56 protein-coding genes, 3 tRNA genes, 1 other RNA gene and 1 riboswitch (2 of these 61 running past the window's edge) are annotated in these 57,671 nt (G+C 50.2%); of the genes, 2 read left to right on the top strand and 58 right to left on the bottom strand.

Annotated elements, in window-relative coordinates; genetic code table 11:
• From BLQ36_RS05295 to rnpB, 20 genes are all read right to left on the bottom strand, one after another.
• Positions 1-1,116, bottom strand: the 5' portion of a protein-coding gene (locus tag BLQ36_RS05295; protein ID WP_074514408.1) for a flagellar hook-length control protein FliK. 435 nt of this gene lie to the left of the window's left edge; the window shows 1,116 of its 1,551 coding nt (coding positions 1-1,116); it begins with the start codon at positions 1,114-1,116; its stop codon lies beyond the left edge, outside the window.
• A 108-nt stretch (positions 1,117-1,224) separates the two neighbouring features.
• Positions 1,225-1,848 (bottom strand): MotE family protein, encoded by a 624-nt coding sequence (locus BLQ36_RS05290; RefSeq protein WP_074514406.1) that lies wholly within the window; start codon positions 1,846-1,848, stop codon positions 1,225-1,227.
• 47 nt (positions 1,849-1,895) lie between these two features.
• Positions 1,896-2,570, bottom strand: coding sequence for a lytic transglycosylase domain-containing protein (locus tag BLQ36_RS05285; RefSeq protein WP_074514405.1), 675 nt, complete (start codon positions 2,568-2,570; stop codon positions 1,896-1,898).
• Entirely contained in the window at positions 2,567-3,031 is a 465-nt protein-coding gene (gene fliJ / locus BLQ36_RS05280) for a flagellar export protein FliJ (protein ID WP_074514403.1), read from the bottom strand. The genes BLQ36_RS05285 and fliJ overlap by 4 nt, the downstream gene beginning before the upstream one ends.
• A 5-nt stretch (positions 3,032-3,036) precedes the next feature.
• Positions 3,037-4,374, bottom strand: coding sequence for a flagellar protein export ATPase FliI (fliI, locus tag BLQ36_RS05275; protein WP_074514401.1), 1,338 nt, complete (start codon positions 4,372-4,374; stop codon positions 3,037-3,039).
• Positions 4,371-5,156: a FliH/SctL family protein gene (locus BLQ36_RS05270; protein ID WP_074514397.1), complete on the bottom strand. Its 786-nt coding sequence runs from the start codon at positions 5,154-5,156 to the stop codon at positions 4,371-4,373. Before BLQ36_RS05270 ends, fliI begins: the two co-directional genes overlap by 4 nt.
• Positions 5,149-6,177, bottom strand: coding sequence for a flagellar motor switch protein FliG (gene fliG, locus BLQ36_RS05265; protein WP_143558676.1), 1,029 nt, complete (start codon positions 6,175-6,177; stop codon positions 5,149-5,151). The genes BLQ36_RS05270 and fliG overlap by 8 nt, the downstream gene beginning before the upstream one ends.
• A complete protein-coding gene (fliF, locus tag BLQ36_RS05260) occupies positions 6,178-7,767 on the bottom strand; it encodes a flagellar basal-body MS-ring/collar protein FliF (protein WP_074514395.1) in 1,590 nt (529 codons plus the stop codon).
• Between the two features lie 46 nt (positions 7,768-7,813).
• On the bottom strand, positions 7,814-8,116 hold the full coding sequence (gene fliE, locus BLQ36_RS05255) for a flagellar hook-basal body complex protein FliE (RefSeq protein WP_033169864.1): 303 nt from the start codon (positions 8,114-8,116) through the stop codon (positions 7,814-7,816).
• A 41-nt stretch (positions 8,117-8,157) separates the two neighbouring features.
• Positions 8,158-8,607, bottom strand: coding sequence for a flagellar basal body rod protein FlgC (gene flgC, locus BLQ36_RS05250; RefSeq protein WP_074514390.1), 450 nt, complete (start codon positions 8,605-8,607; stop codon positions 8,158-8,160).
• A gap of 25 nt (positions 8,608-8,632) precedes the next feature.
• Positions 8,633-9,055, bottom strand: a complete 423-nt coding sequence (gene flgB, locus BLQ36_RS05245; protein ID WP_033169863.1) for a flagellar basal body rod protein FlgB — start codon at positions 9,053-9,055, stop codon at positions 8,633-8,635.
• Positions 9,056-9,245: 190 nt separating this feature from the next.
• Positions 9,246-10,022, bottom strand: coding sequence for a GTP-sensing pleiotropic transcriptional regulator CodY (gene codY, locus BLQ36_RS05240; RefSeq protein WP_074514388.1), 777 nt, complete (start codon positions 10,020-10,022; stop codon positions 9,246-9,248).
• Between the two features lie 202 nt (positions 10,023-10,224).
• Complete coding sequence (gene hslU / locus BLQ36_RS05235) at positions 10,225-11,616, bottom strand: ATP-dependent protease ATPase subunit HslU (RefSeq protein ID WP_074514386.1); 1,392 nt, start codon at positions 11,614-11,616, stop codon at positions 10,225-10,227.
• Positions 11,616-12,158: an ATP-dependent protease subunit HslV gene (gene hslV, locus BLQ36_RS05230; protein ID WP_074514384.1), complete on the bottom strand. Its 543-nt coding sequence runs from the start codon at positions 12,156-12,158 to the stop codon at positions 11,616-11,618. The genes hslU and hslV overlap by 1 nt, the downstream gene beginning before the upstream one ends.
• A gap of 4 nt (positions 12,159-12,162) precedes the next feature.
• Positions 12,163-13,497 (bottom strand): methylenetetrahydrofolate--tRNA-(uracil(54)-C(5))-methyltransferase (FADH(2)-oxidizing) TrmFO, encoded by a 1,335-nt coding sequence (gene trmFO / locus BLQ36_RS05225; protein WP_074514383.1) that lies wholly within the window; start codon positions 13,495-13,497, stop codon positions 12,163-12,165.
• Positions 13,494-15,776, bottom strand: coding sequence for a type I DNA topoisomerase (topA, locus tag BLQ36_RS05220; RefSeq protein ID WP_074514381.1), 2,283 nt, complete (start codon positions 15,774-15,776; stop codon positions 13,494-13,496). Before topA ends, trmFO begins: the two co-directional genes overlap by 4 nt.
• Positions 15,739-16,836, bottom strand: coding sequence for a DNA-processing protein DprA (gene dprA, locus BLQ36_RS05215; protein WP_074514380.1), 1,098 nt, complete (start codon positions 16,834-16,836; stop codon positions 15,739-15,741). The genes topA and dprA overlap by 38 nt, the downstream gene beginning before the upstream one ends.
• A 167-nt stretch (positions 16,837-17,003) precedes the next feature.
• Complete coding sequence (folB, locus tag BLQ36_RS05210) at positions 17,004-17,366, bottom strand: dihydroneopterin aldolase (RefSeq protein ID WP_074514378.1); 363 nt, start codon at positions 17,364-17,366, stop codon at positions 17,004-17,006.
• 290 nt (positions 17,367-17,656) lie between these two features.
• Positions 17,657-18,307 carry an NlpC/P60 family protein gene (locus BLQ36_RS05205; protein ID WP_173662983.1) on the bottom strand — a complete coding sequence of 217 codons (651 nt, stop codon included), beginning with the start codon at positions 18,305-18,307 and terminating at the stop codon, positions 17,657-17,659.
• 18 nt (positions 18,308-18,325) lie between these two features.
• A riboswitch (cyclic di-AMP (ydaO/yuaA leader) is annotated at positions 18,326-18,473 on the bottom strand.
• A gap of 168 nt (positions 18,474-18,641) precedes the next feature.
• Positions 18,642-18,998, bottom strand: an RNA gene (rnpB, locus tag BLQ36_RS05200) — RNase P RNA component class A.
• A gap of 194 nt (positions 18,999-19,192) precedes the next feature.
• Here rnpB and deoD point away from each other — a divergent pair.
• Complete coding sequence (deoD, locus tag BLQ36_RS05195) at positions 19,193-19,903, top strand: purine-nucleoside phosphorylase (protein ID WP_074514377.1); 711 nt, start codon at positions 19,193-19,195, stop codon at positions 19,901-19,903.
• 68 nt (positions 19,904-19,971) lie between these two features.
• Here deoD and BLQ36_RS05190 read toward each other — a convergent pair whose 3' ends face one another.
• The 25 genes from BLQ36_RS05190 to putP all read right to left on the bottom strand — a co-directional run bounded on the left by BLQ36_RS05190 (position 19,972) and on the right by putP (position 47,226).
• On the bottom strand, positions 19,972-21,357 hold the full coding sequence (locus tag BLQ36_RS05190; protein WP_074514375.1) for an aminopeptidase: 1,386 nt from the start codon (positions 21,355-21,357) through the stop codon (positions 19,972-19,974).
• 42 nt (positions 21,358-21,399) lie between these two features.
• Positions 21,400-22,356 (bottom strand): tRNA dihydrouridine synthase DusB, encoded by a 957-nt coding sequence (gene dusB / locus BLQ36_RS05185; RefSeq protein WP_074514517.1) that lies wholly within the window; start codon positions 22,354-22,356, stop codon positions 21,400-21,402.
• Positions 22,357-22,358: 2 nt separating this feature from the next.
• Positions 22,359-23,174 (bottom strand): type III pantothenate kinase, encoded by an 816-nt coding sequence (locus BLQ36_RS05180; RefSeq protein WP_074514374.1) that lies wholly within the window; start codon positions 23,172-23,174, stop codon positions 22,359-22,361.
• A gap of 46 nt (positions 23,175-23,220) precedes the next feature.
• On the bottom strand, positions 23,221-24,201 hold the full coding sequence (locus BLQ36_RS05175) for a biotin--[acetyl-CoA-carboxylase] ligase (RefSeq protein WP_074514372.1): 981 nt from the start codon (positions 24,199-24,201) through the stop codon (positions 23,221-23,223).
• 100 nt (positions 24,202-24,301) lie between these two features.
• Positions 24,302-26,338, bottom strand: a complete 2,037-nt coding sequence (ftsH, locus tag BLQ36_RS05170) for an ATP-dependent zinc metalloprotease FtsH (protein WP_074514370.1) — start codon at positions 26,336-26,338, stop codon at positions 24,302-24,304.
• Between the two features lie 63 nt (positions 26,339-26,401).
• A complete protein-coding gene (gene hpt / locus BLQ36_RS05165; protein WP_074514369.1) occupies positions 26,402-26,947 on the bottom strand; it encodes a hypoxanthine phosphoribosyltransferase in 546 nt (181 codons plus the stop codon).
• On the bottom strand, positions 26,944-28,344 hold the full coding sequence (tilS, locus tag BLQ36_RS05160; RefSeq protein ID WP_074514367.1) for a tRNA lysidine(34) synthetase TilS: 1,401 nt from the start codon (positions 28,342-28,344) through the stop codon (positions 26,944-26,946). The genes hpt and tilS overlap by 4 nt, the downstream gene beginning before the upstream one ends.
• Positions 28,345-28,431: 87 nt before the next feature.
• Entirely contained in the window at positions 28,432-28,905 is a 474-nt protein-coding gene (locus BLQ36_RS05155) for a S1 domain-containing RNA-binding protein (protein ID WP_033169848.1), read from the bottom strand.
• Positions 28,906-28,988: 83 nt separating this feature from the next.
• Positions 28,989-29,285 (bottom strand): FtsB family cell division protein, encoded by a 297-nt coding sequence (locus BLQ36_RS05150; protein ID WP_074514365.1) that lies wholly within the window; start codon positions 29,283-29,285, stop codon positions 28,989-28,991.
• Between the two features lie 78 nt (positions 29,286-29,363).
• Positions 29,364-29,834 carry a hypothetical protein gene (locus BLQ36_RS05145; RefSeq protein WP_318260914.1) on the bottom strand — a complete coding sequence of 157 codons (471 nt, stop codon included), beginning with the start codon at positions 29,832-29,834 and terminating at the stop codon, positions 29,364-29,366.
• 97 nt (positions 29,835-29,931) lie between these two features.
• The gene (locus tag BLQ36_RS05140; protein ID WP_074514364.1) at positions 29,932-31,083 is read right to left on the bottom strand and encodes an MGDG synthase family glycosyltransferase; all 1,152 of its coding nucleotides are present in this window, start codon (positions 31,081-31,083) and stop codon (positions 29,932-29,934) included.
• A gap of 31 nt (positions 31,084-31,114) precedes the next feature.
• A complete protein-coding gene (locus BLQ36_RS05135; RefSeq protein WP_081342234.1) occupies positions 31,115-31,861 on the bottom strand; it encodes an SDR family oxidoreductase in 747 nt (248 codons plus the stop codon).
• A 99-nt stretch (positions 31,862-31,960) separates the two neighbouring features.
• Complete coding sequence (locus tag BLQ36_RS05130) at positions 31,961-32,236, bottom strand: HU family DNA-binding protein (protein WP_156033473.1); 276 nt, start codon at positions 32,234-32,236, stop codon at positions 31,961-31,963.
• A gap of 161 nt (positions 32,237-32,397) precedes the next feature.
• A complete protein-coding gene (locus tag BLQ36_RS05125; protein ID WP_074514358.1) occupies positions 32,398-33,072 on the bottom strand; it encodes an SAM-dependent methyltransferase in 675 nt (224 codons plus the stop codon).
• A 23-nt stretch (positions 33,073-33,095) separates the two neighbouring features.
• The gene (mfd, locus tag BLQ36_RS05120; protein WP_074514357.1) at positions 33,096-36,416 is read right to left on the bottom strand and encodes a transcription-repair coupling factor; all 3,321 of its coding nucleotides are present in this window, start codon (positions 36,414-36,416) and stop codon (positions 33,096-33,098) included.
• 102 nt (positions 36,417-36,518) lie between these two features.
• The gene (locus BLQ36_RS05115; protein WP_318260913.1) at positions 36,519-37,223 is read right to left on the bottom strand and encodes a hypothetical protein; all 705 of its coding nucleotides are present in this window, start codon (positions 37,221-37,223) and stop codon (positions 36,519-36,521) included.
• Between the two features lie 78 nt (positions 37,224-37,301).
• Complete coding sequence (locus tag BLQ36_RS05110) at positions 37,302-38,915, bottom strand: CTP synthase (protein WP_074514356.1); 1,614 nt, start codon at positions 38,913-38,915, stop codon at positions 37,302-37,304.
• Between the two features lie 87 nt (positions 38,916-39,002).
• Positions 39,003-39,332, bottom strand: a complete 330-nt coding sequence (gene rpoE, locus BLQ36_RS05105; RefSeq protein WP_074514354.1) for a DNA-directed RNA polymerase subunit delta — start codon at positions 39,330-39,332, stop codon at positions 39,003-39,005.
• A 30-nt stretch (positions 39,333-39,362) separates the two neighbouring features.
• Complete coding sequence (argS, locus tag BLQ36_RS05100; RefSeq protein WP_074514353.1) at positions 39,363-41,018, bottom strand: arginine--tRNA ligase; 1,656 nt, start codon at positions 41,016-41,018, stop codon at positions 39,363-39,365.
• A gap of 39 nt (positions 41,019-41,057) precedes the next feature.
• Positions 41,058-41,492, bottom strand: a complete 435-nt coding sequence (locus BLQ36_RS05095) for a DUF1934 domain-containing protein (RefSeq protein ID WP_074514351.1) — start codon at positions 41,490-41,492, stop codon at positions 41,058-41,060.
• Between the two features lie 138 nt (positions 41,493-41,630).
• The gene (locus BLQ36_RS05090; protein ID WP_074514350.1) at positions 41,631-43,637 is read right to left on the bottom strand and encodes a methyl-accepting chemotaxis protein; all 2,007 of its coding nucleotides are present in this window, start codon (positions 43,635-43,637) and stop codon (positions 41,631-41,633) included.
• 136 nt (positions 43,638-43,773) lie between these two features.
• Positions 43,774-44,238 carry a chemotaxis protein CheX gene (locus BLQ36_RS05085; protein WP_074514512.1) on the bottom strand — a complete coding sequence of 155 codons (465 nt, stop codon included), beginning with the start codon at positions 44,236-44,238 and terminating at the stop codon, positions 43,774-43,776.
• A 4-nt stretch (positions 44,239-44,242) separates the two neighbouring features.
• Positions 44,243-45,106: a response regulator gene (locus BLQ36_RS05080; RefSeq protein WP_074514348.1), complete on the bottom strand. Its 864-nt coding sequence runs from the start codon at positions 45,104-45,106 to the stop codon at positions 44,243-44,245.
• 187 nt (positions 45,107-45,293) lie between these two features.
• Positions 45,294-45,659: a VOC family protein gene (locus BLQ36_RS05075; RefSeq protein ID WP_074514346.1), complete on the bottom strand. Its 366-nt coding sequence runs from the start codon at positions 45,657-45,659 to the stop codon at positions 45,294-45,296.
• A gap of 88 nt (positions 45,660-45,747) precedes the next feature.
• Positions 45,748-47,226 (bottom strand): sodium/proline symporter PutP, encoded by a 1,479-nt coding sequence (gene putP, locus BLQ36_RS05070; RefSeq protein ID WP_074514345.1) that lies wholly within the window; start codon positions 47,224-47,226, stop codon positions 45,748-45,750.
• A gap of 310 nt (positions 47,227-47,536) precedes the next feature.
• On the opposite strand from putP, the gene BLQ36_RS05065 reads away from it, so the two are divergent.
• Positions 47,537-48,916 (top strand): NAD(P)/FAD-dependent oxidoreductase, encoded by a 1,380-nt coding sequence (locus tag BLQ36_RS05065; protein WP_074514343.1) that lies wholly within the window; start codon positions 47,537-47,539, stop codon positions 48,914-48,916.
• 62 nt (positions 48,917-48,978) lie between these two features.
• On the opposite strand, the gene BLQ36_RS05060 is transcribed toward BLQ36_RS05065, so the two are convergent.
• The 13 genes from BLQ36_RS05060 to BLQ36_RS05000 all read right to left on the bottom strand — a co-directional run.
• Positions 48,979-50,175 carry an MFS transporter gene (locus tag BLQ36_RS05060; protein ID WP_074514341.1) on the bottom strand — a complete coding sequence of 399 codons (1,197 nt, stop codon included), beginning with the start codon at positions 50,173-50,175 and terminating at the stop codon, positions 48,979-48,981.
• Positions 50,176-50,358: 183 nt separating this feature from the next.
• Entirely contained in the window at positions 50,359-51,114 is a 756-nt protein-coding gene (gene mtnN / locus BLQ36_RS05055) for a 5'-methylthioadenosine/S-adenosylhomocysteine nucleosidase (protein ID WP_074514510.1), read from the bottom strand.
• 23 nt (positions 51,115-51,137) lie between these two features.
• Positions 51,138-51,734 (bottom strand): hypothetical protein, encoded by a 597-nt coding sequence (locus tag BLQ36_RS05050; RefSeq protein ID WP_074514340.1) that lies wholly within the window; start codon positions 51,732-51,734, stop codon positions 51,138-51,140.
• 119 nt (positions 51,735-51,853) lie between these two features.
• Positions 51,854-53,137 carry an ArsB/NhaD family transporter gene (locus tag BLQ36_RS05045; RefSeq protein WP_074514338.1) on the bottom strand — a complete coding sequence of 428 codons (1,284 nt, stop codon included), beginning with the start codon at positions 53,135-53,137 and terminating at the stop codon, positions 51,854-51,856.
• 38 nt (positions 53,138-53,175) lie between these two features.
• The gene (locus tag BLQ36_RS05040; RefSeq protein WP_074514336.1) at positions 53,176-53,487 is read right to left on the bottom strand and encodes a hypothetical protein; all 312 of its coding nucleotides are present in this window, start codon (positions 53,485-53,487) and stop codon (positions 53,176-53,178) included.
• A 1-nt stretch (position 53,488) separates the two neighbouring features.
• The gene (locus BLQ36_RS05035; RefSeq protein ID WP_074514335.1) at positions 53,489-55,165 is read right to left on the bottom strand and encodes a glutamine--tRNA ligase/YqeY domain fusion protein; all 1,677 of its coding nucleotides are present in this window, start codon (positions 55,163-55,165) and stop codon (positions 53,489-53,491) included.
• A gap of 13 nt (positions 55,166-55,178) precedes the next feature.
• On the bottom strand, positions 55,179-55,979 hold the full coding sequence (locus BLQ36_RS05030; RefSeq protein WP_074514333.1) for an HD domain-containing protein: 801 nt from the start codon (positions 55,977-55,979) through the stop codon (positions 55,179-55,181).
• A gap of 105 nt (positions 55,980-56,084) precedes the next feature.
• Positions 56,085-56,603 carry a transcription repressor NadR gene (locus tag BLQ36_RS05025; protein ID WP_074514332.1) on the bottom strand — a complete coding sequence of 173 codons (519 nt, stop codon included), beginning with the start codon at positions 56,601-56,603 and terminating at the stop codon, positions 56,085-56,087.
• Positions 56,604-56,669: 66 nt separating this feature from the next.
• Positions 56,670-56,745, bottom strand: a tRNA-Val gene (locus BLQ36_RS05020).
• Positions 56,746-56,749: 4 nt separating this feature from the next.
• Positions 56,750-56,824: transfer RNA gene (locus BLQ36_RS05015), tRNA-Glu, on the bottom strand.
• Between the two features lie 3 nt (positions 56,825-56,827).
• Positions 56,828-56,903: transfer RNA gene (locus tag BLQ36_RS05010), tRNA-Asn, on the bottom strand.
• A gap of 92 nt (positions 56,904-56,995) precedes the next feature.
• Positions 56,996-57,493, bottom strand: a complete 498-nt coding sequence (locus tag BLQ36_RS05005; protein WP_074514330.1) for a DUF523 domain-containing protein — start codon at positions 57,491-57,493, stop codon at positions 56,996-56,998.
• Positions 57,490-57,671, bottom strand: the 3' portion of a protein-coding gene (locus BLQ36_RS05000) for a 3'-5' exonuclease (RefSeq protein ID WP_081342229.1). Its footprint extends 397 nt past the window's final position; 182 of the gene's 579 nt are visible here — the last part of the coding sequence; the start codon falls outside the window, past its right edge; the stop codon is at positions 57,490-57,492. Before BLQ36_RS05000 ends, BLQ36_RS05005 begins: the two co-directional genes overlap by 4 nt.

Below are 57,671 nucleotides of genomic sequence, written 5' to 3'. Positions count from 1 at the left end.
CTGTCGAGGAATGTCAAAGTCTGCCTGGGGCTGCTGTACTTTCTGTACGTCAGCCGGCGCTGCCGTCCCCGTAAGGGTTTCCTGCAACTGCTGCTGGAAGGGGCTAACCGTCTGAGTATTCCCATTGGCAGCAGTTTGCGCCTGAGGCTTATCTCCCACTGCCTCTTCAGCCAGCTGCTGAACCATCTTGCCACTATTAGCTACATTTATCTCAACAGCTTCCTGCTGTTTTCCCTGCTGATTTTGCGGGTTCTGCTCTCCCTGCTGCATCATAGCCTGTTTGGCATCCATGTGGATCGGTGCCGGAACTGCTTCATTCTCCACCGAAACGGTCACATCCGGAAGGAGTTTCGATATCGGCTGGGAATCCTTTTCGGCGGTGGCTAGCTGTGATACTGCCAGCACCTGTTGCGGCGCACGCAGGTCACCAACTGCCAGATTCTCAGCAGCTGCTTCCTGCAAATTCGGCTGTCCCGTCAAGTTTTCCAAAACGGAAGCTTGGTTCGGCAAGTTTAACGGCTGTTGTCCTCCCTGCTTAACACTAAGGAGTTGTGCCTCCAAATTGGTTGTCGGCTGCATTGGCTGAACGGGTGCGTTGCCAGCGTTATCGGCGCCCCCTTGCGGAGCCGGTTTGCTTTTCAGCTGCTGTCCCGACAGCATTGCCAAAAAGTCCCGATTTTTAAGCCCCTCTTCTTCTGACTGCGGGATAAGACTCTGCAGCTCCACTGCCTTCGGCGCCTGCTTCTGTACTGGGGCCACCAGTTCCGCCTGCGCTTCTTCTGAAAAGTCCAGCTCCACTACCGGCATATCCGACTGTGGCATCGCCAGCTCTCCCTGTTCTGGCGTTATAGCTGCCAACTGCTGACTTGCCGCAATCACTGCTGCCAGCGGATCTTTTGGCGCTTCATCCATGACATCGCCATTATCTGCTGCGCTTTCCTGGGAATTATCAACGACTGCCTTGGTTATAGCATTCTGAACGTCCTTGTCGATTTTTTCCAATGCCTCACCGAAGGAATCCTGGTTGGCATCTTTATCTGCAGCCAAGGTGCTCTTCTTTCCCGATACATTAGGTGCTGCCTGAGGCACAACGGCCATCAAATTCTTTGTCTCCACACATTTCACCTCCTTACATAGTATCTATCGTTGAGAATCTGCAATCTCTTAAATTAAATTTCGCTATAAACAAAAAAAATCCTTCCTTATACAAGGAAGGATAACTATTTATGGATTATTTCCCTCGGAATTTTCACTGTTCGCTTTGTTCTGCTGTTCTTCTAGCATCTTGCGAACGTCCTCTTCCGTACTCATTTTCTTCTGAGTGCCCTCATACATAATTTGCGTCAGGCGGGCTGTTTTGGATGCTTCAAATTCTGCCATCACCTTGGCAGCATTGCCCTCATCCATACGCTGAAGAATCGCAATGCAAAGATCGTCATCCAGGGCATCCATCGCCTCAGCAGCATCACGCGGCTTCATTTCGTTATACAACCGCGCTAGTTTGGATACGCGTTTTTTTTCAGCTGCCTCGCGCTCTTTCATCTGCTTCTCGATTTCCTTCTTAGAAATCGTTATCTTCTTGGACTGTTTCTTATCATCCTTATTGGGCTTGACATCTTCCACCGGCGTATTTTCCATCTCATTTTGAGAAGGAGCCGGTTTTACAAAATACTGACCGATTACTGGTAATTTGTAAAGGCCAAGTTTTTCATTGGCTTCCTGCGTATCAAATAGCCGCAGATAGATGCCCAGAACAAAGCCACCGATAATAAGTACCAGCAACAGGAAGAGCATCAGCAGCAGCTTTGCTATTTTCTTTCCTTTTTTCTTTGGCTGTTCATCTGCCATTATATTACCTGCCTTTATCTATAATTCCACTGTTCATCCATTCGCGATTAACGATAGATATCCAGCACCTTGTTAACGTAATTCTGTGTCTCGCGGTATGGAGGAATCCCACCATAGTTCTTTACAGCGTTTGGCCCAGCATTATAGGCAGCTACTGCCTTGCGGATATCCCCATCAAAGGTATCCAGCATCTGACGGAGGTACTTGGCACCGCCCTCAATGTTGGATTTCTTGTCGTATGGGTTGACCCCCAATGCAGCTGCCGTATCCGGCATAAGCTGCATAACACCAATTGCCCCAGCCGAAGAGGTTTCATCTTGATTACCGCCAGATTCAACTTCTGCCACCGCAGCCACCAATTTCGGGTCCACATTATACTTGCGCGCTGCCTCATCAATCAGCGTCGACAAGCTCTGATCCGCCAAGGGAAGACTCTGGTTTACCGAATAAGATGGGTAGGAATTCTTCGACGACGACGAAACATAATTCCGTGCCTTGCCACTGGATGTTATGGGGGAATAGGAGGGCACAGCCTGATTTTTCTTGGCCGGTATAACTGCCGTTGAAGCTGTCTGCGCCTTATCCGCCTGCTCAGTCTTCTGAATCTCCTTCTTGAGGGTATTCTGAAAATCCATCCCTGGAACCCCTCTTGGCATTCCGAATCGTTCCTGGAGTTGTGCAATCCGGGCTTGTACCGCTCTTACCCCTGATAAGTTTATCATAAAGCTTCCCCCGCTTTCCTTCTCATGGTCAACTGCAGGCCAATCTCATCGAGCATTTTCTGCTCCTCCTGCATTGCTTCTTCCTTGTATTCCTGAAGCCGTTTCTCCTTCAACTGCTCAATGCTCTTCAGATAACTCATGACGTCCATGAGTTCCTTCAGTTTCTTCTGCCGCTCGTTTCGCATCTGCAGAAGGATTCCCTGCTGCATTTCAATCTGCTCACGCTTCCAGGCAAAAAAACTGTTAAAGGTCATCAGTCGTCCCACGGTCACTTTCGTGCCCTCCGTGGATAGCGCCTCATATTCTTGCTGCCCCTGCTGCATTTCCTTCAATAGTCCATCCAACGCCCCACGGGCCTCTTCAACTTTTCGGGATGCTTCTGCAAAGGCAACTTCCGCATCTTCTTTTTTCATGCGGGTGACTTTCAGCAGCGTTTCCAGTTGGAATTTGAACTTCTTCATTCATCTCACCCGGATATTCCTATCAGCTTATTCTCGGTATCCTCATACGAGTCTACTTCAAAGATTCCCTGACATAGAAAATCGTTAATGGAATCGATTTTGGCAATCGCTTCATCAATCTTCGCACTGGATCCTTTAACATACGCACCAATGTGAATCAAATCTTCCGCGTCGCGATAAACTGCCATCAGCTGCCGCATCTGCTGAGCAGCCTTCAAATGTTCCGGTGATACCACTTCATTCATGACACGGCTGACGCTGGGCATGATATCAATGGCCGGGAAATGATTCTGAGCGGCAATATTGCGGCTCAAAACGATATGACCATCCAAAATGCTTCGAACTGCATCGGCAATCGGTTCATTCATATCATCACCATCAACCAGAACCGTATAGATTCCTGTAATGGAGCCACGCTCACTGGTGCCAGCCCGTTCCAAGAGCCGCGGCAGCATGGCAAATACCGACGGCGTATAACCACGGGTAGCCGGCGGCTCACCAATGGTAAGTCCTACTTCACGCTGAGCCATGGCAAAACGCGTTACCGAGTCCATCATCAAAATGACCTTCCGACCCTGATCGCGGAAGTATTCAGCAATAGCCGTGGCCGTCATAGCCCCTTTGATGCGTACCAGGGCTGGCTGGTCTGAGGTAGCTACTACCACTACCGACCGCTTCATGCCCTCTTCGCCCAGGTCACGTTCAATGAAATCTCGAACCTCGCGACCACGCTCCCCCACCAAGGCGATAACACTGATATCCGCCTCGGTGTTGCGGGCTATCATGGATAACAACGTGGATTTGCCGACACCGGAACCAGCCATAATGCCAATTCGCTGTCCTTCCCCCATTGTTATCAAGCCATCAATGGCCCGGACACCCACATAAAGATTCTCGTGAATGCGGGGCCGGCTAAGGGGTGCCGGTGGGTCTGCCTGCAGAGGATATTCCTCCCGGCAGAGCAACGGTCCCTTGTCGTCCATGGGATTTCCCAAACCATCCAGCACTCTTCCCAAGAGCTCCGGACCTACCTTGACATTTAGCATCTTCTGAGCCGATACCACTTCACATCCAGGCCCAATCCCCTGCATTTCACCGACGGGCATCAACATAACATAACCTTCCCGGAAGCCAACTACCTCTGCGGGAATAGGGGCCACATCTGCCAGCCGCGAATGAACATAACAAAGCTCACCAACACTGACTGTCGGGCCTTGCGACTCAATAACCAGTCCAATAACCTGGGTAACCTTCCCCGTAAGTTTCATAGAGGGACAGTTTCTTACCGCCTCGGTGAATTTGGTAATATTTAATTGGAAGCTCTTGCCGCTCTCTTCACTCATAGCATTACATCCCGTACCGCTTGTTTCAAAAGTTCTATCCTTGTTGCCAGGCGAGCATCGACACTGCCATTTGGCGTCTCGATAAGGCAATCACCTGGTTTCAAGCTTTCATCCGACGTAACGGTCAGCACAGCATCACCATAAGTCAAAATCGTCCGGAACTCCTCACGGGCCATTAACACCAAATCATAACTATCCGGTGGAACGTGAACGATAAGCTCCTTTTGATTTTTAACTTTGAGAATGGCATCCTTCACCATGGGCAGAACGACCTGCGGTACATCGATAAAATGCTGTGGCAGTACCTTATCGACCACACTCATGGCAATGGTAATTATATCCTGTTCTGCCTGCTGTACATAATCCCGCGAAGCTTTATGCGCATCCGACAGGGTTTTTTCAGCCTTGGCATTTGCCTGGCGAATGATTTCGGCCATCTCTTCGCGGACTTTTTGCTCCCCTTCGTCATGGCCAGCCTCATAGCCTTCTCGACGGCCTGCCTGCTGAGCCTGCTCCTTGAGCGCTTCGATTTCCTGTTGTGCTTCTGCCAACAGCCGTTCACGCTCAGCCTGCGCCTCCTGCTTGATTATCTCGGCGTTTATCTTGGCATCTTTGAGCATCTCTGAGGCCCGCTGCTCTTTTCGAGCAATTTCAGCCATTATATGGGCGCGGGCCTCATCGTCCATCGTCATATCTGCCACAGACTCCTGTTTAGGTGGCTCCGGCGTATCGATAAAATGAGGGTTGTCTTTCCATACAGCGGCTTTGATAACCTTAGACAATCATCTCGTCTCCCTGTCCACGCGAAACAACAATCTCGCCCTTGTCCTCCAACGTGCGGATGACATTGACGACCTTCTGCTGTGCTTCTTCGACATCGCGGATCTTGACCGGCCCCATGAACTCGATTTCCTCACGCAGCATGTCGGCAGCACGCTTCGACATATTCTTGTAGACTTTGTCGGCAACTTCCTGAGGCGTAGCCTTGAGAGCCAGCGACAAATCCTTCGTATCCACCTCGCGAAGTACCATCTGCAAGGAACGGTCGTCCAGCTGAACGATATCCTCGAATACGAACATGAGCCGCTTGATTTCTTCGGCCAGCTCCGGATTGTCCACTTCGAGGGTTTCGATAATGGACTTCTCGGTGGTGCGGTCGACGCGGTTGAGTACCTCAACAATAGCCTTGACACCACCTGCAGAAGTGAAGTCCTGCGTAACCAGTGTTGAGAGCTTACGCTCCAACACACGCTCGACCTCGCGGATAATATCCGGAGAAGTCCGGTCCATCTGCGCAATGCGCTTTGCAACATCAGCCTGAGCATCCGGAGACAGCGAACCTAAAACGGTTGCCGCCTGATCCGGATCCAAATACGCCATGATTAGCGCAATGGTCTGGGGATGCTCGTTCTGGATAAAGTTCATAAGCTGTGACGGATCGGTCTTGCGTAGGAAGTCGAAAGGACGAACCTGCAGACTCGTCGTGAGGCGATTGATAATATCCATCGCCTTTTCGGACCCCAGTGCCTTCTCGAGGACATTCTGAGCATACTCCAAACCACCACTGGATATATAATCCTTGGCCATCGCCATTTGATAAAACTCGCTGATTACGGCAGCTTTCTGTTCAGCGCTGACCTGCTTGTGATTGGCAATTTCCAGTGTTATTTTTTCAATTTCTTCATCATCAAGATGCTGGAACAACTTGGCCGAATACTCTGGTCCAAGTGCTATGAACAGTATCGCAACTTTCTCCTGATTGGAAAGTTCCGGCTCACTGTCTCCATACATATCAAATGCCATTTATTCATCCTCCGAAAGCCAAGTCTTGATAAGCATAGCCACTTCGGCCGGCTTCTGATCGATGAGCTGCTGCAACGTCTGCTTCTCGGTAAGATGACGCTGCTCCTCTTCGGTAAGCTCTTCTTCGCCAACTTCGCCAGCATCCACGCGTTCTGCCCTCTCTGCTGCCAAACGTGCCTTCTCCTCCTCTTCGAGACGTCTCTGCTCTTCGAGTGCGGCAAGTTCCTGCTGTTTCTTGCGGCGACGCATCATGATAGCACCAACAATCAGTGCCAAAACCAACAATGCGGCAGCAATCTGCATGTAGAAAATGCGGTCTTCACGATCCTTGGCGGCCTGTTCTTCCGCAGCCCGGCGGTCTCTAAGCTCCGTACTGAACGGCAGTGGCTCAACGGAAATCGTGTCACCACGATCCTGATTGATACCAGCGGCGCTGCTTACCGTACGCATGATGCTGTCCTGCTGGGTTGCATTGACATCATCATTGACCAGCACAGCTACATTCAAACGGCGAATCGAACCTGGCGCAGCCACGACTTTCGACTTTTCCTCATTGATTTCGTAGTTTTTCGTCGATTCCTTTTTGGAATACTCTGCATTGGAATTCCCATTCTGGGCAACATACCCCGGAACATTCGACTGAACACCAGCGGCACCGCCCGGCTGGGTCGAAGTGCCATTATAGGACTCACTAACATCCTGCTGACTGCGAATAATACCGGAATCGTCCACTACTGGCGTGAAGGTCTGTTTGTCCGTCGTACGGTCGTCAAAGTCCAGCTCGACATTTACCCGGGCAAAAGCACGGCCTTCACCTAGCGACTGGTCCAAAAGTGTCTGAATGCTCTTCTGGATATTATCCTGAACCTTCTTGGTCATATCCAACTGCGTCATGGTCTTTGCCCCAACGCTGTTTTCTTCGTTTTCATCCGGGTCGTTGAGAATCTTGCCTGTATCATCAACGATGGTAATGTTCTCCGGCTTTAAGCCCTGGATACTATTGGCTGCCAAATTGACAATGCCCTTGATTTCTTTTTTGCTGAGCTCAGCCTGGGGTTTGAGACGAAGCATAATCGATGCCGTTGCCGGTTTCTCATTCTTCTTGTAAAGACTGTCTTCTGGAAGAACGATATGAACCCGAGCTTTTTCGACTGCTTCAATCTGCTCAATCGTACGGGTCAGTTCCCCCTGAAGTGCCTGAAGGAAATTGACCTTATTCTGGAATTCGGTAACACCGAGTTTGCTGTCATCGAAAATCTCAAAGCCTTTGTTGCCGCGCGGCAAGCCCTGAGAAGCCAAATCCAAGCGAGCATCATGAACATTCTTGGACGGAACCAGGATAGTTGTTCCCTGCTTCGTTTCCTGCACTTCGTAATTAATTTTTGATTCTTTTAATTTAGCCGCTACTTCACCGGCATCCTTTGCTTCCATATTGGTAAACAGAGGAACCATATCCGGCTTATTGCCATACCAGGCACTCAGGCCAATGATAGCAACGAGAATAGCCAAAGCGGACCCCAGCATGATATAGCGCTGGCGTTTGCTGAACCTGGCCCACAGGTTCTTATACCGCTCTTTCCAATCTCCCATGATCTCAATCCCTTCAAGTCAATTCTGTCTAAATCTGCTATAAAAATTATACCTGCATCCGCATGATTTCCTGATAAGCTGAAATCGCACGATTCCGAAGCTGAAGGGTGAGCTGCAGGGCAATGTCAGCCTTCTGGCTGGCAATAACCACCTGTGCAACGTCATCAATTTGTCCAGCCGCCAGCAATGCATTCTGCCGGTCCGAATCCAGCTGGAGTTCGTTGGTCTTCTTCAAAGCATCCTTCAAATACTCTCCAAAGCCTTTTACTTCTTCTTTTGGCTGGGTCTCCCCTAAATGACTGTTGGCGTGCATCGACACCGGTGTCATTTGCAATGCTTGTATATCCATAGCTCTGTCCTTTCAAAAGCCGATATCATAAGAATTTCTGCTTATTTGCTGCCCATCTCTAATGCCTTTGTTACCATGGACTTAGCAGCATTGATTGTCGTCGTATTCGCCTCGTAGGCACGGGAAGCCGTAATCATATCAACCATTTCGGCCACGATATTGACGTTTGGGCGTTCCACATACCCTTGGGCATTCGCATCCGGATGGCCGGGGTCATATACCAAAGGCCCCTGAGTGTCGTCTGTACCAATGCTGACGGCACGAACGCCATCCCCTGCTTCGAGTTTATTGACCGAACGCTGCAGAAAACTGGAAAAACTATTTCCCGACTTCGCACGCGGCTCAAAAACCACATAACGGCGGTGATATGCACCGCCTTCCTGAGTTCTTGTTGTATTGGCATTCGCAATATTATTGGAAATAACATCCATACGAAGGCGCTCGGCTGTAAGTCCCGATGCTGCTGCATCGATTCCCAAGAACATGCTCATAAAGTTTCTCCTCTATCTCCCATCATCAACTCTGACCGCTGGTAATAACGTTCTTCATCTTCGTCATAAAGCTCCCCAGCTCGGTGGACATCGCGTTGTAATAGAGCTGGTTTTTGGCAAGGCTTGCCATTTCAATATCAATATCCACGTTGTTGTTATCCACGCGCATGGTCGTCGTGCCATCCTCTTCGATGACAGCATGAACCTTCCCCGGCATCGCCATGGGCAGATGACGGTCATGGGTGCGTACCATCTGTACGCGTCTGCTGCTGTCTCCCAGATGCATTTCTTTTGCCAGCAAGTCTTCAAAATTTACCGCACTCCTCTTAAAGTTCGGCGTATTGACGTTAGCGATGTTATTACTGATGACTTCGTGGCGCAAATTTGCAGCCTGAAGGCCACGGCCCAGATAGTCGAAGTTCGGCGAATTCATGATTTGTTCCAGCATTCCAGAATCACATCCTCTCTCGGATTTTAGCACCCGTTCATAGTTACCTTTTATTTATTTTCTACATAACCCCTGCAACTCCTTCAAATTTTATCATTTTTTTCTTCTTTTTAGAAGTAGGCTCTCTCATTTTTTTGCCAAAAATAAAAAGGCTGATACATTTTTGTACCAGCCTTCTACGGAAAAGACCTTAATCTTTCATTTTCTGAACTTCATCTAAGAGATATTCGTTGAGAACTTTAATATATGTTCCCTTCATACCCAGCGATTTCGAGGTAATTACGCCTGCCGACTCGAATTTGCGCAGTGCATTAACGATAACGGAACGGGTAATCCGAACCTTGTCGGCGATTTTCGATGCCACAAGATAGCCTTCCGTGTCCTGAAGTGCCGACAGGATTGCAATGGCAGCTTTACGCTCCGAGAAGGAAAGCGTATTGAGGGCAATCTGAACCGTTGCCTTCTTCCGTGCCTCGATTTCGATTTTCTCCGCATGGTCGCGAAGCATCTCCATGCCAACCACCGTGGCACCATACTCGCAAAGGAGCAGGTCATCATCGGTAAACTCCTCATCGTATTTTGCCACAATCAGCGTACCAATACGTTCACCAACACCATAAATCGGGACAATCGTCGTATTCTTGCCGTTAAACATGCATTTCGTATTTTCTTCGTAGGCACACATACCCGTTTTGGAACGAAGATTTGCATTCGTCTCATCCATGCGGATAAGCCAATTCACATAATGCTTTGGAAACTCTCCCTGGTTGATGACCTTATCCACCATCAAATCGCACTCGAAATCATCGACAAAAGCATAGCCAAAAATTTTTCCCTTGCGGTTGGTGATATAGACATTTGCCCCCAATACATTGCTGAGAACACGGGAAATACCATCGTACTCAACATTTTCCGAACGCTGGAGCAGACGGTTGATTTTTCTTGTTTTTTCCAGTAATGATGCCATTTAAATTTTCTCCTTTTCAAAATATTCCGATACACAATATCCGTTCAATAAAGTAACCATCGCATTATTAAGGTTATTTTATCACATTTTTCAAAATAATCATAGATGCTGAACAATATTTTTAATTAAATTTTCGAAATATTCCCCAGCGCAGAAACTAAGGACCTGAGTCTCAGGTCCTTAGTTTCGTAAACCATATCCCTTACAGGATGAATTGCGACAGATCACGGTTCACCACGATATCCGAAAGCTGCTTATCCACATAGGCAGCATCTATGACAACCTGTTTCTCCTCTAGTTCTGGGGCGGAAAAGCTTATCTCCTCCAACAGTTTTTCCAGCAGAGTGTGCAGGCGGCGAGCACCAATATCCTCTGCCTGATCATTGACATCACAAGCCAGCTGAGCCAACCGAGAGATCGCATCCGGCGCAAAGGACAAGCTCACCCCCTCTGTCTCTAGGAGTGCTTCATACTGCTTAAGTAAAGCATTGCGCGGTTCGGTGAGGATCTTTTCAAAATCCTCTTTGCGCAGGGATTTGAGTTCTACGCGAATGGGGAAACGCCCCTGCAATTCAGGAATGAGATCCGAAGGCTTGGCCATATGAAAAGCACCTGCTGCAATAAAAAGCACGTGATCCGTCTTTAGCGGGCCGTATTTCGTCATAACCGTTGAACCTTCAACGATTGGCAAAATATCCCGCTGAACACCTTCACGGGATACATCGGCTCCCGAGGAATTTCCCTTGACGGCAACTTTATCAATTTCATCCAGGAAAACAATGCCGCTGTGTTCTGCTACTTTAATGGCTTCATCCGCCACGGCTTCCATATCAATCAGGCGGTTGGCTTCCTCTTGGGTGAAAATCTTCCTGGCCTGTTCCACGGTTACCTTGCGTTTTTTATGGCGCTTTGGCATGAGATTGCCAATCATATCCTGAAGGTTATCCCCCATCCCCTCGAGACTAGAACCTGCAAACATGCCCACCATTGGCTTGCCAGATTCTTCCACATCAATCTCAATAATCTCCTGTTCAAGCTCACCATTTTCCAGACGCTTGCGAACCCATTCTCTTCCGGCCTGATACTTCGGTTCCGGCTGAGGCTCTACCGTTGCCTCTTCCTCGACGCCAAAAAGCCTTCCTAGAGGATTCTGGGATTTCTTCTGCTCCGGAACGAATACATCGAGAATCCGTTCTTCGGCCAATTCCGTTGCCTTTTCCTGAACTGCTTCAATACGCTGTTGGCGAACCATCCGTACAGCAGTCTCAGCCAAATCCCGAATCATGGATTCGACATCACGGCCCACATAACCGACTTCCGTAAATTTGGTTGCCTCCACCTTGATGAATGGCGCCCGTACCAATTTCGCCAGCCGACGGGCGATTTCCGTTTTTCCCACACCAGTCGAGCCAATCATCAGTATGTTCTTCGGAATGACTTCTTCCTTCATATCAGCAGACAGCTGCCGGCTGCGCCAACGATTGCGCAGGGCGATTGCTACTGATCGCTTCGCCTCGTCCTGTCCAACGATATATTTGTTGAGTTCTTCCACGATTTGGCGCGGAGTCTGTTCATTTACACCAATTTCTTCCATTAGTCCAGTTCCTCCACTTTAATATTATGATTCGTGTAGACACAGATATCCGCTGCAATTGACAACGCTTCCTTGGCAATCTCACCTGCACTCATGTCGGTGTGTTTGACCATGGCCCGGCCGGCCGATAAGGCATAAAATCCGCCAGACCCAATCGCCGCCACATCACCATCTGGTTCAATGACTTCCCCATTGCCCGACAGCATCAGCATCGTGTCCTGATCTGCTACCAGCAGCAAAGCTTCTAACTTGCGAAGCACCTTGTCCGTTCGCCATTCTTTTGCCAATTCTACAGCCGCTCGCTGTAAATTGCCATTATAGGACTCCAGCTTCGCCTCGAATTTCTCAAACAGGGTGAAGGCATCTGCCACCGAACCGGCAAACCCAGCCAGAATCTTATTGTGGTAAAGACGGCGCACCTTCCGGGCATTGGCCTTCATGATGGTGTGCTCCCCAAAGGTAACCTGTCCATCACCGGCAATGGCTGTCTTGCCATTTTTACGAACCGCACAGATTGTCGTGGCATGAAATTGTGTCTCCATGGCATTACTCTCCAATCTTATCCTTAAACATTTCAATCGCGTTCAAAGCCCGCTCAGCCAGACGCTGTTTTTTCAGCTTTTTATCTTTGATGTATTTGCCATTTTCATTACGCATGTCGATTTCTGGCAGGATGCCAAAATTCACATTCATGGGCTGGAAATGTTTCGCCTCACTAGTCGTTATATAGTGGCACAATGCCCCATGACAACTTTCAGCAGGGAATACCAACGGCTCTTTCCCCATGGCCAGCCGTGCAGCATTGACGCCAGCAATTAGACCAGATGATGCAGACTCGATATAGCCCTCCACCCCAGTCATCTGACCGGCAAAGAGCAGGGAATCCTCCCCACGAAGTTGCAGAGTTGGGCGCATGTGCTGCGGGGAATTCAAGAAGGTATTACGGTGCATGACACCATAGCGCAAAAATTCGGCGTGTTCCAAACCTGGAATCATACCAAATACCCGGCGCTGTTCCGGCCACTTCAAATGAGTCTGGAAGCCAACGATGTTATACAGCGTCGCACTGGCATTATCCTGCCGCAGCTGAACCACCGCATAGGGCCGGACACCTGTCTCCGGATGCTCCAATCCCACCGGTTTGAGGGGACCGTATAGCAGGGTGTCTTTCCCACGGCTGGCCATAACCTCCACCGGCATGCAGCCTTCGAAAAACTTCTCCTTTTCAAAATCCTTCGTCGGCGCCTTTTCGGCATTTACCAACTCCGTCCAGAAGGCCTCATACTCTTCCTTCGTCATGGGACAGTTGATATAAGCCGCCTCTCCTTTTCCGTAACGGGAAGCGCGATAAGCCTTGCTCATATCGACGGAATCGAGGCTGACAATCGGTGCCGCGGCATCGTAGAAATACAGCGAATCATTGCCCGTACGGGCAGCCACATCTTCCGCCAATTTTCCATCCGTCAGCGGGCCGCTGGCCACGACTGTTATCGCATCCTCCGACAGCGGAATGCGCTCCAACTCTTCGTGAATTACGGTAATCCGCGGATGCTCTGACACCTTTTTCGTCACATAGTCACTAAAACCATGACGGTCAACGGCCAGGGCACCACCAGCGGGAACCTTCGTGGCATCTGCTGCCTCCATGATAATCGAATGGAGCCGGCGCATTTCTTCCTTGAGAACGCCTACGGCATTCTCAAGCCCTGCTCCACGCAAGGAATTGCTGCAAACGAGTTCGGCAAAACCCGCAGTCTTATGGGCGGGCGTCGATTTAACCGGCCGCATTTCATAAAGGGTTACCTCTGCACCAAGTTCCGCCGCCTGCCAGGCAGCTTCGGAGCCAGCCAAGCCAGCTCCTATGATGATAACTTTTTTCATTCCTTATTCTTTTCCTCTTTCGCAACCTTAGCTGCTTTCTCCGCATCACGAGCTTTTTTTGCTTCTGCCCGTTGACGCATCTTATCCAATTCCTTGTTGATGGGGTGATCAATACGAGTCTCACAAGCATCGTTGCTGCAATAAAGCAGGGCCCGCCCGTTTTTATAGTGATGTTTCAGCATAAACGCACCACATTTCGGACAAGTCTCCTTCTGCGGCTGGTCCCAAGTCGTGTAATCACATTCCGGATAATTCTTGCAGCCGTAAAAATTCCGGCCGCGGCGAGTCTTGCGCTCTACGATGGCGCCACCGCATTTGGGGCACTTAACCCCTGTGTCTACCAGCAATGGTTTGGTATTGCGGCATTCCGGAAAGCCGGGGCATGCCAGGAACTTGCCAAATCTTCCCTGCTTTACCACCATCATCCGGCCACAGAGTTCGCATTTCACGTCCGAAACTTCCACAGGAAGCTCAACATGACCGATGGCTTCATCGGCTTTTTCCAGCGTTGTCTCAAAGGGGCCATAGAACTCCCGCAGGAGGTTGTTCTTCTCCACCTTTCCCTCAGCGATTTCATCCAACTCATTTTCCAGATTGGCTGTAAATTTTACATCGACGATATTCTTGAAATACTCTTCGAGCATATCCACTACCACAAAACCTAATTCCGTCGGCTGGAAATGCTTATCGATGCGCTGCACATAACCACGCGCCTGAATCGTCTCGATAATCGGGGCATAGGTACTCGGACGTCCGATTTCTTTTTCCTCCAACGTCTTTACCAGGGAGGCATCATTATAGCGCGGTGGCGGTTCCGTGAAGTGCTGCTGGGGAAGGGTTTTCGCCGTATTCAAAATATCGCCTTCCGCCAGTTCCGGAAGCACCACATCTTTCTCCTTTTTGGTGGAATCAGCCCCAGCGTAAACAGCCGTAAAGCCGGCAAATTTCAATTTCGAGCCAGCTGCCCGGACCGTATAGCGTTCTCCCGCCTTAATGGAAATGCTCATCGTATCGTAGACAGCAGCCGTCATCTGGCTTGCCGTGAAACGCTGCCAAATCAGCGTATATAATTTGAGCTGGTCCTTATTTAAGAATTTTTCGATTGCCTCCGGCGTCAGCGTAACATTGGTGGGACGAATGGCCTCGTGAGCATCCTGGGCCTTTTTCCCAGCAGAATAAACATTTGGCTTTGGCGGAACGAAGGCCTCGCCGTACTGCTCGCCGATAAAGGCGCGAGCATCATTCTGAGCCAGGTCGGAAAGGCGGGTCGAATCGGTACGCATGTACGTGATAAGACCCGTTGCGCCATGGCGGCCCAATTCGATGCCTTCATAGAGCTGCTGGGCCAGCATCATGGTTTTGCGGGAAGTAAAGCCCAGCTTGCGGGCCGCATCCTGCTGCAGGGAACTGGTGGTAAAGGGCGCCGATGGTTTACGGCGACGCTCACTTTTCTTCACGGCCTCTACCTTAAGCTCCTGTTTATTAAAATCAAGGAGCAGTTCCTTGGTTTCTCTTTCGTTATGAAGGTCCAGTTTTTTGCCGTCAACCTGGGTGAGTTCCGCATCAAACATCGCCGATTTCTCTTTGCGCAATTTTAGGCCCACCGTCCAGTATTCCACGGAATCAAAGGCCTGTATTTCCTTTTCCCGGTCGCAAATGAGTTTTACTGTAACTGACTGCACGCGTCCTGCCGACAGCCCCTTGCGAACTTTGCGCCAAAGGAGCGGCGAAAGCTTATAACCCACAATTCGGTCCAACATACGCCGTGCCTGCTGGGCATCCACCTGGTCGATGTTGATGGAGCGTGGGTGCTTGACAGCATCCTGAATGGCCGGCTTCGTAATTTCATTAAAGACAATGCGGCAGTCTTCCTCTGGATCTAACCCCAGAATATAGGAAAGATGCCAGGCGATAGCCTCTCCCTCGCGATCAGGGTCGCTTGCGAGATACACTTTATCGGCGTTCTTGGCATCCTTCTTGAGTGCCTTGATGAGGTCGCCTTTACCGCGGATATTTATGTATTTGGGCGCAAAGTCATTGTCGACATCAATACCAAACTGACTCTTCGGCAAATCCCGCAGATGCCCCATAGAGGCTCGTACCATATATTTGCGGCCAAGATATTTTTCAATCGTCTTTGCCTTAGCTGGCGACTCTACGATAACCAAGGTCTTTTTAACTTTGGATTTTGCTTTCGCCTTTGCTTTTGTCTTGGTTTTCGTTGCTGTTGCAGTCAAACCATCACTCCCTCTCAGCACGCCTATAGGCATGCAGCTCATTCTCTATAACAAAACCTTTAAGCTCCATTTGCAGGAGCAAAAAAGCCAGATTCGACATTTCTCCGTTAGGCAGACTATCGAATATTTCATCAATAGTCAACGGATGTTCAAAAGACAAAACCTGCCAAATCTGCCGTTCCTCCGGCGTAAACTGCCGTCTTATCTTTTGCTTGGGTGGCGCGGCTATTCCGTATTCCACAAGAATATCCGCCGGTTCTTGTACCAACTTGGCTCCCTGTTGAATCAAGTGATTACAGCCTTGACTAGTGGTAGAATAAATACTGCCAGGAATCGCAAACACATCTCGGCCCTCCGAGAGGGAAAGCTCGGCTGTAATCAGCGAACCCGAATGCCTAGCAGCTTCCACCACCAGCGTTCCCTTGGATAATCCGCTTATTATGCGGTTCCGGGCGGGGAAGAAAATCGGCAGAGGATTCGTTCCCGGTCCATATTCCGACAGAACTACACCACCCCTTTCGGGAATCTCCCGCAGAAGCCGTTTGTTTTCCGCGGGATAGGCAACGTCCACGCCACAGCCCAGCACGGCCACCGTCCTGCCCGCTTTCAAGGCGCCTTTATGGGAGGCCGTATCGATGCCTCTAGCGGCACCACTGACTACCGTTAGACCAGCCGCTGCCAGTTGCCTTCCGAACTCCAAAGCAATGCCCTCACCATAAGGGGTGAAGCGCCTAGCCCCCACCATAGCGACGCGTTCAGCCGCTGGCTGCCAAAGGCCACGATAGTACAGAACCACCGGCGGATCAAAGATTTCCTTCAATATATTAGGATATTCGCTCTGGATTATGGAGCAAAGATTTATCCCCAATCGTTGGCATTGTTCCGCCAGCTGCTCCGGCAATGCTGGATTCTCTTTCCGAAAAACTGCCAAGTTCTGCACCCGATGGGAAGACAGTCCCCCTTCTAAGCACAATGCTTCCAAAGGCGCCTGCCAAATCGAAGCCGCAGAGGGAAACTTCTCCAACAGTTTTTGGATATTTCGGCTGCCTAAGCCGCGGCAGCGTGCTAACGCCGCCAAATAATAGCTATCCTCGGATTTCATCTTATCGCCATCCTTAGACCTATACATTTGTTTATCTTAGCGAAAATTTATGTTGAATGCAACACTTTCCCCAACAATTTCATAAAAATTTTAGATAGGTGTATCGAATTTCAAACAGTATAAAAGGCCATCAGCCAATATTCGGCTGATGGCCCAACAGGTCCATTTTATCCCTGAACACGCGTTGTTTCGACTTCAACATAATCGATAGGACCAGAAATAGGAACCGACGGTTTGCGAATCCGCGCCGTCACCGTATGGAAGTGCGGATATTTCGCCAACAATTTATCCCCAATATGTGCTGACAACGCCCCTAACATCTGGAATCGCTTATTCTCCGTTACATCCTTGACAATATCGTAAATAGCAGCTGGGTCAACACCGTCTTTGACATCGTCCGTTTCCGCCATACGGTCATCTTTTGTCTCAATCTCAATGTCGACATAGAATTTCTGGCCCTGCTCGCGCTCATACTCATAAACACCATGAAAGCCGTAGAACATCATATTGTGGATTCTAACCTTTGCCATCGTAGTCACTCCTCATTTTAAATGATACCATTTTTTACATCTTGCAACTTACAAAAGTTCTCATTGCTTCTGCTTACCTTAATTCGTGACCCTTGGCAAAAATCCTGCCTGTTTCCAGAATATTTCCGAATATTTCTAAGTCATTGCGTAAAAAGTTCATCCCAAAAGGCATAGGCTGCCATCAAAAAAATCAATAACAGCAAAAACAAATCGCCCATTCCAACACCTCCAACGTAAAATCGGTAAAAAAATTGGAGAGGTCTATACCTCTCCCAAAAGACTGGTCATAATCACATTACCCGGCGAGCACCAATGTAGCAGGAGCCCCAATAAGAGCTATCCAGCGACGCTACACTGACACCGCGGCTAGACGACGCATTGATGAACTTGCGGTCACCCAGGTAGATGCCTACGTGAGATGCTCCCGGTTCATACGTCGAAAAAAATACCAGGTCACCTGGCATAAGTTCGCTGTCAGAAACATACGAACCAGCCTCATACTGGACATCTGCCGTACGCGGCAGAGAAATGCCAGCGTGTGCAAAGACATACTGAACGTAACCAGAGCAGTCAAAGCCATTCGGAGTGGTGCCACCGAACACATACGGAACGCCAAGATACTGCATCGATTCGTCGATGACCGTACGCTTGATGTAGTTGGAACCATGGGATACTGCCGGCATCGTCTTGCCCAGCAGTGCCGTGTAGGTCGTGGAACCCACCTGTCCATCCGCATTCATCCCGTGAGAACTCTGAAATGCCTTTACAGCTTCAGCCGTGGCCGGACCAAAGTCACCATCAGCTGATACATCGTAGCCGAGACGGACCAATTGTCCCTGAATCTCTGCTACATCGGTGCCCTGATCGCCTACGCGGAATGCCGAAGCCCCGCATACGGAAAACCAGCACATAAGGATCATGGATAGCGCAAATACGCGCATTGCTTTACTCAAAAAGCCAACTCCTCTCTCTATTCGCCTACGAGGTTAGCTGCCGGGCTCGGGTAGAGAAGACCACCCGCTTCAGTATCATGCTGCCATGAGTCTGACGTTCGCCCCAAAAAATCTGGTTCCCCCGCTCCTGGGCTGGATTCGGCTTATTCTTATGTAAGGACCCAATTTATATAATACGGCAAAAACCGCATTATTCCTTCTTGTTACTAATGTTTTTCTTAATCGTTCTTAATCCGGCTTACTTTTTCAGCTTCTTTTCAGAAAGCTGGCAGACATGAAAATTGGCTGTCATCACTGACAGCCACAATATTCATCTCACGTTGCTATAAGCAATCAATAAGCCGAGTTTTGTTCCGCTTGCGCGGTGACAATCATTTATCTAGGCACGGCAGTTGCCTGCCGGCTCAAGCGACTCAACCCGGAAGGTTCCGCGGGCCGCATCATCCCTTCCCTATTTGGTCTTGCTCCGTGTGGGGTTTACCCAAGCCAGCCAGTCACCTGACTGCTGGTGCGCTCTTACCGCACCTTTCCACCCTTACCTGACAAGCAGGCGGTCTAAATCTCTATGGCACTATCCCTAAGGTCACCCTCGCTGGACGTTATCCAGCACACTGCCCTATGGAGCCCGGACTTTCCTCATCTGCCTTCAAGAGGCAGCCGCGATTGTCTTGACAACTTATATCAACGTTGCACATTATAACACAATTAGCACGTCTTTGTCAAATCAGGTACTAATCCCCACGTTGCGGTATAATTTTAATCCTGCTATAATGAAATAGGGACATTTGCCCTTTTCTTATTTCTTATTTTTTTTTATAATTGTCCTATAAGTTTTAACTTTTCAGAATTGATTTCAGAAAGAAGGAAAACATCATGGCTACACCTCATATTGGCGCAGAAAAAGGCGATATCGCTGAGCGCATCCTGCTGCCGGGCGATCCGCTGCGTGCAAAATTCATTGCGGAAAATTTCCTTGATAACCCCAAACAGTATACTTCTGTCCGCAACATCCTCGGCTTCACTGGTACTTACAAGGGAGTTCCTGTTTCCGTTCAGGGTACTGGCATGGGCATTCCATCCATTTCCATCTACACTCACGAACTCATCCATTCCTTCGGTGTCAAGAAACTGTTCCGCGTCGGTACCTGCGGTGGTATGCACCCGGATGTCAAACTCCGTGACGTTTTGATTGCCCAGGGCGCCAGCACGGATTCTTCCATCATCAAGAACATCTTTGGCGGCTCCATCAACTACGCACCGCTGGCAGATTTCGACCTTCTCTCGAAGGCTGTGGAAAACACGAAGAAGCTGAATCTGCATGCAACGGTCGGCAACATCATCTCCGTAGACCGTTTCTACGACGATGAAATCGACAACGAAAAGCTCCGCAAATACGGCATCCTGGCTGTTGAAATGGAAGCAGCTGCACTCTACACGCTGGCTGCTGAAGCCCATGTTCAGGCTCTGGCTCTCTTCACGGTCAGCGACCATCTGCTGACGGGCGAAGCTTGCTCGGCTGAGGAACGTCAGACTTCCTTCAATGATATGATTAAAATTGCCCTCGAAACGGCAATTGAAGACTAAGCTCTTTGGCTTTCTGCTTCATAAAAAAGAACCGCTATTCGCTAATGCGAATAGCGGTTCTTTTTGCGTCAGGCATTCTGCAAAAAAGCCGTATAGCCCTTGCAGGCTTCGTAGACATCCACCTTGCTGGTAGCCTCCCAAGGCGCGTGCATACTCATAACACCAACGCCGCTGTCAATAACCTGCATGCCATAAAGGCTCATGATATAGGCAATGGTACCGCCGCCGCCCAAGTCGACTTTGCCCAGTTCGGCCAGCTGATAATGGACATTATGGTCGTCCATAATGCGGCGAAGTTCTGCCAAATACTCTGCATTAGCATCGTTAGAACCGGACTTGCCGCGTGCCCCAGTGAACTTATTGAACACCATTCCCTTGCCAAGATAGGAAACATTCTTCTTGTCGTAGGCGCTAGCATACAAGGCATCATATGCACTCGAAACATCCGAGGAAAGCATTTTGCAATTTGCCAGGGTACGGCGCAAGGCGAGGTCACTGTAAGCCCCACAGGCATTTAGCAGCTCTGCCACTACATTCTCGAAGAAGCGGGACTGCATTCCCGTGGCACCCACACTGCCGATTTCTTCTTTGTCTACCAACAGACAGCAGGCAGTGCGGCGCATTCTGCCCGTTGCCAACATTGCCACCAGCGATGTATAGGCACACACGCGGTCATCCTGCCCATACGCCAGCGTCATGCTGCGGTCAAAGCCAAGTTCCCGGGCCTTGCCAGCCGGCACTAAAGCCAGTTCCGCTGACCGGAAATCCTCTTCCTCAATATCGTACTTATCTTTGATAAGCTTTAAGACGCCTTCTTTTACCGATTCCTTATCGTCCTTTTTCAGTGGATAATTGCCGACGAGGATGTCCAAGTCTTCCCCTTCCACAACTTTAGCGGCATTTTTTTTCATCTGCTCCTGGGAAAGATGAATCAAAAGGTCCGTAACGCAGAATACCGGGTCTGCCTCATCCTCACCAATACAGATATCGATAACGCGGCCGTCCTTCTTGGCCACCACACCATGAAGGGCCAGGGGCTGGGTAACCCACTGGTATTTCTTAATACCGCCATAGTAATGGGTATCGAGGTAAGCCAGCCCGCCATCCTCATAAAGGGGGTTCTGCTTCACATCCAAACGGCAGGTATCGATATGAGCGCCGAGGATATTCATGCCCTGCTCCAACGGCTCTTCACCAATATTGAACAGCACCAAAGCCTTCTTCATATTGACGGCGTATACCTTGTCGCCAGCGGAAAGCTTTTCGCCATTTTTTACCACTGCAAAAAGATCCCGATAACCAGCAGCCTCTGCCTGTTTTACCGCCTCGATCACGCTTTCGCGCTCCGTCTTGCACTTGCTCAAAAATTCGCGATATCCCTGGTTAAGGTTCTCCAGTTCTTGTTTTTCTTTCTTGCTGTACTGACTCCATACGGATTTCTTTTCTTCTGCCATATTATTACTCCCTTTGTTTCACCTAGCTTTGCGAAACTGTCGTTAAAAGAATTCTTCAAGGATATCCAAAAAATCCTGTCGCGATTCCGCCTTGTTAAATCGGTCACGCAGCACAGCCCCATGGGTTATGCCCCGCGTATACCAGGTAGCATGCTTGCGCATCTCCCTAGGCCCAACGTAATCGCCTTTATACTTCAATAGCAGGTCAAGATGGCGGATAATCACTTCTGCCCGTTCCCTCATGGTCGGCCCCAGCAGCATCTCCCCCGTCTGCCAATAATGGGTAAGCTGTTTGAATATCCAGGGGTTGCCCTGGGCTGCCCGGCCCACCATCACGCCATCGGCACCGGTAACTTCCAAAATTTTCTTAAGGTCATTGCAACTGCGTACATCGCCATTGGCAATAACCGGTATGTTAACGCTTTGCTTTACCTTTGCGATAATCTCCCAATCCGCATTATCCCGATAAAACTGCTCCCGAGTACGGCCATGGACAGCAATCGCATCAACCCCGGCCTCTTCAGCCAGCTTGGCCATTTCTAGGACATTGACATGCTCTTCGTCCCAGCCTTTGCGCATTTTGACGGTAAAAGGCATCTTAATTGCCTTGCGAATGGCGGACAGAATCGCAAAGGCCTTCTGAGGCTCGCGCATCAGTGCCGACCCCTCGCCATTTTTTACAATCTTGGGGGCAGGACACCCCATATTAAAATCGAGAATGTCCGCCGTCCCCAAATCTTCCACATACTTAGCTGCCTCAGCCGCCATTTCCGGCGTGTTGGCAAAAATCTGCATGGCAATGGGACGCTCCGCCAGCTCAGTCTTTAACATCTCCAGCGTGCGCTCATTGCGGAAGTGGATTCCCTGACTGCTGACCATCTCCGCGTAGCAAAGGGGACACCCCATATCATGAGCGATGATGCGATAAGCGGTATCCGTCACCCCTGCCATAGGAGCCAGAAATACCGGCACTTCAAAATGGAAGGATCCGATATTCATGCTCATGCCTCAGTCTCCTTCTGCAGATGGTCGGCACTGCGGCCCTCACGGCGATCAGCATTGCGCTCATAAAGGGCCTGCAATCCCGTAAGGGTCAGGAAATGGTCCACCTTATCAATGGTGGAGGATTCTTTGGCAATCATGCGGGATAGACCGCCCGTGGCGATTACCTTCATTTCCTTGCCATACTCCCCCTTGATACGGCGCACAATCTCATCAATTTGGCCGACATAGCCAAAGATGATGCCCGCCTGCATGCCCTGGATGGTATTGCGGCAAATAATCTGCTTGGGCGGTACCAGCTCAATGCGTGGCAGCTGCGCCGCCCGCTGAAACAGCGCATCAGCACTGGTTCCAATGCCCGGCGCAATTACGCCGCCGAGGAAATCGCCTTCATCGCCAACGACATCGAAGGTAGTGGCCGTGCCGATATCGATGACAATTAACGGGCCGCCATATTGTTCATAGGCGCCGACTACATTGACAATTCGGTCGGCACCTATTGCCCGAGGGTTTTCATAATGCAGCTTGATTCCCGTCTTGATCCCCGGGCCCACCACCAGCGGGCGGATATGAAAATAGCGCTCACACATTTTCACCATGGGAACCACCAATGGCGGAACAACGGACGAAATAATGATTGCATGGATATCCGTCATGCGGATTCCCTGATAATTAAACAAGTCGTTCATGAGCATGCCATACTCGTCGCCAGTCTTCTGGCGGTCTGTCGAAATCCGCCAATGTTTGACCAGCTTCTTGCCTTCATAGGTTCCCATGACAATATTGCTGTTGCCAATATCAAAAACTAATAACAAAAGGGTTCCTCCTCCAATCATGCAGACCTGTCTGCATGGTCTTCTCCTACTTACGGGGTCGAATGGATACATCGCCTGCCAGCACCCGGTGACGGCCATCTGCCGCATCCACCAGCAGCGCTCCATCTTCATCGATGTCTACCGCAGTCCCCACATATTCTTCGCCATCACGAACACCGATTACGCGAACTTCCTGCCCCAGGGTAATCGAATACTTCCGCCAGGCCTCCATAACCGGCTCAAAGCCCTTGGCCAGTACCTCATCATACAATTTGTCCATGGATTCCAATAATACTTGGAAAAACTTCACGCGGGGAATTTTCTCCCCGTGGTTGGCCACCTGCAGCGAGGTTGCAATATCCCGAATATCTTCCGGGAAATCCTTCGGCAGGATATTCACGTTAATGCCGATTCCAATGACAACGTAATTGATGCGGTCCATTTCCGCACTCATTTCCGTCAAGATTCCCACCATTTTCCTGTTTGCAAACAAAATGTCATTGGGCCATTTGATGCCAGCCTCCAGGCCGAACTTCTCCATTGCCATGGCCACCGCTACTGCCGCCATCAGCGTGCACTTAGGCGCTTCCTGGGGCATAAAGGGTGGGCGCAGGATTACGGAAAACCAAATTCCCTTGCCTGCCGGCGAAAAGAATTTGCGCTCCAATCGGCCTTTGCCGCCAGTCTGCTGCTCCGTTACCACAATCGTGCCGTCCAAAGCGCCATCTGCTGCCAAATGTTTCGCCCAGGTATTGGTGGAATCCAGTATTTCCTTAAAATAAATATCGCGTCCGATACAGCGGGTTTTGAGCCCATGCCGAATTTCATTGGGCAAGAGCCTATCCGGTGCCTCCCGCAGGGAATACCCGCTCCGGGAATGACTGACAATTTCATATCCTTCCTCACGCAGCTCTCGGATATGCTTCCATATTGCCGTCCGGGATACACCGAGACGGTTTGCCATCTCTTCTCCGGAAATATACTGTTCGCCAGCACGGCGCAAAATATCAAGAATCTCAGTCCGCAATGGAAACCCTCCTTTGCTCCATTTCACACCTGTTCATTATACAACGAAAATAACCAGTAAAAAAGACCTTCTGTTACAGAAGGTCTTTCCCGTTTCCGCCTTAGCGGTCATAATGCGTGACATTGAATTTCGGTTCCGCTTTATCTTCTTTCTCCGCGTCCGTCTTTTCCTCTGCCGCCGGCTCTTTATCGGCTTCGTTTTCCTTATCTGCAGCATCCTCTTCCGTCTGCTGCTCCCCTTCCTCAACCGGAGCGGGGTCGAAGAAAGACCAATCATCCTTCTTCGTCTCAAAGTTCAACGGATCCGTTGCCTTTTTTTCGTCTTCATCGGCAAGCTTGCCAGTCGTCAACAATTCTTCCAGCTGTTTAGCCGTCAAAGTCTCACGCTCGATAAGCGCCTGTGCAATAAGTTCGAGCTTATCGCGGTTTTCCGTAATGAGTACCCGGCAAGCCTCATAGGCTTCTTCCAGATATTTGCGAACTTCTTTATCAATCTCACTGGCAACCTCTTCTGAGTAATTGCGTTCATGATTGATATCTCTGCCCAGGAATACCTGATGGTTCTGGCTTTCGCCATAAGCCACCGGACCGAGGACATCACTCATGCCGTACTGCATGACCATGCCGCGAACCATACGGGTTGCCTGCTGGATATCCTGAGAAGCTCCCGTACTGATTTCCTTCAGCACAATTTCTTCCGCTACGCGGCCACCCATAGCCACCTTGAGGCGGTCCAGCAGTTCGGACTTGGTTGCATAGTTGCGGTCTTCCTTCGGAAGCATCAGCGTATAACCGCCGGCACGACCACGCGGAATGATGGTAACCTTGTGGACGGGATCTGCATGTTTGAGCAGCATGCCCACGAGGGTATGACCACCTTCATGATAAGCTGTCAAGCGTTTCTCTTCATCATTCATGATATGAGACTTGCGCTCAGGTCCTGCCATGACGCGTTCAATAGCCTCTTCAAGTTCCTGCATGAAAATCTTTTTCTTGTCCCGGCGAGCAGCCAGCAGGGCTGCTTCATTGACCAAATTGCTGAGGTCTGCACCGGTAAAGCCCGGCGTACGGCGGGCGAGAATATCCAGGTCTGCATCCTCATCCACTGGTTTGCCTTTGGTATGAACCTTGAGAATAGCCAAGCGGCCTCGTACATCCGGTTTGTCGACCACAATCTGACGGTCGAAACGGCCTGGACGCAAGAGCGCCGGGTCTAGAATATCCGGACGGTTCGTTGCCGCAATGATGATGATGCCTTCGTTAGCAGCAAAACCATCCATCTCAACCAGCAACTGATTCAGGGTCTGCTCGCGCTCATCGTGACCGCCGCCTACACCAGCACCACGCTGGCGGCCCACGGCATCAATCTCATCGATGAACACAATGCAGGGTGCATTTTTCTTGGCCTGATCGAAAAGATCGCGGACACGGGAAGCACCGACACCGACAAACATCTCCACGAAATCCGAACCGGAAATCGAGAAGAAGGGAACGCCAGCCTCACCAGCTACTGCACGTGCCAGCAAGGTCTTACCAGTACCCGGAGGGCCAAAGAGCAGGACGCCTTTAGGAATGCGAGCCCCAAGGTCATTATACTTCTTCGGATGTTTGAGGAATTCAACGACTTCCTCGAGTTCCTGTTTGGCCTCATCAGCACCGGCAACATCTTTAAAGTTTACCTTGATTTTGTCCGCACCACTCATGCGGGCACGGCTCTTGCCAAAAGACATGACACGGCCGCCGCCCCCCTGGGTCTGCTGCATGATAAAGAACCATACACCCACCAACAGAAGAATCGGCAGAACCGACGAGAACATGGTGGACCACCATGGCGGCTCAGGCGGATTCTCAGCGGCAATCTCAACATTCTTGCTGCTGAGCTTCTGATAGAGCTGTGGGTCGTTGTTCGGGGCATCCGGTGTGATGGTCGTGAATTCCGTACCATCGGAAAGTTTTCCGCGGATCGTATTCTGAATAATTACGACCTTTGATACTTCACCGTTATCCACCTGTTGCAGGAACTGCGTGTACTCGATTTCCTGCTTGGCTGTGTTCTTTGTTGAAAAATAGTCGATGATGGAAATTGCGACCAGGATAATCAACAGGTAGAACCCTACATTTCGTAGAAACTTATTCAATCCATTGCCCTCCCTTTCCGGGAGCTTTTAAAAGGCTCCTGCGGATTTATTTGTTTGGCATACTCAGGCGTAAATCTCCGGCTTCAAAACACCGATGTACGGCAGGTTGCGATATACTTCCGCGTAATCTAAGCCGTAGCCAACCAGAAATTCATCTGGTACTTCAAAGCCGCAGTAGTCAATATTGACATCCACCACACGGCGGGACGGCTTCGAAAGCAGCGAACAAAGCTTGACACTTTTCGGTTTGCGCTCTTTGAAATACTTCATGAGGTAATTCATGGTCGTACCCGAGTCTATTATATCTTCAATAATGATGAGGTGTTTTCCTTCTACATCATAGTCAAGATCTTTTAAAATTTTAACTGTGCCGCTGGTCGACGTTCCATTTCCATAGCTCGAAGCGATCATGAAGTCAAAGTGAACCGGCAAATCAATCTGACGAACAAGGTCCGTATAGAACATAACGGCACCCTTAAGAATGCCTACGCAGAAAATCTCCTCTTCGACATCCTTGTAGTCTTCTGTAATCTGGCGGCCGAGCTCCGCAATCTTAGCCTGGAGCGTCTCCTCCGAATATACTACCTTCTCGATATCGTCGTTCATCATGATAAATGTTCCTCTCTTCTTTGAATCTTGAGATATAAGAATTTCTTCTTAGTTGTTGTATCTTTATCCACCGGACACAAGGTACTGCGCCGATGGCCCACAACCCATAATATTTCGTGACCGGCAGCAATTAGCGGCAGCCGGCCGCGCTCCTCCTGGGGAATCTTGTCGTCAATCAACAGCCGCTTTAGCTTCTTGCGGCCTCCTGCCAGTTGGATTACATCACCGGCTTCCCGCTGGCGGATGACTAGTGGTTCTGTCAGTCCCTCTGGGCTGAAGTAATACTCAAAGGGCCCGGTGGAGACAGGTAGTGTCGCTAACCAACTGGCCTCACAGGTATAACGTCCCCAGACCGTGCTGCCGGGAATTTGCAGCAGCACCGCTGGCAGCTTTTCAGCCGGAGCATTGGAGGCTTGGGGCTGGCCCAAAAGCCGCCCGTAGGCAACGCGAACCAGCCATCCCCCCGGCAGTTCCAAACGGCTTCCCGTCCTGTTTTCCAGACAAAGCCGGCGCACATCTTCAGCCTGCACAAACCCCAAATCACAACCACTGCCCGTAAGGCAATGCCAAAACTTGCGGACGACGCCGCGCTGCAAAGCCAAAGGCAGTTGGGCCAGGTGCTCCACCACCAGCGTAACACCATCCTGCTCCTCAACCAGCGGGCTTTTCCAAAGGTCATCTACCTGAGCCCGGATATAATCACTTTCAGCAGCGGCGACTTCTGCCAGCTGGCACAAGGCCTTCGAAAGTTCTGGATTATATTCCCGTTGCAAGGCGGGAATCGTGCGCAGCCGCAACAAATTCCGTGTGCAATCCAGCTGCTTATTGGTGCTGTCCTCCCGCGGCGTCAAATGCATCTTGGCACACCACTGACGGATTTCCTGCTTTGTCACCCCCAAAAGCGGGCGCAAAATATGTCCATCCACGCCACTTTTCGGACGCATAGCAGACAGCCCTGCGGGGCCAGTGCCCCGAAACACACGCATGAGCACCGTTTCTGCCTGGTCATCAGCGTGATGGGCCACCGCTAAGAAATCCAGCGATAGTTCCTGCCGGATATTTTCCAGGAAGGCATACCGAAGCTTACGGGCAGCCGTCTCCAACGACAGCCCGTAAGCTTCCGCATAGGCTGGCACATCGCCACTCCCCAAGCGAAAGGGAATACCGAGCTTTTGGCAAAAAGACTGCACAAAGGCCGCATCCTCTTTGGATTCCCCTCCGCGGATGCCATGCTCATAATGAGCCGCCGCCACCCGCAGCTGATACCGTTTGCGAAGCTGCCATAAAAGCATCAACAAGGCCAAGGAATCCGCGCCGCCTGAACAGGCCACGAGGATTCCCGCACCTTGTGGCAACAGGCCATGCTGCTGGCAGAACTTTTCCACCTTTTCCATCATAACCCGATCACCAAGCTTTCTGCAACAAAACGAACAAAAGCACCCTTATGCAGAGTGCTTTGAAATCACCAATGTACTGTCGTACGATTAGTCCGAACGACGGGAACCACGTCCTCCGCGTTTTGAGTCCGTCTTGCGGCGCAAGTCCGTCAGACGCTCGTCACTATCCTTGAGAAAGCGGGAAAGCTTATCCTCAAAGGATGCATTGGAATTGTTAAACCGATTCGGTTTGCGAAAATCACGTGGCGCCCGCGAACGCATTGGACGGGCGGAAGAATCACTCGCAGCAGCAGCATGTGGTTTTACTACATGTTCCTCCGGCTTCTTCTCCTGGAGCTGTTTGATGGAAAGCGCAATCTTGCCCTTTTCATCAATCGTCAATACCTTGACTTTTACTTTATCTTTTTCTGTGAGGAAGTCATGGACATCTTTTACATAAACATCTGCGACTTCTGAAATGTGGACAAGACCATTCTTGCCTTCCGGCAATTCTATGAATGCGCCAAAGTTTGTGATGCCGGTTACGACACCCTCGACCACACTGCCAACTTCAATGGACAAATTAATTCTTCCTCCTTAATGTAGTAAAGAATACACGAATTATTATAACCTTGACCATAGAATAGTGTCAAGGCAGATAACACTCATTTCCGGCTTCCGGTAGTGTACGGAAGCTCTCCGGCGCGGGTCATGCCCAACTCTTCCCGGGCAATCTTTTCGATGTACCCTAATTCATTGAGTTTCTCTTTTTCCTGCCGCAGGGCCTCATTTTCTTTCTGAGCGGCCGCCAGCCGTGCTTCGGCTGCCGCTTGGTCCCTGCTGACCTGACTGAGATAGACCTGTTGAGATATCAGAATGGAGACAAAGTAACCTACAATGATGACCAGCAAAAGAAAAAACCAACTAACACGATATTTCCTTGGCCGTCTTCTGTTATTCATCATTATCCCTCCTTCTGCAAAAATCTCAATCCTCTTAATGATAACGGCAAACTTTATGAGATGCAAGCCAATCGCCAATTATTTTTCCGACCACTGGAAATAATTCGTCGAAGCCAGCCGGCGAAAGGTGGAATTACAGTGCTTGCAATGGAAATGATCCTTGACATTTTCCATATCGGGAACACCATCCACCAGGCGAACAGCCTGCCCTTCCACAAAATCCATCATCTCGCCACAGCGTGGACATACACATTGATTATTGCGATCACGCTTCAGCTCCATGGGGTGAAGGTCCCCGGTTTTTACCATCTTCTTTGCTTTCTTTTTCTGAGGAAGATCATACTCATTATAGAAACCAGATCCCAAAAGTTCCTGAAAATAAATCCCGCAATGATCGCATTCGTATTTGGGCAAAACCGAACTCATATCCGCCCTGCCATTGACAATCTGTACGGCCTTGCCATCAACAAAGCGCAGCTTCCCCTTGCATTTGGGACAGATATACTGATTGTTGTCGTCCTTTGTTAATTGATATACGGCCATTTCCATCACCAATTCCTTCTACAGCTGGTATATCCCCCTCCAGCTGTCCGCAGACTGTTGATATAGTATTCCTCGTTACAACATCAAAAACCTGCTTACATCTTTAATTTATTTTTTCTGTCAGCATCGTTACGATGCACTGTGCTATTTCGGTGGCCGCAGCCGGTCTAGCACACGATCTTGCCTTGGCTGACATACTCTTCAGACAATCCCCTGCCAAAAGTTCCTGTACAGCCGGTGCTAATTTTTCTCCCGGATGCAGCCAAACAGCTGCGCCATGCTTCGTTGCATAAACCGCATTTTCGGTCTCTGGACCAGGAATGGGGTCATGCAGAAGCATCGGCAATCCCAGCACGAAAGCTTCACTGATGGTAAGTGCCCCTGGCTTAGTAATCAAAAGATCAGCCGCTCTCATGAGCTCATGGGCCTTATCGGTAAACCCCCAGGCCTTCACCAAATGATGATACTGCGCAGCGCACTTGCGTACCTCTTCTAAAAGTCGTTCATTGCGTCCGGCAATTACCAACAAGGTAAGGGACTGCGGAATCTTTTCGAGCTCCAGCAGCGTTTCCTTTATCCCGCCTAATCCAAGGCCTCCTCCCATCAAGAGGATTACCGGTTTATTTTGTGGTATCCCGTAAGAATCCCGCAGAGCAGCTTTTCCCGGCAGCGCCTGTAACGAGGCATCAACGGGAATTCCCGCAGCATGAAGACTTGCCTTGGAAAAGGCTCTGCCAATCATTTCCTGGCGCATGGCTTCTGTCGCCATAAAATAGGCCTCCACCCGCGGATACAACCATATCTGATGCAGCGAGTAGTCCGTCATAACCACCACCAAGGGCAGCTTGGAATCGTGACGTTTTTTCCACAACGAAGCCGCCCCCTCAGGGAATGGGTGGGTGCAAATCACCACATCCGGAACTTCCCTCCGAATAAGCCGCTCCACCACCGGCTGCATGACGACAGCAAAGGCACTCTGGGCCAATGAACCTCCCGAAGCTCCTCCGGATACCTTGTAGAATACATCATAAAGATTCGGCACAAAATCCAGCATAATCAAATAGATTTTCTTCATGAGCCAATGAATCAAGGATGTCTGGCGTGACATGAAGTCAACCGTGGTGATATCCGCCTGGGGCAACATTCCCCGAAGCTCCCTTTCGATAGCCTCCGCTGCCTTGATATGTCCCGAACCAATAGATGCCGTCAACAATAAAATCTTGAACGCTTTCGTACTTCTCCCTCCTCTCTGCATAAAAATACACACTTGCCTATTGTATCACATTTCAAGCAGTCAAGCCACCATCAACCCCCCAAATCGCTCCAGTTACAAATGAAGCCTCCGCCGATGCCAAAAAAAGAATCAAAGCCGCGGCTTCCTCCGGCGTGCCGATGCGCCCTAAGGGATAAACCGACGCCATCTGCCGCAGGGCTTCTTCCCGATTTGGCGCCCCTTGCAGCTGCTTTTCGGTAAGCGGCGTCATAATATCCCCTGGAGCAATGGCATTGACCCTTACCCCAAAGCCTGCCAATTCCAGGGCCAGGGCTCGGGTGAACATGACCACGGCTCCCTTGCTGGCACAATAGGCGGAACAATAATAGTTGCCATGAACCCCAGCATCCGAGGCCACATTGACGATATTTCCCCGGGCCTCTTTTAAGGCTGCTACCGCCGCCTGGCAAAGGTAGTAGGTTCCTTTCACGTTGATGTTAAGGACTTCCTCTAGGCAGGCGTCGGTCATATCCTCAATAGCACCTTCCACGTAAATCCCTGCCGAATTTACCAATACATCCAGCCTTCCCCAACGCTTCAACACTTTTGCCACCGCCTGATCGCAATCCCCATGGCAGCTGACATCACAGGGAATAAACACCGCATCTTCTCCTGCCGAAAGCTCCTGCAGCGCTTCTTCACCACGGCTTTTCGACCGCCCGAGCAAAGCCACGCAGAGCCCTCGCTTTAAAAATCCTTTGGCAGCGGAAAGACCAATTCCCGACGTTCCCCCGGAAATCATCACTACCTTCTTTGCCATCTGGCCTTCCATTCAAATCCAGCTCCCTTCTTCACCAATCATCACAAAAAAAGCCGGGTCCCCGAAGGAACCCGGTGTCTTGCCATCAAATTTTTTCACTTATCCATTGACTGCATCTTTCAATGCTTTGCCAGCCTTAAAACCAGGATTTTTCGATGCGGGAATCACAATATCCTCGCCTGTGCGCGGATTGCGTCCCTTGCGAGCCGGACGCTCTTTTACTTCGAAGGTGCCAAAACCAATCATCTGGACTTTGTCGCCTGAAGTCAGTGCCTCCTGAATACTCTCAAATAGTGCATTTACTGCCTTTTCCGCATCTTTTTTTGTCATACCGGTTTTTTCGGCAACACCAGCTACCAATTCAGTTTTATTCACAATTGCAGCCCCCTTAAAAAATACCTTTTCCCAGGCTCCAGCAAATGCCCTGCGCATTCATCGGCCTGCTAATAGTGAATGTAACAGAAAAGTAAATAAAAATCAAGGGCTTTCACGAAAAAACGCGAAAAAACGCGTTTTTTCTATTCAATTTTCCCCTCTCAAGCCTTAGCACGGATAAACAGGCTGGTAAGATGATCCACATCCTTCTGCCGATCCAGTTCATAAAGGGGAATCTGCCGAATGGATTCATCGGGTAAAGCCAGATTGTGGATATAGGTGACCTCGTATTCATCGGGATACAAATCCATCAGCATGAGCTTGGTATCCGAGGCAATCTGCTGATTGTAGACCTGGGTTATGACCAGCGACTGGGCCGGTGTTTCCTTCAGTGTTTCCACATCTTCGGCATCGATAATCGTAAGTCCGTCAATAGGGTCAATCCCCAACCGAGTATACATGACTTCGACAAAACTCATGCCCGGCCGAATATCCACCGTTACCGCCGAATCTTTCCCCAGCTCGCGCAAGAGCACCACCGTGCGCTCAGCCACCAAAGGGCTGCCGGGAACAGCATAGACGATGTCCCCCTCTGCCGCCGCCCGTTCCAAAAGGTCTGCGGCGATTTTCCGGTACAGCGTCTCAAAATCCTTTGCTTCATCGTAGAATCCATCGTAGGTGGAAAAGCTCAGGCCTGCAGCCTCCAAAGCCTCAACGGTAGGATGGATTCGCGTGCGCAACACCAAATGCTCTGCCTTTTCCATAAGTTCCCAACTCTCCCGGGTAATGAGACCAGCACGTCCCGGGCCCAAACCTACTACTGTGATTGTTGCCATATTCTCTCTCCTGCCTTATCTGCTCACTGTTTTTCCCTGCCACTTGCCAAAGCGGCCTCATCACCTACGGCAATCATAAGCAGCCGCGTGACGAAATTCGTGATATTTTTCTTATATTTGTCATTCAAGACAAAACGGAAGCCGTTTTTATCCGGCAATGCCCGCATACTCCGGCCAAATAATTTATCCAGGGCAATCATGCCCTTAACCGGTATTTTATAACCGGGAAGTAAATAAATATCCAAGGCTTTCGGCAATTCCGCAATCGAACGAATCGAAAGATCCCGGGCATAATTTTTGATGCGGGCCACCTCCAATAGATGCATAACCGGCTTGGTGGGCTCACCGAAACGGTCAATCAATTCATCGAGTAGATTGTGTAGTTCCTCATTCTTACGGATGGCGGCAATGCGCTGGTAAATTTCAATCTTATGCATGCCATCATCGATATACCCACCGTCAAGATAGGCCTCAACCTGCAAATCGATAAGAGGGTCTGGCTTTGGCGGTTCTACTTCCTTTTTGCCGCTTTTCATTTTCTCCACAGCTTCTTCGAGGAGTTTGCAATACATCTCAAAACCAACGCTGGCAATATGCCCGTGCTGCTGTGACCCCAACAGATTTCCCGCGCCACGTATTTCCAAATCCCGCATGGCAATCTTGAAGCCTGCCCCCAATTCGGCAAACTCCTTCATGGCCTGCAACCGCTTCTCGGCGGTTTCCGTCAGAATCTTGTCGGCCTGATAGACAAAATAGGCAAAAGCCATGTGATGGGAACGGCCCACCCGTCCACGCATCTGATAAAGCTGGGACAAACCGAAATGGTCCGCATTGTAGACAATAATCGTATTGGCATTGGCCACGTCCAAACCATTTTCTACAATACTGGTTGCCAGCAGGATGTCGTAAGCACCTTCATAAAAGTCCATCATGACCTGCTCTAACATGTCCTCTGGCATCTGGCCATGGGCTGTCTGAATCCTAGCATCGGGAACCAACTGCTGGATGTGGTCCCGCATGCGGTCGATGGTATCGACGCGGTTATAGACAAAGTAGACCTGACCGCCGCGTTTAAGCTCACGCTTGATGGCATTGGCCAGAACGGTGTCGTTGTTTTCCACCACATAAGTCTGTACCGGAAAACGCTCCGCCGGCGGCGTCTCGATGATGCTCATATCCCGCGCCCCCACCAGTGACATGTGCAAGGTTCGCGGAATCGGGGTAGCCGAAAGAGTCAGCACGTCGATTCCCGCCGCCAAGCTGCGGATTTTATCCTTCTGCTTAACGCCAAAGCGCTGCTCTTCATCTACAATCAACAAGCCAAGGTTTTTAAACTGGACCTTGTTTTGATTGAGAATGGCATGGGTACCAATCAGAATGTCGACTTTGCCCTCCTTAACCTTCTCTATGGTTTCCCTCTGCTCCTTGACAGACCGGAAGCGGCAGATTACATCCACCTCAGGGGCAAAATCCATAAAGCGGGAGCTAAAGGTCTTATAATGCTGCTGCGCCAGCACCGTGGTTGGCACCAGCACCGCCACCTGTTTTCCATCCATGGCAGCCTTGTAGGCAGCCCGGATGGCTACTTCCGTCTTGCCAAAACCTACATCGCCACACAACAGGCGCTCCATGGGCTTCTCTTTTTCCATATCCGCCTTAATCTCGGCAATGGCCTTGAGCTGGTCCTCAGTCTCCTGATAGGGGAAAGAATCTTCAAAGTCCTGCTGAGTTGCGTCATCCGGAGAAAAGGCAAAGCCCTTTGCCTGCCGGCGCTTGGCATATATCTCAATGAGTTGCTTAGCGATATCCTCCACGGATTTCTTCGCCCGGGCCTTTGCCTTGACCCACTCGGTTCCGCCCATGCGATGCAAACGAGGAACATCCCCCTCCGAACCGATGTATTTCTGCAGCAGTCCCACCTGATCCGTGGGCACGAAAAGCTTATCGTCGCCACCATACTTGATATGCAGGTAATCCTTATGAATGCCACCCACTTCCAGCGTTTCTACCCCAAGGTATTTGCCGATGCCGTGATTGACATGAACCACATAATCCCCCGGCTTGATTTCCCGGAAATGGGCGATTCGATCCCCTTTATGGGCGGCCCGGATTGTTTTACGCTTCTGATGTCCAAAAATATCCTTTTCCGTCACCACCACGAGACGGGCCGAGGCCATTTCAAATCCCGAAAGCAGGGTTCCCTGCTGGATATTGATTAAGTCTTCACGCAGCTCAGCCGCCTCTTCCACTACGGCTGATGGTACCCGATGGCGGGCCAAGAGCTCCCGCATGGAGTTGGCTTTTTCTCGGTCCCCTAACAGTACCAGAACCCGCTGCTTCTGCCCCAGCCAACGGTTTGCCTCATTCTCCAGTAAATCCAGCTGACGCTGGAAGGGCGTCATATTGGTAGCTGTGAAGCTGATGGTCTGCTCTGGCTCGGCCCCATGGACCTGCTGCAACATCAAGGCAGAATAAAATATATGGTTGCCCTTAGCCGCAGATAGCATATCTTCCCAACGGAAAACCGCCGCTTTGATGTCAGGGTTTTCCCGTACCATTGTCTTGATTTGTTCACGAATCCGTATGGGCTCATCAAAGAGAACTGCCCCTCGCCCCTCCAGATAGGTAAGGAATAGTTCTGGGCGGCCCGCGTCATCCGTCTGCGCCAAGGGAAGGATGGCTGTACTGCTGATGTTGCGGATGGATCGCTTTGTCTCCAAATCAAATTCCCGAAGGGAATCCACTTCATCATCAAAGAATTCCATGCGCACCGGAGACGGGCTGTTGATGGGATAAACATCCACAATACCGCCCCGGGCACTGAATTGACCAACCCGTTCCACATCCACAGCATTCTCATAGCCCAACTGAACCAAATGCTTCAGCAATTCTTCCCGAGGAAACTGCTGACCAATCTGAAGCCGCAGGCTCAGCCGCTCAAACTCATTGCGGCTCATTCCCTTTTGAACCGCTGCAGCCACCGTCGCCAGCACAATGACCGGCTCATGCCGCATAAGCCGTCCCAGCACATCCATACGCCGCGCCGAACGTTCCAGACTTTTGGCCGCCGCCTGAACATTTCCCAAATCCAATTCCGGCAGCTCCACCACAACAGCCGCAGGCAGCAGGGCCGTTAAATTTTCCCGCCAGGCATTTGCCATATCGCGGTTATGCACCAATATCACCCATGGCTGGGGAGCTTTTTCGTAACAGGCGGCAAATGCCACATGCTTCTGAGAACTTCCCAATCCATAGGCCAGCACCTCACAGGCTTTGCCTCCAAAGCAGGCCTGCAGCTTCTGCACTGCAGCATCCTGCCCCATAGCTGCCAATAAAGAATTCATCCTCACACCTCTGTCTGTTTTCATTACGCCAAAATGGGACTGCCGGCTGCTCAGGCAGCCGATAGTCCCTGTAAAAACAATTCAATGCTATTTATAATAATCCTATTTCTCCCGAACGTCAAGAAAAGACCGCGGTTTCCATACGAAGCCGGCAGCCATGCCCGGACGCAGATTCTGCAAATTCTCGGCATTGTGTGCGGGAAGAATACAATAACTGCCACAAGACTGGCATTCCAGGATAATCTCTTCGCCACGTACCGCCGCCGAAATCTCCGAACTGCCGCAAGGGCATTCCAGCTCCCCACTGCTTGCCAAATCATGTACCCGATTCAGCGCTTCCAATAGGGTCTGCTGGCGTTCCAGGAACCTGTCCCCATCATTGGGATGGAGAGAATCGTATTCGGCGTCGTTAAAATCCAGGAATTCGGCAATATCCTGCCATTGCCCGATATACCCCAATTCAAAATTGTCATGCTCGCAATAAAGCTTTTCGAAGCGCAGGCGGCGCAATTGCCGCCAGGTGAACTGCTGCTGGTTCTTTCCCTTGCAAGCTCCGCAAACGGTTTTAAGCAGCAAGCCCTTGCGCGGTTTCCAGGTTATTTCTCCCATCGTATGCCCACAGTTGCCGCATTCCATCACGAAGTGCTTCTGCCCGCTGAAGAGCGGCACATCCTGGAGCTGTATCCGGCCGCAGCGTTGGCAGTAGAACGCTAATGAACAGGCCGTATCGATAAGCATCACCATCTCCTCCTTTCTGAAGAATCCCATTTCCATCATCATTTGGGAGTATACTTCGCCAGCCTTCATTTGAAATCCTCCCGCGCCCAAAGATTTTTGTACGAAAAAAGCCCTGGATTTCCTAAGGAAATCCAGGGCTTTTTTCTTTTATTTCGTCTGGCTGACAGCCAGAGCCGCTTTGACAAAATCACGGAACAACGGATGCGGATTGTTCGGACGGGATTTAAGCTCAGGATGAGCCTGCGTAGCCACGAACCAAGGATGGTCCTTGACTTCAATCATCTCAACCAGGCTGTCATCCGGCAGGGTGCCGGCAATGACGAGCCCCTTTTCCGTAAGTTCCTGACGATATTTGTTGTTGAACTCATAGCGATGACGATGACGCTCCTGGACGTTTGCCTTACCGTAAGCAGCAAAGGAATGGGTACCTTCGCGGAGCAAGCACTCGTATGCTCCCAGACGCATCGTACCACCTTTATTTTCAACGCCCTGCTGGGATTCCATCAAATCGATAACCGGATGCTTCGTCTCAGCATCGAACTCCGAGCTATGTGCATCGGTCATGCCGCATACGTGACGAGCAAACTCGATGACAGCACACTGCATACCCAAGCAAAGTCCCAGGAACGGCAGCTTGTGCTCGCGGGCATACTGGATTGCCTTAATTTTGCCCTCGACGCCGCGATCACCAAAGCCTCCCGGCACCAAAATTCCCTTGCAGCCAACGAAGACCTCGTCAAGATCCGTATCCGGATTTTCAATTTCTTCTGCATTGACCCAGTGAATCTTAACCGAAGCATCGTTATCAATGCCGCCATGATGCAACGCCTCTGTTACCGAGATATAAGCATCCGGCAGCTCAACGTATTTGCCCACCACGGCAACTTTAACCTTTTTGCTCGGGTTGTTGATTTTGTAGACCATTTTCTCCCAATCAGACATATCCGCCGGGCCGAAATCCATATTGAGCTTCTGCAAGGCAATCTTATCGAGGCCTTCACGCTGCATCATCAGCGGAACTTCATAGATGGTCGATGCCGTACGGTTCTCGATAACAGCCTCCGGCTGCACATCGCAGAACATGGCAATCTTCTCTTTCATCTCTTTCGAGATGGTCTTTTCCGTACGGCAGACGAGAATATCCGGCTGGATGCCAATAGCGCGCAGTTCCTTGACGCTATGCTGAGTCGGTTTCGTCTTGAGCTCGCCAGCAGCCGAGATATAAGGAAGCAGCGTAACATGAATGTAGAGCGTATCATTCTTGCCCACTTCCTTCTTGACCTGACGAATGGCCTCAAGGAATGGCTGGCTTTCAATATCGCCCACCGTACCACCGATTTCCGTGATGACTACATCGGCACCATCAGCCTTCGCCACATCATAGACCTTCTGCTTGATTTCGTTGGTGATGTGAGGAATAACCTGAACCGTCGACCCCAGATATTCACCACGACGTTCTTTATTCAGAACCGACCAGTATACTTTACCCGTGGTGATATTGGAGTTCTTCGACAGATTGATATCGATAAAACGCTCATAATGACCAAGGTCAAGGTCCGTCTCAGCACCATCGTCAGTGACAAAAACCTCACCGTGCTGATACGGGCTCATCGTACCCGGATCGATGTTGATATACGGGTCAAATTTCTGAATCGTGACCTTCAGGCCCCGGCTTTTGAGCAGACGGCCGAGCGATGCAGCCGTAATGCCTTTTCCCAGGGAAGATACAACACCACCGGTAACGAAAATATACTTTGCCATGGAACTGCCTCCTGTACGTTCTTATTGAAATAACATGTTGCCTATTCTATCCTTTTTGGCCAGGACTGTCAATATCCTGAAACAGAATTATTCCTGAATGCTCTCCAGCTTCTTCTGTCGATTGTTGATAGCTTTGTTGGCAGCTTTCGATTTGCCAGCACTAGAACGGCTGCTGTGGCGTTTGATTTCTGGCGGGTTCCACTCCGTAAGCCCCCACTGGCCATCGCCTTCATAGTGGAAACGGCTGTCCATATTGATAAGGGTATAAACTTCCGAAATTGCTGCCGACAGGGACTGTACTGGCTTATGCTTTTTCTCGATAACCTCAAGAACCAGGTCTTTGTAATAGATGGTCTGCCCCTTCTGAGTCAGAACATAATAAGCGATATCGACTTCCGAGCTGTTGACGAAATCCATAGATAATGGTCTCCTTCCAATTCTTTTTCTTTACATATGATCCGGGGCAGAAACGCCAAGGATACCAAGGGAGTGACGGATGACATGAGCCGTTACCGTCACCAGTGCCAGGCGGGCCTCAGCCAGCTTCGGCTCGACGCCCATGATGCGGCACTTATTGTAGAAGCTGTGGAACAGCGCCGCCAAATCATAGCTGTAGCGGGCAATGCGCTGCGGAGCGTAATCAGCCGCAGCCTTTTCCACCTCTTCCGGGTACTCTTCAATCTTCTTGATAAGGTCAATCTCTGACGGGTCCGTCAGCAGGCTAAGTTCCGGCTTATCCCCCAGAACCAATTTCGTCTCTTCCGCCTGGCGGAAGATGCTGCAAATACGAGCATGAGCATACTGGATATAATAAACCGGATTATCGTTGGATTTCTTCTTAGCAAGGTCAAGGTCAAAATCCAACTGGCTGTCTAAGGAGCGCATCAGGAAGAAATAACGGGCAGCATCGGTACCAACTTCTTCCATGAGCTCGTTAAGGGTAACGCTCTGGCCCGTGCGCTTGCTCATCTTAACCAGTTCGCCGCCACGGTAGAGTGCCACCATCTGCAGCAACAGTACCGTCAGCTTCTTCGGATCGTGGCCCAGTGCCTCCATGGCTGCCTTTACGCGGCAGACATATCCATGATGGTCAGCTCCCCAAATGTTGATAAGCCGGTCAAACCCGCGCTCATATTTATTATGATGGTAGGCGATATCGGCAGCCAGATAAGTCGGCACGCCATTATCGCGAATGACCACGCGGTCTTTATCGTCACCATAGGCCGTGGATTTCAGCCACAGTGCGCCATCCTGCTCGTAGATATTGCCATTGTCCTGCAGAATCTTGACGGCCGCTTTAACTGCCTCAGGATGAAGCGTGCGTTCACTGAACCACTTATCAAAGGTGACCTGGAAAGCTGCCAAATCTTCCTTCAGCGCAGCCAGCTTTTCCACATAGGCCAAATCCTGGAAAATCTTCAAGCGCTCTTCTTCCTCCATATTGAGGTATTTATCGCCCTCTTTGGCAATAATGCGCTTAGCTGTATCCACGATATCCTGACCATGGTAGCCATCTTCCGGGAACTCAACGTCACGGCCCAAAAGTTCCAGATAGCGGGCATTTACCGAGCGAGCCAGATTGTTCATCTGATTGCCGGCATCGTTGATGTAGTACTCACTTTCCACCGGATATCCAGCCGCCCGGAGCAGATTGACCAGCGCGGAACCAGCAGCAGCGCCACGGCCATGCCCCACATGAAGTGGCCCCGTGGGGTTAGCACTGACATACTCAACCTGAATTTTCGGCGCATTCTTTGCCGGGAGCTGACCAAAAGACTCACCAGCCTCCAAAATCTTCTGGAAGGAATCGTAAAGGACATTGCCTTTCAAATAGAAATTCAAGAAGCCCGGACCGGCAATCTGCGTGTGATCCAGCCAATCGCCCTCGATTCGTTTCGCCAGCTCTTCGGCAATCTGGCGCGGATTCTTGCGGAACACGCGGGCTGACTGCATGGCAAAATTCGTGGCAAAATCACCAAACTCCTTCTGCGGCGGAACTTCCAAAACGATTTTTGGCAGTTCTCCCTCCGGGAAAACGCCAGCGGCAATCGCATCTTTCGCGGCCTGCTCAATGGCAGCCGAGAGTGTATCTTTGATATCCATAATATCCCCCTAGCCTAAATCTGTCCGACAGGGCAGCTTTCAGTCGTTTTGTTTCTTGTCGTTTGTGATTTGAACCTGCAGCGTATTACTGCTCTGATACCGCCCGTCAATGGCAATATCGTACTCAGCCTCAATGCGCCCCTCCAACAATCCCAGATTCACCCGAAGTCTGCTGGTGCGGATGGACAGCTTCAAATCCCCATAAGGTGTCCGATAGGTGCTGCTTGTCTCAGCCCCTTCCCGAAAGCGCATTTCCTGATGCACGCCGCCTTTTCGCAGGATTACCACTTCCTCGGCGCTAAACTTCAGCACCGTAGAAGTCTTCACCTTCTCATCCAACAGGGCATCTTCATAAAGCACGTAATGCTTTCCGTTCTTCACCGAGTGACGCCCGATTGCCATGGATTCGATGGTATTCTCTTCACCGCTGTCATCCCGCTGGCTGCCGCGTACCCGGACAACGACCGGATTCATTGCGCTCACATAATCACCTCTTCAAAAAACATACTGTACATTATTATAAACCAATGTGCAAGCCTTGCCAACTATATTTTTGAAAAAAGAAAACGGCCCACCATAACGGTGAACCGCTTATTTCAAGGATAAAATCCATTAGGTCCGGAATTTATCAATCTGATGAGCCAGCTGCTCTGCCTGCTCTGCCAAACTGCGGGTTGCTGCCGCAATTTCCTGGGTAGAAGCCGACTGCTCCTCTGTGGTAGCCGATACCGACTGAGCCCGGGAGGCATTCTGGCTGCTGATTTCGGCGATGTTATTCACCGAATGCTGCATGGTCTTCGTGCCCTCGGCAATGCTGCGGAAGTTCGTGGTGACCTCCTCGATTCCCATAGCCAGCGACTGAATGGAAATCTTGATGGACTCGAACACTTCATCGGCACTCTTGACGGAATCCATGCTGCTGGCGACGCTTTCGGCGCTGAGCTCACTAGCTGCCACAGCATCTTTCATGTCATGCTGGATTTTCGTCACCAGCGCTGCAATCTGCTGGGTCGAAGCTGCCGACTCTTCCGCCAGCTTGCGAACTTCATCTGCTACTACCGCAAAACCGCGTCCTGCTTCACCGGCACGAGCAGCCTCAATCGCTGCGTTAAGTGCCAAGAGATTCGTCTGCTCGGCAATACCGGAAATCATTTCGACAATCTTGCTGATTTCATCAGAACTCTTCGACAGCTCCTGAATGGACGTCTTAACCGTCGAAGTGCTGTTGCTGATATTCTGCATGGAATCAACTACCGTATTGATGGCATCGCGGCCAGAGGTGACACTCTCCACCGTCATCTGGGTAACAGAAGAAATTGCCTCCGTATTCATGACAACATTATCCGTACGGCCCGCAATATCCTGAGCGGCTTGGTCAGCTGCCTCAGCTAGTTCCGACTGATTGGCAATGCCCGTGGCAATATCGGTAATCTGCTGAGCCACCTGATTGGAAGCATCTGCCGACTGATGAGAAGCAGCAGTAAGTTCCTCGGCGGAAGCCGAAACTTTTTCTGCACTGCTCTGAATGCTGCTAATAAGGCCACGAATGGTCTGGCGCATATTCTCAAAGCCCCGGGCCAGTTCCCCAAGCTCATCGTTGGTATCCACGGATAGCGGCCGGGAACGAAGGTCGCCGTCGTTAAGAATCCGGCAGTCTTCCCGCAGCGAAATAACCGGTGCTGCCATTCTGCCCGAAACAATCCAAATGATGATGGCGATGGCAATAACCATAACCACACCCACCAGCGTCAACACCCGAACGAGGTTATTGGCGTCAGCACGAATTTCATCCATAGGCGCTACAGAAACGGCCAGCCAGGTGCGGTTGCCCAAATGAATCGGCGTCATAACTGCCTTGGAATCGACCCCGGTGGTAGTCGTGTATTCCGTATCCACCTGCTTATCTTCCTGGATTGCTTTATTATAGCCATCCACTAAGGCTTTATCGATAGTCTTGTTGGATGTTTCCTTGGAAATATCCAGCTTGCCCACATCATCCGGCTGCTGTGCATAAGCGATAACCAGACCTTCCTGGTCAGCGATATAGACACGGCCAGTTTCCATATACTTGATACTGCCCGCAATTTCCGAGATTTCTTCCAGTTCAATGGTACCGTAGACAATACCAACCAAATTGCCATTATCCAGCACCGGATAGGCCATAATGGTAATGAGTTTTCCCGTCGTTCCAGAAACAGACGGACCGGTCATATAGGGCTTTTTCGTCTCGCGAACCTTCTTAATGTAGTCACGGGATGAGCGGTCCATATCTTTTCCGGTCTCGCTATAGGCCTTGCCGTTTACATCGGAATAGGCCAGCATGGCAAATCCTGACGTTTTCGATTTGAGATTGGCCATAATCTTCATGCGCTGTTCGCGGTCACCAGAAATGATGCCCTGATTCATCGCCAACCCTTCAATGGTCATTTCCTTTTCCAAGTAGGTTTTTTCAATCTGCAAGGCTGTGCTTTTTCCGATTTCCCGGGAAATCATATCAGCACTTTTAAACATCGCATTGCTGGACATGTAGTAGCTGATTGCAAAAAACACAAAAAAGCTGCCGACAAACATTGGCAGAAACCCCGCCAAAAACTTTGTCCGTAGGCTGTTTAATTTCATCAACCTAACCTCCTGATTCTCCTCCTCGCCGGATTCCCCAATCCAGCACACACACATCTTCTTAGGAACTCATAAGAAAAGCATTGCACAAATGATAATTTATGCAATGCTTCATCATAAATTCCACATAAAAATCTTACTGCTGTTCGACAGCAATGTCAAGTTCCACCACATGACCAGCCAAGTCCATCTCAACGGTCAAATACTGTGAATCACTAATCTTGACTTGAAAATTTTCTCCTATGGAAAGGGACGGCGTAGAAATATCTACTTCCAATCCCATCCCCGTAAGATTCGTTGCCGCATTGGCTGTGAGCATATTGCTCATTTCGGAAATAGCACTCTGTGCCATTGCATCAAACTCTGCCACCGGCATCCCCATCATCATCGTCGAAGCAATGAATTTTGCCGTATCCTCCGTCATATTATACACAACGTTGCCACGAATCTGTTTGGTAAACCCTACAATAACAGATACGCCCTTGCTCACGGCATTTTGTTCCCTAACATTCATCTTTAGGCGCTTCGGCTCAGGAAATCCCATCTGTGGCATGACAGTTGTGAATGCATCCACAAATGGATTCACTAACTTTGCATCCATCGTATCAATCTCCTTCCGCAAATCCCACATTCATGCTAATATCTCCAATTCGAGTTTTTGCTACGATGCGGAAAGTAGTCAGTTTCGGGCTTGCGATACGGATATTCGTACCACAGATTGTGCCCGGCGGCGTAATGCGCATCTCTTTATCCTTGAATATATCATTGATGTTTGATACACCCCGGCCCACGATAATATTCGCAGACTCTTCTACCGACTCACTAGCCTCCTCTTCCGTAATATCATCCAAACTTTCCCTATCCAACATAATCATAGAAAACTTATGCATGGTATCCGCTTCCATCGAAACGATGGCGCGCCCCACCGGATCCCCCGTCAAGCCAATGATAACCGCTACACCGCTGACATCCAGGAAACGGCGTTCATCCAGCTCGACCTCTACTTCGCTATGCACGCCAACCAAACTGAAAAGCCCCTGTTGCAACGCCCGTGCAAAGGGCTTCGCATAGGACTCGCGAAGTACGGCAACCTTTCCTACTTTGTTCTGGCAAAGAATCATCAGCGTATCAATCAAATCATTGGTATTGATTGGTTTCTGCATGAACGCGCTTATCCCAGCCTCGCGTCCCTTTGCCACCAGGCTGGCATCCTTCATGGCACTGATCATAACAATCTTTGCGTCGGAGTCGATTGCATGGATACGGCGGCTGCATTCAATTCCATCCGCATCCGGAAGATTCATATCCATGGTAACTACAGCCGGCCTATGTTCGGCATAAAGCTGAACGGCCTCAGCTGCATTTGCTGCCGTAGCGCACACTTCAAAGTTGGTCTTTTTAAGATTCCCTTCCAGCATTGCCCGACTGATTTTTGAATCATCGACAATCATCACTTTGACTTTCTCCACAAATGCTCACCTGCTTCTTTTAATATTCAAGACTACGTGACACTATTTCCTTACCTATACTCTTAGGGCTATTCAATTCTCAATAATTAAATTTTCGCTATCCATGACGTAAATCCCTGCTCCTCCATAAAAAAAATAAAATGGCGTCAGATTTTGCTCTGACACCATTGTTAGCCAACCAATCGCCTTATTTTGCCGGAAGGATTTCAATCCAGTACCCATCGGGGTCACTGATGAAATAAATTCCCATAGCTTTATTTTCGTAGCAAATGCAGTCCATTTCCCTGTGGCGCGCATGTGCCGCCTCAAAATCATCCACCGTAAGGGCAAGATGGAATTCATTTTCCCCAAGATTATAGGGTTCCTTGCGCCCCTTCAGCCAGGTCAATTCGAGTTCGTGGGGGGAATTTCCACCATCCCCCAGGTACACCAGCGTAAAATCCGGATTTTCCAAACGATGAACCTCTTTCAAGTCCAAAGCCTTTTGATAGAACGCCAGGCTTTTGTCAAGGTCCAATACATTCAAGTTATTGTGAACAAATTTGAAATTCATAGCATCTCCCCCTAACTTCAACTGTATACTTCCCGATCATTATACCGCCATTGCTCCGTTTTGCCAAAGGAAAATACTCCCAGCGGGATTATATTTCACTGTGCTCCACCGAATCGAATACAGCGGTAATGCTCTGGGAGGGCTTTTTATCCACTAGACTCACCAGATAGATGGCCAGCAGGGAAAATACGAAGCCCGGCACGATTTCGTAAAGGCCGAATAGTGCCAGCTGTTTCCAAACCAGAACAGTCACACCGCCCACGATGATACCTGCCAATACGCCATTGCGGGTAGTGCGCCGCCAAAACAGGCTCATGAGCAGTGCCGGGCCAAAGGCAGCACCAAACCCCGCCCAAGCATAAGCGACCATATCGAGAATAAAGCTATTTGGATTGAGTCCCAAAAAGATGGCCAAGGAAGCAATGACCAAGACCGATGCACGGCTTATCCAAACCAGCTCCTTCTGGTCGGCTTCCTTACGGGTCAGGGTGCGGTAGAAATCCTGGGCAAAGGCCGATGCCGCCACCAACAGCTGAGAAGAAGCCGTACTCATGATAGCAGCCAGCACAGCCGACAAAATAAGGCCTGCCACCACCGGCGGGAACATGGTATTCGTCATCACCAGGAATACGGTCTCCGATTCAGTTCCCTGAAGGGGATCCGCCAAGAACACGCGGCCTGCCATGCCGACAGCCACAGCAGCGGCCAGCGATACCACCACCCAAGTCATAGCGATGCGGGTAGCCTGCTTGATTTCTTTGGAACTGGAAATCGCCATAAAGCGCACCAGAATGTGAGGCTGCCCGAAGTAACCGATGCCCCAGGCCAGCAGGGAAACCAGTTCAATAATCCCCAACACAGAGCCATCCGGTTTAGTAAACGGTTCCAGCATAGAATGCTGGACGCTGTCGATGGCGGCTATAGTCGCCCCCAAGCCCCCCATGGACATGCCTGCCGTAATGGGAACGACCAATATGGCAAAAAACATCATGATGCCCTGGATAAAATCCGTCCGGGAAACTGCCAGGAAACCGCCCACCAAGGTGTAGAACACCACCGAACCGGCACCGATGAAAATGGCATACTGATACGGAATCCCAAAAACCGTTTCAAAAAGCCGGCCTGCCGAAACAAAGCCCGAAGATGTATAGATAATGAAAAAAATCAAGATGAAGATTGCCGGCACCACCCGCAACAGTCCGCTTTTATCCTCAAAGCGGTTCTCCAGGAATTCCGGAAGGGTCAGTGAATTGTTGGCAAGCTCCGTATATTTGCGCAGCCTTGCCGCCACGAAATGCCAGTTAGCCCAGGTGCCAATCGCGATACCGACGGCAATCCAGCCGGCATTAAGGCCTGCCAAATAAGCAAATCCCGGAACTCCCATCAGCATCCAGCCACTCATATCCGAAGCTTCTGCACTCAAGGACGTAACCCAGGCTCCCAATTTGCGGTTCCCCAAAAAATAATCACTCATATTGCGCGTCCGGCGATAGTAATAAACACCGATTGCCATCATGACACCAATATATAAGATGAACATATTGATGATTGCCAAATTATGTGTCAATAGTTTTCCTCCTCAAAATCATGTTACAGGTTTACAATATGTTATACATTATAACCGTAAACTACCCATAAATGCAACTATAATTTATATAGGAGCTATACTGTTTCTGTTATAGTGTACATTTTTATTTTTTTCTGCAAAAAAAAGCTTGCAATCTGTAAAATCTTCTCGTATAATAGCAAAGGTTTTGCGAAAAGCCCCAGAAAAATTGCTTGTATACGCAGATTGCTTCCCACCCGAACAGCAAATATCTGCGCTCTTTTTGTGCGCCCGAATTTATCCAGGCCACATATTTTAGGAGGGAATTACCATGAAAAAGTATGATGTTGCGATTGTTGGCGGCGGCCCAGCCGGAGTCTTTGCCGCTTACGAGCTGGCAGAAAAAAAACCGGAGCTTCGCATCCTGGTTCTCGAAAGCGGCAAGGATATCTACCACCGCGTCTGCCCCATCTCAACGGGCAAAGTAAAAAGCTGCATCGGCTGCAAGCCCTGCAGCATCATGCGCGGCTTCGGCGGTGCCGGTGCCTTCTCCGATGGCAAGTATAACTTTACGACCCAGTTTGGCGGCTGGCTCAACGAATACCTGCCCGATAACGAAGTCATGGACCTCATCAACTACGTTGATAAGATTAACATGAAGCATGGCGCGCCGGCTGAAGTCTTCTCCACCGAGAATTCCAACATCGGCCAGCTGGCCCTGCAGCATGACCTCCATCTTCTCAGTGCCAGCGTCCGTCACCTCGGCACCGAAAACAACCTCAACATGCTCAAAGCTACCTATGAATATCTCAAGGACAAGGTTGAGTTCCGCTTCGAGTGCCCCGTTGCCCACATTCATTCCGATGGCAAGGGCTATAACAGTCTGGAACTAGAAAACGGCGAAACCCTTGAAGCCGATTATCTGATTGTGGCTCCGGGACGTGCCGGTGCTGAATGGTTCTCCAATGAATGTGATGCCCTGGGCCTCCAGCAAGAAAACAACCGCGTCGATGTCGGCGTTCGCGTTGAGGTCCCCGATGAAGTCTGGAACCATATCACTAGCCAGGTCTATGAAGCCAAACTCGTTTACCGCACGAAACGCTATGGCGACCAGGTTCGCACCTTCTGCATGAATCCTCACGGCCATGTTGTCATGGAAAATACCGATGGCATCGTAACGGTCAACGGTCATTCCTACAGTGACCCGAAACTCCAGAGCAATAACACGAACTTTGCTCTGCTAGTCAGCAACCGCTTCACGGAGCCCTTTAAATCCCCACATCAGTACGGCAAACGCATCGCTTCCTTCTCGAACATGCTCGGCGGCGGCATCATCGTCCAGCGCTTTGGCGACCTCATGAAGGGCCGCCGCACCAATGCCCATCGCATGACCAAGAGCTTCACGAAACCGACGCTACAGGCTACGCCAGGTGATTTGTCCCTGGTACTGCCGAAACGTCATCTCGATAACATCATCGAAATGATTCAGGCCCTCAACAACATCGCCCCGGGTATGACCAACGACGACACTCTGCTCTACGGTGTTGAAGTCAAATTCTACAGCTCTCGGGTCGTTCTCTCCCAAGAACTGGAAACCACCCTCAAAAACGTCTTTGCCATCGGCGATGGTGCTGGCGTTACCCGCGGCCTTTCACAGGCTGGTGCCAGCGGCGTCTATGTTGCCCGCCGCATCCTCGACCGGGTAAAATAATCTGTTTTAAAAAACGAGACGTACAAGTCCGCAGTGACTTGTACGTCTCATTTTTATTTTACTCAATCTGCATCTTCAATTTTCTCAAAAGAAATCTCATTCGTATCCCGACTGCGATACTGAATGACCGCCAACAGCAAAAACAATCCCATGATCCCGGCAATCCAGCCGAACATACCGGTAAAACCGATTTCCCCGGCCACCGTTCCCAGCGCCAAAATACCGGTACTCGTGCCAATATCCAACATATTGTAGAAGGTTGCACTGGCGGCACTATGACGGTCCGGCCGCACCTGATTGAGCATCCAAGTCAAAAGTGCCGGTAACAGGGCGCCAGCTCCTAGGCCATAAAAAGCCGATGCCACCAACAGCCAAACCAACGACGGAGCCCAAATCAAAAGCCCCAAAGCTGCCAAATAGGAAACTGCCCCAGGAAGAACCACGGCAAAGGCACCATAGCGGTCTAAGAGTCTGCCACCAAAGGGACGGGATATAAAGATAAACAACGTGCCGACTACAAAGAAAAGGCCAGCTCCTTCAATCCCCTTTTCTGCGGCCAGCATGGCAATGAAGGTGTTGACGCTGCCATAGCCAGCACCAAACAAAACGGTCAGCAGGGCCGGCCCCCCAGTATTGCTTTCACACAAACGGTTGCGGATAGAAGAATGGATGGGCGGAACTTCTGGAAGTTCCGATACCGGCTTTTTCCCTCGGCAGATATAGGCAAAGAACAGTGCCAGCACCGAAGCAGCTATCGAGGATAAGAAAAGATCTGCCGCCCCTTCGGACAAAAGCCACAGCCCTAAAGCTGGAGCCATGGCCATGGCTACGGTACTGCCTAAACCGAAATAGCCGATGCCTTCCCCCCGGCGGGAAGCCGGAATTACATCGGCAGCCAGCGCCGCAGCAAATGTCGTCGACAGTCCAAAGCCGAAGCCATGAATTACCCGGGCAAACACCAAGGCATTGATATTGGCAAACAGCATATAGCCTAGCGTAGCCAAAACACAAAGGACGAGGCCAACATACAGGCAAAGTTTCTTGCCAAAGGCCCGCACGCCTGTATCCGTAAACAAGCGGATAAAAATCGCCGAATAACCAAAAATACCGCCAATCAATCCCATCTGCAATCCCGTAGCCCCAAGGCTTGCCGCATACAAGGTAATCGTCGGCAGCAAAAAATGAAAGCTAGCAAACAGCAAGCCATTTGCCGCAATCAACGCACCAAAATTCCGTGTCCATAATTTTTCTTTTGTCAAAACGATATCGCTCCTTTCTGTAATTGACCCGTCAATTACAATAACCTATTATAATATGTAATAATTGACATGTCAATTTTGTCGTTATTAGACGACTGACAAAACACCTGCATAAAAAAAACAGCCTGTCTAAGACAAGCTGCTTGGTAAGGTAAGTCATCCACAAACGCCACTATGCACCAGTCAATTGCCGGTCAAAGCTTTATCGTACTGTTGGGCCACTGCCAGCACAAACTGTTGGCATACCTTTGCCGATTCTGGCTGAAATTCTTCTGCCTGGAATTCCGTATTGGACAATATGCGGATGCCCAGGAAAGGAATCCCGTACTGCTGACAGATTTGTGCTGCCGAATTGACTTCCATATCTTCACAGGATGAGCCAAACTGGTTGTGCGAAAATTGCAGACGTGCCTTTTGCCGGTTCCAGGTATTGCAGCTGGCGATACAGCCAGCCACCACCCGGCCCCGTTTGTAGTCCTTGGCCACAACTTGTGCCGCTGCCAACAGCTTTTCATCCCCAGGATAATAGACGGCTTGAGGGACAAAAGACTGAGTTCCCTCATCGTAAGCATAAGAACCCATAAGCTCCATGTGCCGCCAATCCACAAAATCTTCCTGTGCACTGCGATAGGAGCTGGCATCAAAGGAACGCCGGCCCAATACGATATCGTAGGCCTTCAGTTCGGGGTCATGACCGCCCGCAGTTCCCTGGCTTATCACTGCCGTAGGACGGAATTTTTCGATCCCCAGCGCCGTAGCCGCCGCCGCATTGGTCATGCCAATGGAAGTCACAGCCACCACCAGATTCACTTCTTGGTACTTGCCTTCAACGAAGCGCCACTGCCCCACGAACTGCTCCTGCGGGTCTGTTAAAGCCTCCAGCAGCAGTTCTGTTTCCATATTCATAGCGCCTTCAATCATTATCTTCCGGGTATCCATTTTCTCCGCCCCTTTGCCGAAATTCAATCGTTACGACATAGACTGTACTCCCCTTGGCCGGAACTTGTCAATACATAATTTGCCGCCATGAGAATCCCGGCAATAAACTGCTGCCGCAGAGCATAATAATCCTGGGCCTTGCCACCAGCTTCAATCCAATAGGCACCATGAACATCAAACCGCTGCTGCCAGCAAAAATGGGTCTCGCTTTTGTCCGTGACGATGTTCACCCCATCACAGGGCATGCCATCTAAGGTACAATCATCAATCCGCCGATAGCACTCGCCAGCCGTACTGTTTTTCCCCGCTGCTTTTTCCGCACCAAAGGTATACGCCACAGCCTTCAAGTCGTCCAGCCGCTCTTCATGACCAGTCAGGATTTTCACAACCAGCTTGGCATAACGCTTTTCCACGCTTTCAATGCGGCCGCTGAGCCAGCCGTGAATATTGGCTTCATCGATAATCTCCTCTAGGGGACGCCCCTCACTTTGAACATAATCCGCTCCTGAATCCAGCCAGCCTTCCTGCACTGCCTTATCTGCCATGCGGCGCAAAAGTTCTTCCTGCACCATTATCTTTTCATACATTCGATAGTGAATCGGCCCTAAAAAAGCACTCATTCTATTACCTCCCTTTCGTATTTAAAACTATACGGAAAAATGGGGAGGCCGTCTGTAAAAAATGTTACAAGACAAAAAAGCTGTCCCCCCTTCAAGGAAGACAGCTTTTCCTATTCTGCTTAAAGATAACGCAGCCAAACGTATACATTTGCCATAATAATCGTCAGCACCATAACCGGGAACGCCACTTTCATGAACCCCAGGAAGGAAATCTGACGACCACGCTGTGCTGCCATCGAGGCAACCACAACGTTAGCACTGGCACCAATCAAAGTACCATTGCCCCCCAAGCAAGCACCAAGTGCCAGCGACCACCAGAGCGGGTCAAGATTGGTAAGGCCCATCTGCCCCATATCCTGAATCAAGGGAATCAGGGTGGCGACAAAGGGAATGTTATCGATAAAGGCTGAAGCGATAGCACTCATCCAGAGAATCAGCACTGCCGTAGCCGTGACATCCCCATTGGTGAGCTTGATGGCCTCAGCCGCCAGCATCTTGATAACCCCCGTTTCCACCAAAGCGCCTACCAGTACAAACAGACCGGCGAAGAAGAAAATAGCCAGCCACTCGACCTTCGAGAGGACTTTGGCAATCATCGCCTCATTGCGGGTGAAGGTAATGAGCAGCAACAAGCCTGCTCCCGTAAGAGCAGCTGTAGCCGTTTCCAGCCCCAACGCCCCATGCATGACAAACAGGGAAATCGTAATGAAGATGACAAACAGGCATTTTTTCAGCAGCTTCACATCGGAAATCTGGCTTTTGGCGTTAAGACGCATAACCTTTTCCTGCAGATCCGGCTGGGTCTTGAGACCTTTGCCATAAAGCAGGATGAGGAGTGCCTGGACGACGATGAAAATAGCAATCGATACCCCAGTCATATTCATGACAAAATCCATGAAGTTAAGGCCTACAGCACTGCCAATCATGATGTTTGGCGGATCACCGATAAGGGTAGCTGTACCACCGATGTTCGAAGACAGAATCTGCGAAATCAGATAAGGTTTGACATCTACCTTGAGCTGGGCGGTGATGCTGAAAGTAATCGGCACCGTCAGCAGGACCGTCGTGACATTATCCAGCAAGGCGGAACAAACCATTGTCAGCGTCGACAAGGCCACCAGCAGCGCAATAGGACGAGCCTTTACCTTTTTGGCCGCCCAAATGGCCAGAAAGTTGAAAAGTCCGGTCTCACTGGTGATATTGACGATAATCATCATACCCATTAAGAGCCCTAAGGTATTAAAATCAATGTGATGAATAGCAGTTTCCTGACTGATGATCCCGCATAGTATCATCAGCATAGCTCCGAAAATACCGACAATCGTACGGTGAACCTTCTCGGAAATAATCAGCGCGTAAGCAGTAACAAAAATGATAACTGCCACGGTTGTGCTGCTCAGCAATACAATCCACTTCTTTCTTTACTTATACTGGTTCAAATTTACTGGTTCTTCTTATATTTCGGGACCAGCACGATGTTTTCCCCATCACGCTTGATCTTGAACGAATACTTCTGGATTCCCCCACGGAACAGCTCCATTTTCAGTTGTAGCAGAGCCTTGCCCAATTCTTCGGTAAGTTCCGGTGTAAAACCGGCCTTGCCGAGCTGAGCTGGCGGTTCGATACCGGCGCGCTCGCGGCGCTTCTGCTCAGCAGCTTTCTCCGCCTTGATGAAGGTGTCCTCCAGCGAGGCCTCCTCCACGTAGTTCTGGAACATATCCTTATCTGTAAGGCCTTTTGGTATCTTGCTCATCTTATCCCTTCTTTACTTTCGCCCAGCTGTCACGCAAGCCAACCACTCGGTTGAATACGAGTTTATCCGGCGTAGTATCCGGGTCCACGACAAAATAGCCCGTGCGCAGGAACTGATAGTGGGTACCTGCCGCCGTAAGCTTGACACTGGGTTCAATCCACGCATTTTCAATCGTCTCCAGCGAATTCTTGTTGAGCGCCTCCAGAAAATCAGACGGAACGTTGCCGTTCTCATCCGACTCGATGAGGTAATCATAGAGGCGTACTTCCGCTGGCAGCGCCGTCTTGGCAGCAACCCAGTGAATCGTACCCTTGATTTTACGGCCAGCAGTTGCTCCGCCGGTCTTTGAATCCAGATCAGCCGTACAATGAAGCTCTATTATCTGGCCATTTTCATCTTTGATTACTTCCTCGCATTTGATGATGTAGGCGTGTTTGAGACGAACCTCGCCACCCGGTTTGAGGCGGAAGTATTTCTTCGGCGGCTCTTCCATGAAGTCTTCCTGCTCGATGTAGATTTCCCGCGAGAACGGCACAAAGCGGCGGCCGCCATGCATCGGGTTGTTGTCAGCCAGCAGATACTCCTCTTTATCCTCCGGATAGTTGGTGATAACGACCTTCAGCGGACGCAGCACCGCCATGACGCGGTCAGCATTCTCATTGAGGTCATCGCGGACGCAATGCTCCAGCATGCTGACATCTACCAGGCTGTCTGCCTTGGCCACGCCGATTTCTTCGCAGAACTTGCGCAGGGATGCCGGCGTATAACCGCGGCGGCGAAGTCCCGAAATCGTCGGCATGCGGGGGTCATCCCAACCGCTGACGAAATGTTCTTCCACCAACTGACGCAGTTTGCGCTTACTAGTAACCGTATTGGTAAGATTCAACCGGGCAAACTCAATCTGACGGGGACGGGTGTTGGCATCAAAGCCCAGGGACTCCAGCAACCAATCATAGAAGGGACGATGCTCCTCAAATTCCAGCGTGCAGACCGAATGGGTAATCCCCTCAATCGCATCGGAAAGCGGATGGGCAAAGTCATACATCGGATAGATGCACCAAGCATCCCCCGTGCGATGATGATGGGCATGGGCGATGCGGTAGATAACGGTATCCCGCAGGACCATATTCGGCGATGCCATATCAATCTTAGCGCGCAGAACCTTTTCCCCATCGGCGAATTCGCCAGCCTTCATGCGGGCAAACAAATCCAGGTTCTCCTCAACACTGCGGTTGCGGTAAGGGCTTTCCTTGCCGGGTTCCGTAAGGGTTCCGCGATAGGCACGGATTTCATCTGCCGACAAGTCATCCACATAAGCCAAGCCTTTTTTGATGAGCTCACAGGCATATTCATAAAGCTTGTCAAAGTAATCCGATGCATAGAACATGCGGTTCTGCCAGGAAAAACCAAGCCAATGAATATCTTCCTGAATGGAATCCACGTATTCCGTATCTTCCTTAGTCGGATTCGTGTCATCGAAGCGAAGATTGCAAAGGCCATGGTTGTGCTCGGCCAGACCAAAATTCAAGCAAATCGACTTGGCGTGGCCGATATGGAGATAACCATTCGGCTCAGGTGGGAAACGCGTATGAATACCTTCCGTATACTTTCCGTTCTTCTGGTCTTCCTCAATCGCATTCTGAATAAAGTTGGAAGCGATCGTCGTATTCTCTGCCATTTGATTCTCTCCTTTATAAATCCACACGGTCTTCTGCCGCGCATTTTTCCTTGATATATTCCCGCAAACGGCGGATGCCCTTATCCAGGCCTTCCTGTTCCGGCAGGTACTTGATAATCAAATCAACGTACCCTCGTTCCACCATTTTGCGAAGGGTCCAGCTGTAATTGATGTCATACACCCACATGAGCCGCACGAGTTTCCGGTCTCCATGAGTCCGCAGACGATGGTAATCCGCCTGTTTTCCCTCGGCAAAATCCCGAACAAAATCCGGACTTACCAACTGGCTGGCATCGCTAGGAACAAAGTTTGGCGCTTTTTGTGCTCCATCCGGTGCCAGATACGGCGAAAGGACGCGGTAAATATCGAGCTTGTCCGCATCCCGCAGCAAACGGGCAAAAACCAGTTTGCGATGGTCATCCGTCGCTTCGATTTCCTTCTTATTGTGGTTGCGGATGGCGAAGCGAACCACCGCCTCGTCTTCTAGCGACAGTTCCGCCATATAGGGCATTTCCTCGGACAGCACCTTTAACCCCAGGTCTGCATGATCTTCGGACTGCGCATCGTTAAAGGTCTTATAAATGCTGTACTGACGAAATCTGCCCACATCATGGAACAGCCCCATGACCTCTGCCAATTGAACATCATGGTCATTCAGCTGCAAATGCTGGGCCAGTTCCCTTGCGATTTGGGTGACATAGCCCGTATGAATCATCTTGATGCGTATGCCTTGCATGACTTCTTCGTCATCCGTAACAAACTGCGCCATATAATCATCCATCCAGCTATGCATTTTTTTTAGTAATTCTTCCATTACTCGTCTTCCTTACTAACCAATCTGGACACTGCATGAAAACATTATACTACGAAGGGAATTGTCACGCAATATCGTGAAATTCCCCGCAATTTTCCTCGCCTATCAATTTTCAATCAGGATATGAAGCTTGCGCAAATCCTCACGGATTGCCTGCAGGGTTTCCTCATCGGGAACCCTCACAGTATGCATATGAACTCCGCCAGTCACCACCAGCAGCGGATTGGCCTGGCACTTCTGCATCTTAGACAAAAAGGCCCGGATATCCCGGCGATTTTCCAGCAGCAAGTCGCCGCGAATCGGACCGTAAAGCGGATGCTCCACGATAACATCCAGCACCGCACCGCCATTGTCGACGATGGCCAGCAGCTCCTGTTCCATACCGGCAGCATCATGCTGGCATACCAAGGTAACCATCTGGCTTGCCTGGCCCTGCTCCTGGGGCAAGATGTAGCCCCGCGGCGTGGCGAAAATCTGCACGCCCTGGGCCCGCAGAATACTGATATCGCCGACAATAATCTGGCGGCTGACACCAAATTCCCGGGACAGCTTCGTTCCCGTCAGCGGCTGCTCCGCTTCCTTCAGGCGTTCAAACAATTTTCTCCGGCGTTCTTCCGTATTCATGCACAAACCCCTTTCCGCGATAACGATAAAAAAAAGGCTGCCCTAACGGCAGCCTATACATTTCAATGGTGGGCGATAACAGGATCGAACTGCTGACATCCTGCTTGTAAGGCAGGCGCTCTCCCAGCTGAGCTAATCGCCCGAAATGGTGACGCGTATGGGATTCGAACCCATGAAGCCGCCGTGAAAGGGCGGTGTCTTAACCACTTGACCAACGCGCCATATGGCTCCTCGAGCAGGATTCGAACCTGCGACAGCCTGATTAACAGTCAGGTGCTCTACCGGCTGAGCTATCGAGGAATAACTCTGTGACACTCTCGTGTCGACAAAAAGTATTATACGGGATTTTCCAAAATAATGCAACCCCTTTTTTAAAAAAAATCCCGATTTTTTTAAATTTTGTCGTGACGCAAATCTTCGGCGATTAATTCTTCCAATCTTCCCACCGTCATATCCTTTTCTGAATAGACCGTAATGCCGTTTTTCATCAACAGAGCAGCGGCCACTCCCTGGCCCTTGATTTTCTTGCCATCAAAATGGCCGCTGTGAATCTTCTTGACGCCACAGGAAGGGCTGCCCTCTTTCAGGATGGCCACTCGCGCATGATAGGCCTCAGCTATTTTGAGGATTTTATCGGCTCCTGTCATAAGATAATTGGTCGTATCCATACCGTTCTCATCCACGACACGAGCTTTGCCCATCAATACTTTCTTACCGGTTCCCTCCTGGATTTCCATGGGGGGACGCGGTACTGGCAGCATGGCAAAGCACTCCGGACAGACGGCAATAAAGCGTCCCCGTTCGTTGTATTTCAGCAGGAGCTCATTGGTATTGGCTCCGCCATTGAATTTTACTTTATGTCCCAGCAAGCAGGCACTTACCAAAATCATCGTTTATACCCCTTTCTTATCCCAAATTGCTGAACGGTTACTCCCAGCTTCTTAACCAAGGATTCCAAACTATCCATGGACATCTCCTGACCAGCCGCCATAGGAATACAAGCGCAGGTACGGGCATCATCCAGTGCATTGTGATGATTAAACGCAATCTGCAGAAACTCTCCCACCG

This window comes from Selenomonas sp. WCT3, assembly GCA_900100835.1.
Taxonomy (GTDB): domain Bacteria; phylum Bacillota; class Negativicutes; order Selenomonadales; family Selenomonadaceae; genus Selenomonas_A; species Selenomonas_A ruminantium_E.
This window is presented reverse-complemented; position numbering and strand designations above follow the sequence as displayed.

What these genes read in the sequence shown, in the direction of transcription:
- BLQ36_RS05065 (WP_074514343.1), top strand. Translation starts at nt 47,537, where the DNA reads ATGAAAAAGTATGATGTTGCGATTGTTGGCGGCGGCCCAGCCGGAGTC.
- dusB (WP_074514517.1), bottom strand. Translation starts at nt 22,356, where the DNA reads ATGAATATCGGATCCTTCCATTTTGAAGTGCCGGTATTTCTGGCTCCT.
- BLQ36_RS05090 (WP_074514350.1), bottom strand. Translation starts at nt 43,637, where the DNA reads ATGAAATTAAACAGCCTACGGACAAAGTTTTTGGCGGGGTTTCTGCCA.
- BLQ36_RS05050 (WP_074514340.1), bottom strand. Translation starts at nt 51,734, where the DNA reads ATGAGTGCTTTTTTAGGGCCGATTCACTATCGAATGTATGAAAAGATA.
- BLQ36_RS05135 (WP_081342234.1), bottom strand. Translation starts at nt 31,861, where the DNA reads ATGGCAAAGAAGGTAGTGATGATTTCCGGGGGAACGTCGGGAATTGGT.
- argS (WP_074514353.1), bottom strand. Translation starts at nt 41,018, where the DNA reads ATGGATATCAAAGATACACTCTCGGCTGCCATTGAGCAGGCCGCGAAA.
- BLQ36_RS05030 (WP_074514333.1), bottom strand. Translation starts at nt 55,979, where the DNA reads ATGGAAGAATTACTAAAAAAAATGCATAGCTGGATGGATGATTATATG.
- mfd (WP_074514357.1), bottom strand. Translation starts at nt 36,416, where the DNA reads ATGAATTCTTTATTGGCAGCTATGGGGCAGGATGCTGCAGTGCAGAAG.
- fliE (WP_033169864.1), bottom strand. Translation starts at nt 8,116, where the DNA reads ATGGATATACAAGCATTGCAAATGACACCGGTGTCGATGCACGCCAAC.
- hslU (WP_074514386.1), bottom strand. Translation starts at nt 11,616, where the DNA reads ATGGAAGAAATTGGTGTAAATGAACAGACTCCGCGCCAAATCGTGGAA.
- rpoE (WP_074514354.1), bottom strand. Translation starts at nt 39,332, where the DNA reads ATGGATTTCGTCAACAGCTCGGAAGTCGATATCGCTTATTATGTTCTG.
- trmFO (WP_074514383.1), bottom strand. Translation starts at nt 13,497, where the DNA reads ATGAAAAAAGTTATCATCATAGGAGCTGGCTTGGCTGGCTCCGAAGCT.
- deoD (WP_074514377.1), top strand. Translation starts at nt 19,193, where the DNA reads ATGGCTACACCTCATATTGGCGCAGAAAAAGGCGATATCGCTGAGCGC.
- dprA (WP_074514380.1), bottom strand. Translation starts at nt 16,836, where the DNA reads ATGAAATCCGAGGATAGCTATTATTTGGCGGCGTTAGCACGCTGCCGC.
- codY (WP_074514388.1), bottom strand. Translation starts at nt 10,022, where the DNA reads ATGGCATCATTACTGGAAAAAACAAGAAAAATCAACCGTCTGCTCCAG.
- BLQ36_RS05290 (WP_074514406.1), bottom strand. Translation starts at nt 1,848, where the DNA reads ATGGCAGATGAACAGCCAAAGAAAAAAGGAAAGAAAATAGCAAAGCTG.
- BLQ36_RS05035 (WP_074514335.1), bottom strand. Translation starts at nt 55,165, where the DNA reads ATGGCAGAGAATACGACGATCGCTTCCAACTTTATTCAGAATGCGATT.
- BLQ36_RS05125 (WP_074514358.1), bottom strand. Translation starts at nt 33,072, where the DNA reads ATGGCAACAATCACAGTAGTAGGTTTGGGCCCGGGACGTGCTGGTCTC.
- BLQ36_RS05205 (WP_173662983.1), bottom strand. Translation starts at nt 18,307, where the DNA reads ATGCGCGTATTTGCGCTATCCATGATCCTTATGTGCTGGTTTTCCGTA.
- topA (WP_074514381.1), bottom strand. Translation starts at nt 15,776, where the DNA reads ATGAGCTGCATGCCTATAGGCGTGCTGAGAGGGAGTGATGGTTTGACT.
- fliG (WP_143558676.1), bottom strand. Translation starts at nt 6,177, where the DNA reads ATGGCATTTGATATGTATGGAGACAGTGAGCCGGAACTTTCCAATCAG.
- flgC (WP_074514390.1), bottom strand. Translation starts at nt 8,607, where the DNA reads ATGAGCATGTTCTTGGGAATCGATGCAGCAGCATCGGGACTTACAGCC.
- flgB (WP_033169863.1), bottom strand. Translation starts at nt 9,055, where the DNA reads ATGCTGGAACAAATCATGAATTCGCCGAACTTCGACTATCTGGGCCGT.
- BLQ36_RS05095 (WP_074514351.1), bottom strand. Translation starts at nt 41,492, where the DNA reads ATGAATCCGGTCGTTGTCCGGGTACGCGGCAGCCAGCGGGATGACAGC.
- BLQ36_RS05005 (WP_074514330.1), bottom strand. Translation starts at nt 57,493, where the DNA reads ATGATTTTGGTAAGTGCCTGCTTGCTGGGACATAAAGTAAAATTCAAT.
- hpt (WP_074514369.1), bottom strand. Translation starts at nt 26,947, where the DNA reads ATGATGAACGACGATATCGAGAAGGTAGTATATTCGGAGGAGACGCTC.
- BLQ36_RS05085 (WP_074514512.1), bottom strand. Translation starts at nt 44,238, where the DNA reads ATGGATGCAAAGTTAGTGAATCCATTTGTGGATGCATTCACAACTGTC.
- hslV (WP_074514384.1), bottom strand. Translation starts at nt 12,158, where the DNA reads ATGGAGACACAATTTCATGCCACGACAATCTGTGCGGTTCGTAAAAAT.
- fliF (WP_074514395.1), bottom strand. Translation starts at nt 7,767, where the DNA reads ATGGGAGATTGGAAAGAGCGGTATAAGAACCTGTGGGCCAGGTTCAGC.
- folB (WP_074514378.1), bottom strand. Translation starts at nt 17,366, where the DNA reads ATGGCAAAGGTTAGAATCCACAATATGATGTTCTACGGCTTTCATGGT.
- BLQ36_RS05115 (WP_318260913.1), bottom strand. Translation starts at nt 37,223, where the DNA reads ATGAAGGCTGGCGAAGTATACTCCCAAATGATGATGGAAATGGGATTC.
- BLQ36_RS05140 (WP_074514364.1), bottom strand. Translation starts at nt 31,083, where the DNA reads ATGCAGAGAGGAGGGAGAAGTACGAAAGCGTTCAAGATTTTATTGTTG.
- BLQ36_RS05040 (WP_074514336.1), bottom strand. Translation starts at nt 53,487, where the DNA reads ATGAGCAAGATACCAAAAGGCCTTACAGATAAGGATATGTTCCAGAAC.
- BLQ36_RS05150 (WP_074514365.1), bottom strand. Translation starts at nt 29,285, where the DNA reads ATGAATAACAGAAGACGGCCAAGGAAATATCGTGTTAGTTGGTTTTTT.
- BLQ36_RS05075 (WP_074514346.1), bottom strand. Translation starts at nt 45,659, where the DNA reads ATGAATTTCAAATTTGTTCACAATAACTTGAATGTATTGGACCTTGAC.
- BLQ36_RS05145 (WP_318260914.1), bottom strand. Translation starts at nt 29,834, where the DNA reads ATGGAAATGGCCGTATATCAATTAACAAAGGACGACAACAATCAGTAT.
- tilS (WP_074514367.1), bottom strand. Translation starts at nt 28,344, where the DNA reads ATGATGGAAAAGGTGGAAAAGTTCTGCCAGCAGCATGGCCTGTTGCCA.
- BLQ36_RS05285 (WP_074514405.1), bottom strand. Translation starts at nt 2,570, where the DNA reads ATGATAAACTTATCAGGGGTAAGAGCGGTACAAGCCCGGATTGCACAA.
- BLQ36_RS05025 (WP_074514332.1), bottom strand. Translation starts at nt 56,603, where the DNA reads ATGAATACGGAAGAACGCCGGAGAAAATTGTTTGAACGCCTGAAGGAA.
- BLQ36_RS05190 (WP_074514375.1), bottom strand. Translation starts at nt 21,357, where the DNA reads ATGGCAGAAGAAAAGAAATCCGTATGGAGTCAGTACAGCAAGAAAGAA.
- fliJ (WP_074514403.1), bottom strand. Translation starts at nt 3,031, where the DNA reads ATGAAGAAGTTCAAATTCCAACTGGAAACGCTGCTGAAAGTCACCCGC.
- mtnN (WP_074514510.1), bottom strand. Translation starts at nt 51,114, where the DNA reads ATGGATACCCGGAAGATAATGATTGAAGGCGCTATGAATATGGAAACA.
- BLQ36_RS05110 (WP_074514356.1), bottom strand. Translation starts at nt 38,915, where the DNA reads ATGGCAAAGTATATTTTCGTTACCGGTGGTGTTGTATCTTCCCTGGGA.
- fliI (WP_074514401.1), bottom strand. Translation starts at nt 4,374, where the DNA reads ATGAGTGAAGAGAGCGGCAAGAGCTTCCAATTAAATATTACCAAATTC.